The organism is Nocardia sp. NPDC059154 (assembly GCF_042755705.1).
Classification (GTDB): Bacteria; Actinomycetota; Actinomycetes; order Mycobacteriales; family Mycobacteriaceae; genus Nocardia.
This window is the reverse complement of the sequence record NZ_JBHZCS010000039.1, coordinates 45453-94614: the sequence shown is the minus strand read 5'-3', so window position 1 is coordinate 94614 and position 49162 is coordinate 45453. Positions and strand designations below refer to the sequence as shown.

Below are 49162 nucleotides of genomic sequence, written 5' to 3'. Positions count from 1 at the left end.
GCGAGAGCCGGCCGCACAACAAGAAGCGCAAGCCGGGCGCGGCCCGACGTTCGTCCCGCTGACGCCAACACGCTGGGGCGTTCCTACGACACGCGCGCGAAATCGAGCGGGTTTTCCGGCAAATCGGACGAGATTGAGATAACTCCGAGCCCAAAAGTGGCCGTAGCAATCCTTCAGCAAACGGCACTTTGGTGGCTCGGCACGGGGGAGCGGACAGCCTCCGCGTCATTCCCCGCAGGGAATCGCGAACTCGCGGCCGGGCGGTGAGCATTTGGGCCATGAGCGAACGAAAGAACCTGCGCTACACCGTCATCGAAGCCACGAACGAGGGTGGTTCGACGTTCACCGACGCCGAAATCCCCTTGGCTGAGCGAACTCTGGCGATCGGAGTGCCCGCCATGGCCGTCGGCGGCATGCCCTCGACCGCGGGTGTGTCCTATCTGCGCAGCGCGGGCTTCGACAGTGAGCCGCATCCGGCCCCGGCCCGGCAGTGGGTGGTCATGCTGCGCGGCGTGATCGAGGTGACCACCTCCGACGGTGAGCGCCGGCGGTTCGCCCCGGGTGATCTGGTGCTGGCCGCCGACACCGAGGGACGCGGTCACACGACCGTCGCGGTGGGCGAACCGCCCTTCGAGGCGCTGTTCATCCCCACCGCGTCCTGAGCTACCGCTCAGAGCAGGTCGGCATTGCCGTCGATGGTCTTCAGCCTGTATTCGAAACGGTCGATGCGCCAGCCCTTTTCGGTCCGCTGCAGGCCGAGGACATAGCTGCCGACGAACCAGCGGGTGGTGCCGCCGGTGGCGTCGTTCTTCACGTGCACGGCGATGGCGTCGGCGTGGGCCAGCGCGGTGTCGCCGGTGATCTCGACGAGGTGATTGCCGGCCTGGTGGTGGACGGCGTCGAGGGCGCCCAGGCCGGCGGCCCAGGCATCGGCGATGTCGGCGCCGGGCTGCGGGCCGACGGGTCCGCCGAAGCCGTTGTCGAAGAACACCTCCTCCGCGAGCACCGACTCGCGCAGGTCGGCCCAGCGGGCCTGGTCGCAGTAGACGAAGAGTTTGGTGATGGTGTCGCTGACATCCAGTCGATCGGCGAGCGCCGCAAGATCGGTCACGGACGCCAACATAGGAGACCCCGCCTTCACCCGCCTGGCATTTTCCCCGCCCGATCGCACCGCGAACTCTCAGCATTCAGCTACCATGGTCCAACGTGCAGTTTCTTCCCGGGCAGACTCCGCCCTACGACCTGACCTACGACGACGTCTTCCTCGTCCCCCGCCGGACGGATGTGGCGTCCCGGTTCGATGTCGATCTCTCCACCACCGATGGGAGCGGCACGACCATCCCGCTCGTGGTCGCCAATATGACAGCCGTCGCCGGCCGCCGCATGGCCGAGACCGTCGCCCGCCGGGGCGGCATCGTGGTACTGCCGCAGGATCTTCCGATCCCCGCGGCCGCCGCCACCATCGCCTTCGTCAAGAGCCGCTCGCTCACCGCCGACACCCCCGTGGTGCTCGATCCCGACCAGTCGGTGTCCGATGCGCTGGCCCTCATCCACAAGCGCGCCCACGGCGCGGTCGTGGTGGTCGAGAACGGCAAGCCGGTCGGTGTGGTCACCGAGGCCGCCTGTGCCGACGTGGACCGCTTCGCCCGCCTGAGCGTGGTCGCCGACGCCAATTTCGTCAGCGCCCCGGCCGACTCCTCGCCGCGCGACATCTTCGATCTGCTCGAGGCCAAGCACGCCCACCTGGCCGTGCTGGTCCATGCCGACGGCACCCTCGCGGGCGTGATGACCCGGACCGGCGCCATCCGCACCGGCATCTACACCCCGGCCACCGACGCCAGGGGCCGGCTGCGCATCGCGGCCGCCGTCGGCATCAACGGCGACATCCCGGCCAAGGCCAAGGCCCTGGTCGACGCGGGCGCCGACGTCCTGGTCATGGACACCGCGCACGGCCACCAGCAGAGAATGCTGGAGGCGCTGGCCTCGGTCGCCGCGCTGGATCTGGGCGTGCCGCTGGTCGCGGGCAATGTGGTCTCCGCCGACGGCACCCGCGATCTGATCGCGGCCGGCGCGGACATCATCAAGGTCGGTGTGGGCCCCGGCGCCATGTGCACCACCCGCATGATGACCGGCGTGGGCCGCCCGCAGTTCTCGGCCGTGGCCGAATGTGCCGCGGCCGCCAAGGAATTCGGCAAGCACGTGTGGGCCGACGGCGGCGTGCGCCACCCGCGCGACGTGGCCCTGGCCCTCGCGGCCGGCGCGGCCAACGTGATGGTCGGCTCCTGGTTCGCGGGCACCTACGAGTCACCCGGCGACCTGCGCGTCGACCGCGACGGCAACCGGTACAAGGAGTCCTTCGGCATGGCCTCCAAGCGTGCCGTGGCCGCCCGCACCGCCACCGACTCGGCGTTCGACCGGGCCCGCAAGGCGCTGTTCGAGGAGGGCATCTCCTCCTCGCGCATGCGCCTGGATCCCGAGCGCCCGGGCGTGGAGGACCTGCTCGACCACATCACCTCCGGCGTGCGCAGCTCCTGCACCTACGCCGGCGCCCGCACCATCGGCGAGTTCCACGAGCGCGCCGTGCTGGGCGTGCAGTCGGCCGCCGGTTTCGCCGAGGGCCGGCCGCTGCCCTCCGGTTGGTGATCACCACCGGTTAGTACTGCACATCCCGAACCCGGCGGGTCCCGCTCGGATCCGCCGGGTTTCGCGTGTGCGGGGCCCGGCCCTGCGGCGATGCGGGGCCGCCGCCGGATGTGATACGGCACCGCTGTGCGGAAACCCTGGAAGCCGCCCGGTAGCATGGCCTGACCGGACCCAAGAAATGGGTATCGGTGGCGTATCTCCGCCAGCAACCCCTGCGAAAGGAACAAGTTGTCACCCGCGTCCAAGGGCGCTTCACAGGAGGGCTCCTCTACCGAGCCGGGTGACGAACCCGGCTTCCCCGCAATACCGGCTTCGGAAACGGCCAGGTGGTGCTGACCGTGTCGGTCCTGCTCACCGTTCTCAGTCTGCTCGGATTCATCGCTCTGACCGCCGGCACGGCACTGTTCGTCGCCGCCGAATTCTCGCTCACCGCCCTGGAACGCTCCACCGTGGAGGCGCACGCCCGCGATGGCGACCGCCGGGCCCGGCAGGTGCGGCAGGCGCATCGCACACTCTCGTTCCAGTTGTCGGGCGCCCAGCTGGGCATCACCATCACCACGCTGATCACCGGTTATATCGCCGAGCCCGTGCTGGCACGGCTGCTGGAGCCGATGTTCCGCTCGTTCGGGGTGAGCGCCGGTACCGCACCGGGCATTTCGCTGGCGCTGGCACTGCTCATCGCGACCTCGCTGTCCATGATCTACGGCGAGCTGGTGCCCAAGAACATCGCCATCGCCAACCCGCTGTCCATGGCACGGCTGACCGCCGGGCCGATGATCGCGTTCTCCACCGTGTTCAAGTGGATGATCAATTTCCTGAACGGGGCCGCCAACTGGGCGGTGCGCCGGCTGGGCGTGGAGCCCGCGGAGGAACTCCGTTCGGCGCGCTCGCCGCAGGAACTGGGTTCGCTGGTGCGGACTTCCGCCCTGCACGGGGTGCTGGATCAGCGCACCGCGCAGGTGGTGGATCGCTCACTGCAGTTCGGTGAGCGCACCGCGGAGGAGCTGATGACCCCGCGGATGACGATCGAATCCCTCGATCAGGATTGCACTCTCGCCGATCTGGTCGACGCCGCCCGCGAGACCGGTTACTCCCGGTTCCCGGTCATCGACGGCGACCTGGACAACACCCTGGGCTTCGTGCACGTGAAGCAGACCTTCGTGCATCCGGCCAGGGATCGCCGCAGCATCAAACTGAAGACGATCGCCCAGCCGGTGCCGATCGTGCCCGCCAGCCTCGATGGTGACGAGGTGCTCGACCGGGTGCGCCGGGACGGCATGCAGGTGGCGCTGGTGGTCGACGAGTACGGCGGCACCGCCGGCATCGTCACCATGGAGGACCTGATCGAGGAGATCCTCGGCGACGTGCGCGACGAGCACGACGAGGAGGAGCTCGATGTGCGCCGCACCCCGAACGGCTGGAATTGCTCGGGCCTGCTGCGCATCGACGAGGTCTCCCGCACCACCGGTTACGACGCGCCCGAGGGCGAGTACGAGACCATCGGCGGCCTGGTGCTGACCCGGCTGGGCCGGATCCCCGAGACCGGCGACGAGGTGCTGTTGCCGCAGCCCGGCAACCACCAGCTGGAGCAGCCGCACACCAAGGGCGGCTGGATCGCCCGGGTGGAGCGGATGGACGGCCGGCGCATCGACCGCGTCCTGATCCGGCCCGTCGACGCCGAGGCCCTCGCGACCTGGGAGCACAGCCATGGGTGACCTGTACGCCGTCCTGCTCACGCTGGTGCTGCTGCTGGGCAACGCGTTCTTCGTGGGTGCGGAGTTCGCGCTCATCTCCGCGCGCCGCGACCGGCTGGAAGCGCTTGCGGCGCAGGGCAAGCGGAGCGCCAACACGGTCATCGAGGCGGGTCAGAACCTGTCGATGATGCTGGCGGCCGCGCAGCTGGGCATCACCATCTGCTCGATCCTGCTGGGTCGCGTCGGTGAGCCGGCGGTGGCGCATCTGCTGGAGAAGCCGTTCGATCTGGTGGGCGTGCCGGATTCGCTGCTGCATCCGATCTCGTTCGCGCTGGCGCTGACCATCGTGGTGATCCTGCACATTCTGCTGGGCGAGATGATTCCGAAGAACATCGCGCTCGCGGGGCCGGAACGGTCAGCGCTGCTGCTGGTTCCGCTGCATCTGATGTGGCTGCGGCTGGCCAAGCCATTGATCGCGATCTACAACTTCGCGGCCAATATCACCCTGCGCGCCCTGCGGATCGAGCCGAAGGACGAGCTGGATTCCACGGTGTCGTCGGTGGAGCTGGCCGAGATGTTCGGCGAGTCGCGTTCGGAGGGTCTGCTGGACGAGGAGGAGCATCGCCGCCTCACCCAGGCGCTGGGCTCGAGCGACCGGATCGTCGCCGATGTGATGGTGACGCTGGCCAAGACCCGCTCGGTGCCGCTGCGCGGGGACGGGACGACGCTGGGCGATATCGAATCCGCCGTCGCCGAAACGGGATTCTCCCGGTACCCGGTGCGTGCGGACGACGGTTCCCTGGTCGGCTACCTGCACGTCAAGGATGTGCTCGATCTGACCGCCGACGACAGTGCGGGCCCGGGCACCCCCATCCCCCGCACCGATATCCGCCCGCTGCCCACCGTCAGCATGGGCACGACCCTGTTCGAGGCGCTGGCCCGCCTGCGCCGCACCAACTCCCATCTGGGCCGCGTGGTCGACAGCCGCGGCAATACGGTCGGCATCGTGGCCCTGGAAGATCTGGTGGAGGAGTTCGTCGGCACGGTCCGCGACGCCACCCACCGCCTCGCCGAATGATGAACGCGCGCACCGATTCCACCGTGTCGTCCGGACCCGAATGGCTGTCCGGCCCCGCTTGGCGGGGCCGGGCGGCCGCCCACCGCGACCGCGTCGACGCCCTGGTCGGCCCGTATCTCGAACGCCGGGCAGCCGGTTCGAAACATCCGGTGATCGATTTCCTGTTCACCTACTACGGCCACAAGCCCGCCCAGCTCAGACGCTGGCACCCCGGCTTCGGCGTCGTCCTCGCCGACGCCGCCGACTACGCGGGTTCCCGCGGCTACCACCGGATCTCGGCCCCTCCCGCCGACGGTGTCCCGTCGCCCGGCTGGACCGCCGACCCGGCCTTCCTCGAAAAGCGCCGCGACACCCTCGAATTCGTCGCCCGCCTGCTCTCGGCCACCGCCACCCGCCCCGCCCAGCTCTCCTGCTTCGGCCTCCACGAGTGGGCCATGGTCTACCGCACCGACGACGTCCGCCACCAGCAGGTCCCCCTCCGCCTGGGTCCCGAAGGCACCGACGCCGTAGTCGACTCCATGCAGCTGCGCTGCACCCACTTCGACGCCTTCCGCTTCTTCACCCCCGAAGCGGCCCCCCGCAACGCCGAACCCCTCACCCGCGACCTGCAAATAGACCGCGAACAACCCGGCTGCCTCCACGCCAACATGGACATCTACAAGTGGGGCTTCAAACTCACCCCCCTGATCTCCTCCGACCTCCTCTTCGACGCCTTCGAATTGGCCTGCGCCGCCCGCGAACTCGACATGAAGGCCAGCCCCTACGACCTCCTCTCCTACGGCTACACCCCCATCCGCATCGAAACCTACACCGGCCGAGCCGAATACGTCCGTGCCCAAGCCGACATCGCCACCCGCGCAGAAGTCCTCCGCACCCGCCTGCTCGACGCCTGCCGAGACTTGCTGGCCACCAGTAGCTAGCCGCCTCGGCGGGCAAGGCTGGACATGCCCGGCTCCGCTGTTCGACTGTTGAGGTCAGCAGTAGAGATGCGGACCCCCGAAACGCTTCATCGAGGCCGAAGTTCCCGATGGCGTCAGCAGTTGCGTATCAACCACTTTCGGGTGCGAAGTGCGGGAATCCCAGGCCGACTCGACGCTGCTCGCATCTGGGCCTTCGTCCACGGAATCCGGCAATTCGGCAACTGTTGAGGACGTCCCAGCGACCGCCACTCGGTGACCAGACGGGATCTCTCTACTCGGTGACGGGGTGGATCTTGAGGGTGCAGGTGTAGACGGCGGTGTCGATTACGCGGGTGTCGGTTGAGTTGGGGGCGGTTACTTCGGTTTTGACGACTTTGGGGTCGGGTTTGTTGTAGGGACCGCAGGAGGTGCCCTCGGCGATGGCGTGGGCGGGGTGGCCGGATTTGACCACCACGGTGGGTGGAGTGTCGGTGCCGACGGGGAGGCCGCCGATGTAGCCGTTGGGGGTGCGTTCGGCATGGATGACGGTGCCGGTGTCGGTGATTTCGTCCAGGCCGGGGTAGCCGGTGAGGGTGCAGGCCTGGGACGGGTTGGCGATGGCGAAGGTGAGGGTTATGCCGTTGTGGCTCATGGCGGCGCCCATGCTCTGCGCAGTGACATCGACCTGGCCGGAGGCGCAGGCGGAAATGGGGGTGTCGGTGGGTTGCGCGGCCGTGGAGGCGGGAGTGCCGGTGGCCGGGCCGCCGCCGGGGTTGCCGCCACCCTGGTTGCCACCGGACGGGGTACCGCCCGTGGTGAGCGCGGAGGTGGTCGGCGCGGCGGAGGGGGTGGAGGACGGGGAGCTCGAGCAGCCGGTGGCGGCTGCCAGCACGGTGCACGCCAGTAGTGCTGTGAATCCTGTTGTGCGCATGAGTCGCCTATCCCCTTCGATCATCGGATGTTTCCCAAATCGACGGGCCGACCGGGTCTGTTACGCACTGCAGCAAGGGATTTGGCCTGGCCCCCAGGACGATCGGCCCGACTGACCGATGGTGTCACAGACACTTATTTGTGACTCGCCCTACCGGACAGTCAGTTTATGCGTTAGCGTTCCGAGACGTAATGGTGACCACATTGCATAGCTGTCTGTGCCACCGGTCACGATACGGACGTTTCGGAAGAAGACGGGGGTAACCGCAATGATGCGGTTCACAGGCGTGCGCCGGTCCAAGCCGGCGGCGGTGCTGGCGGTGACGCTGCTGGGGGCGGCCCTGCTGCCGATGCAGGGCGCGACGGCGGATCTGCAATCCGACATCGCGAATCAGGTGCAGCAGTTCCTGGATGTCGGACGGACCTCGGTGCCGCGGGCGGACTGCGGGGACGACGCGCTGCCGGAAACCGGTCTGCAGGGCGATGTTCCGGCCGAGGATCGCAACAGCGGGCGCAGCACGCTGGGGTATCGCTGCAATCTGTCGTTCGTCGGCGGCTATGTGGGCAGGGGCGCGGGGATCACCTCGGCGACCTACGACCACTGCTCCTACACCGGGTCGATGTTCCCGGGCAATGTTCTCGGGCCCGCGCAGGGTGTGCAGGTGCTGGATGTATCGGATCCGGCGAACCCGGTGGTGACCGGAAGCCTCACCGAGCCCGCCATGCTCGCCGGCACGTGGGAATCGCTCAAGGTCAATGCCGAGCGAAAGCTGCTGGTGGGCACCGGCGTTCCGGTCGGGGAGGGCGCCGGGTTCCTGTCGGTCTACGACATCTCCGACTGCGCCCACCCGCGGCTGCTCAATACCGGTGCGGGCACGAATCTGCTGATGCCGCTGCCGATCACGACCCACGAGGGCGGGTTCTCCCCGGACGGCCGGACCTACTGGGCCTCGGGCATCGCGCCCGGTTTCGTCAGCGCGGTCGACCTGACCGACCCGGCGAATCCGCACGTGATCTGGCAGGGCCTCACCGGCATCGAGGCGCACGGCTTCGGGATCAGCCCGGACGGCAATCGCATGTACCTGTCCGCACTGGCCGGTTTCACCGTGCTGGACATCAGCGCGGTGCAGCGCCGGGATCCGAACCCGCAGGTCAACCATCTGGGACGGGTGTTCTGGACCGACGGCTGGGCGACCCAGCACAGCATTCCGGTCACCTATGACGGCAAGCCGTACCTGTTCACCGTGGACGAGGGCGGCGCGGGCGGGGTGAAACTCATCGATATCTCCGACGAGACCAACCCGACGGTCGCGGCCAAGATCAAGCTGGAGATCAACCTGCCCGAGCATCAGGATTCGATGCTGGCCTCGGCCGTGGGCGGCTCGGTCTTCTCCTACGACGCCCACTACTGTGCCGCCGATCGGCCGGAGAATCCGACCGCGCTGGCGTGCGGCTGGGAGGAATCCGGCATCCGGGTGTTCGATGTGCGGGATCCGTTCCATGCCAAGGAGATCGCGTACTTCAATCCGCCCGCCCGCAAGGGCCGGAACCTGGAGCTGTGGAACTCCCCGCACGCCCTGGCCTCGCTCATCGGCGTCCCGGTGATGGAGTTGCCGTCGGCGGCGCGGGCGGTGCTGGAGGGCAAGTTCGATCCGAACAAGGCGCTCTCGTCGCGGTCCGGCATGGTCGCCTTCGGTGACCTGTCCACCGACTGGTGCTTCTCCCCGCCGGAGTGGCACGGCAACCAGTTGTGGGCCACCTGCAATGACAACGGCTTCATGGTGTTGCAGCTCGCCGACGACGTGTACACCCCGCCCGCCGACCAGCAGTCCGTGGTGGGATCGTGACGGCTCGCCCGGGCGCTCGGGTCCGGCGGCCGGTGGCGATCACAGTGCTCGGCCTCGCCCTGCTGGCGGCCGGGATGCTGCTGCGCCCACTGCTGATTCCCGAGAGCCGTCCCGCGCCACCGGTGCTCAGCCGGGTCGAGATCGGCTTCAGCCAGGACATGACCGCCCATCACGAGCAGGCGCTGATCATGGTGCAGCGCTTGGATTCCGGGGTGGATCCCACGGTGCGCCGGCTGGCCCAGCAGATCGCCGATGCCCAGCGGATGGAGATCGGCACCATGCTCGGCTGGCTGCGCCTGGCCAACGCCTCGCCGGACTCCACCCATCCGATGGCGTGGATGACGGCGGATGCGGCTGCCGCGCACGACCATTCGATGCCGGCCATGACCAGTACGAACGGCACGTCCATGCCCGGCATGGCCACCCAGGCCGAACTCGACTCGCTGGCCGCCGCCCGCGGCAAGGCCGCCGAGGTCCTGTTCCTGCAGCTCATGCTGCGCCACCACCGCGGCGGCGTGGCCATGGCGCAGGCGGCCGATCGGCTGCTCGCGTCGGGCCCGGTGAAGGAGGCCGCGCGGGGCATGATCACGGCCCAGTCGCAGGAATCGGGGCTGATGACGATCATGCTCGCGCAGCGCGACGCCCAGCCCCTGTCCTGAGGTGCGGAAGCGAGGTGTTGCCTGTCGCCCACGGCCGCAACGGTTTTGGAGTCTTCATCGCTCGACTGGCGGAATCGGACGCTGTCGCGGGACCCCCTTTCTCCGTCACCCGATGTGCTGTACTGGCGGCATGATCGAATCTGGTGGCCTGACCGAGGCGGTCGACGCGGTGGTCGAACGGTCGTTGCTCGGCGGCCCGCGCCGGTACACCCGCGCGCAGGTGGCCGAGCTGTCCGGCGTACCCGCCGACCGGGCCCGCAAGCTCTGGGTGGCGCTGGGTTTTCCGGCCGCGGCCAGCGACGACGAGGTGGCGTTCACCGACAACGATGTCGCCGCGATTCGCGCCTTCATCAGCCTGGACCAGGCCTCGATCGCGAACGAGCAGAATCAGATCGCCGCCGCCCGCACGCTGGGTCAGGCGATGGCACGGCTCGCCGAGTGGCAGGCGGATCTGATCACCCGCGAGATCGGCGGCCGGATCGCGGCCGGCGCCGGGCGGCCCGAGGCGGGCCGGGAGACCACCGAACAGGCCATCGCGGTCCTCGCCGAATTGCAGGACTACGCCTGGCAACGGCACATGGCCGCGGCGCTCACCCGCTCGCTCGCCTCGGGCGGAGCCACCCGCCACCTGCTGGTCGGCTTCGCCGACATGGTCGGCTACACCCGCCTGTCCCGCCACCTCGACCCCGACGAGCTGACCGAACTGCTGGAGACCTTCGAGTCCACGACCACCGAGGTGATCACCGCGCACGGCGGCTGGGTGATCAAGAATGTCGGTGACGAGGTGATGTTCGCCGCCGGGGACGCCCGCGCCGGCGCCCGCATCGGGCTGGACCTCAATACGGCGATCACCCGTGCGGCCCAGACGATTCCGGAGATGCCCGAGATCCGGGTGGGCCTGGCCTACGGACCGGTCCTGACCCGCTTCGGCGACCTCTACGGCACGGTCGTCAATGTGGCCGCCCGGCTCACCGGTGTGGCCCGCCCCGGCACGGTCCTGGTCGACGACGGCGCGGCGGCCGAACTCGACGGCGACGATGAGCTGACGATCCGCCGTCTGCGCAGCGTGCGGGTCAAGGGCTTCTCCCGCTTGCGTTCCCACCTGGTCCGCGAGCGCAAGCGCCGCTAACCCGGCCGCTCCGCCGCAGCCGGCCGGCCCCGGTGATCCCCGCCCGAACCTCGGCTGTTCCGGCCGATGCCCGGCCTCGTCATCGCTCTCACCGAGAGTGGGAAATTTCACCGGCTGCGCCCCGGCCTGCCGTGGGTATGGTCAAGGGATGATCGGCCGACCGGCCGGGAGAGGTTGACTGTCAGCATGACTCGGGCCGAGGCGCTCACCATTCCGACGCATATCCACGGTTATCCGGAGATCGCGTTCGGCGGCTACCTCGCGGGCCTGCTGGCCGCCCAGTCCGGCGCCGACACCGTGCGCGTCGACTTCCGGCGCGCCGTCACGGTCGGCACCCCGATCCTGCTCTCGCGTCCCGGCGACGGCCGCGTCGCCTTCACCGCCACCGACGACACCCTGCTGGTCGAGGCCGCGCCCGCGGCGCTCACCCTCGATCCGCGGCCCGCGCCCTCCTGGACAGCGGCGAAATCCGCTGTCGAACTGGGGTTGTCGGGCGACCGGACGGTCACCGACTGCTACGGCTGCGGGCTGGCCTGCGAGCCGGGCCGCGGGCTGCTGCTGTTCCCGTCGGAGCTGCCCGGCGAGCAGATGATGGCCGCCGCCTGGACCCCCGACGCCGGGCTGGCCGACGAGTCCGGGGAGCTCCCGCCCGAGGTGGTCTGGTCGGCGCTCGACTGCCCGGGCGGCCGCGCCGCGTTCGTCTTCTCGCGAATGGGCAGCGGCGCGTTCACCGCCGCCATGACCTCACAACAGCTGCGACCGATGTACGCCGGGGCCGACTACATTTCGCACGCCTGGGTGGTGGCGCGCGACGACCGCAAACATACGGTCGGCGTGGCGCTCTCGACCGCCGACGGCGAACTGTGCGCCCTGTCCGAAGCGCTCTGGATCGAACCGCGCCAGGGCTGAGCCGACGCGCCGGGCGCGCCGCGCCGCCGATGCCGTTGGCCGCGAGGCGGACTCGCCGCAACCGCTGAGCGCGGCAACGGTTCGCGTGCCACACTGACCGGGTGGCAGGATCTTCGTCGCCCCAGGCCCAAACCGACGCCATGACAGCGGTCATCGACTGGAATGTCGTCGGCCCCGCGTTCCACGATTTCTGGACCAGCACCTACGCCCGCGAGGTCACCGACACCGGCCGCCTCACCGGCCGATTCCGCAGCTGGGGGCAGATTCTCCGCTTCATCGCGATTGTCGCCAGCGCTGTGGTGACGGGCCTGGCCGGATTCGAGGGCTCGCTCATCCGCGCTGCCACCGCTTTCGCCGGCGGGGTGGCCGTGGTGGCCACCGGCAGCGCCGCCATCTTCCACGCCGACCAGCGGGTGGCGACCAACCGGCGCACCCAGCAGTTGCTGCTCTCCGAAGGCTGGCGCTTCGTCGCCGGCGCGGGCGATTACACCGGTGGCCCCACCGCCGCGAACGCCACCAAGTTTCTGCTCAGTGTCGAGCAGATCCTCTCCACCTACGTGGACGACTACGTCAAGACCATCGACGAACCCGCGCCGGCACCCTGATCGCCGAGCAGTACGCGGACAAGAGTCACCGGATCACCCCTTGTCCGTGGGCTATTGGATCAGGCGGGTCAGAGGTTTCCGACGGCGTGTTCGAGCCGGTCGGCCACCAGCTGACGCGCCTGTTCGCGCAGGGCGGGCCGGAAACCGCTGGGGTAGACCGGATCTGCGGGCGCGTAGGTCTTCAGGACCTCCTTCGCCAGGGTGATCTTGTGCACCTCGGTCGGCCCGTCGGCGATGGCCATCACCTGGGCGTAGTTCATCATGTCGAGGAACGGCAGATCGGTGCTGACGCCGATGGCACCGTGCAGATGCATGGCACGCTGGGCGATGTCGTGCATGACCTTGGGCATGGCCACCTTGATCGCGGCGATGTCGTGGCGGACCTTGCGGTAGTCCTGTTCCTTGTCGATGCGCCACGCGGTGCGCAGCACCAGCAGCCGGAACTGCTCCATCTCGATCCAGGATTCGGCGATCTTCTCCTGGGTCAGCTGTTTGCCGCCGAGCACGCCCTTGCCCATCGGCCGCGACACCGCCCGCTCGCACATCATGTCGAAGGCCTTGCGCACCAGCGCGACCGTGCGCATGGCGTGGTGGACGCGGCCGCCGCCCAGGCGGGTCTGGGCCACGACGAAGCCGAGGCCCTCCGCACCCAGCAGCGCGTCCGCCGGAATGCGCACGTCGGTGAAACGCAGGTGGGCCTCGTGCTCGCTGAAACCGGGGACGGTGAAGTTCCGCACGATCTCGAGACCGGGGGCGTCAGCGGGCACGATGAACATCGACAGCCGCTGATGCGGCGGCGCGTCCGGATCGGTCACCGCCATGACGATGTGGAAGGCGGCGAACTCGGCGGCGGAGTTGAACCACTTCTCGCCGTTGATGACCCACTCTTCGCCCTCGCGCACCGCGCGGGTCCGGAAGGCCGTCGGGTCCGAACCGCCGGTGGGCTCGGTCATGACGTAGCACGAGCCGATCTCGCCATCGAGCAGCGGCTGCAGGTATTTCGCCTTCTGCTCGGGCGTGCCGAAGTGGGCCAGGATCTCGGCGTTGCCGGAATCCGGTGCCTGGCAGCCGAAGACGAGCGGGGCCCACAGGGACGTGCCCAGCATCTCGTTGAGCAGCGCCAGCTTCAGCTGCCCGTAGCCCGGGCCGCCCAGCTCGGGTCCCAGGTGGCAGGCCCACAGCTGCTGCTGTTTCACCTTCTCCTGCAACGGTTTCATGAGCGCCCGGATCTCCGGGTTCCGACGGTCGTAGGGGTTGGGGTAGAGCAGGTCCAGAGGTTCCACCTCGGTCCTGACGAACTCCGCGACCCAGTCCAGTTTCTTCTGATATTCCGGATCCGTCTCGAAATCCCAAGCCATGATCAGCCTTTCGTGCTCTTACGCGGTTGGATGAGTCCATCCAGGACGGTGGTGCAGAGAATGTCGGCGATCTCGTCGGGGGTGTGCTGCCCGCCGGGCCGGTACCAGAAGGTCACCGAATTGAGCATGCCCAGCACGCCGTTGGTGACCACGTGGTCGTCGGTGCGCAGCACGCCCGCGGCCCGGCCGGCGTCGATGACCTGCTGCCACAGCGCTTGCAGGCGGTCGCGCAGCTCCTGCAGCTCCCGCGCCCGTTCGCCGGTCAGCGCGGTGACGTCGCGCAGCTGGATGGCCACGGCCCGGCGATTGTCGATGATCAGCCGGACGTGGCTGTGGATCAGCTTGCGCAGCTTGGTGATCGGATAGTCGGGGCCGTTCGCGATCTGCTCGGCCTCGGCCAGCATGAGCCGGGTGTAGTCGGCGAGGATCTGCCACAGCAGCTCCTCCTTGGATCCGATGTGGTAGTACAGCGCCCCGCGCTGCACATCGGCCCGTTCCCCGATCTCGGCGACGCCGGTGCCGTGGAAACCCTGCTCCGCGAACAGTTCCAGCGCCGCGCGCACGATCCGCTCCCGGGTCTCCCCCGGTCCGCTCGCCGACGCGGGCGGGCGGCCGCGGCGGCGGGCCGGGACGGCGGCGGTCATCGGAATCCACCGTCCAGGGCCAGGGTCGCGCCGGTGCAGTAGGCGGAGGCGTCGGAGGCGAGGAACAGCACCGCCCCCGCGATGTCGGCGGGCGCCCCGATCCGGCCGAGGGCGGTGTGCCGGGCCAGTTCGGCGCGCATCTGCGGCGGCCACGCCTTCGCGATATCGGTGTCGAAGGGGCCGCAGCGGATCGTGTTCACCCGCACCGACGGCCCGTGGGTGTGCGCCAACCCCACGGTCAGGGCCTCGAGACCGGCCTTCGCGGCGGCGTAGGGCACCGCCAGCGCTTCGGGATGCGCGGCCTCGATCGAAGATATATTCACGATCGATCCGCCGCCCGCCGCGGCCATGCGGGTGCCGATGAGCGCCGAGAGCCGGAAGGGCCCCTTCAGATTGGTGGCGATCACCTTGTCGAACATGGCCTCGGAAACCTGGTCCAAGCTGGGATAGAGCAGGGACATCCCGGCATTGTTGACCAGTACGTCGACCGTCCCGAACTCGGCGTAGGCGGCCTCGGCGAGCGTCTCGCACTGCTCCCAGTCGCCCACATTGCAGGCCACCGCCAGCGCCCGCTGCCCGGTCTGCGCGCGCACGCCGGAGGCTAGTTCCTCACACGCCCCGAGCTTGCGGCTGGCGATGACGACATCGGATCCGGCCGCCGCGAGCGCCAGCACCATCTCGCGCCCGAGCCCGCGACTGCCGCCGGTTACCACAGAGACCTTGCCGGACAAGGGTTTTCCCATGAATCGCACCTTCGCTCCGAGCGGCCGGAAAATGTTCCAACCAGTACATTAAATGTACCGATCGATACAATCAACCCCCATCGTTCGAGGCCCCAACCCCGAGGCCGTGAAATACCGCCCGGTAACCGCGAGTAATATGACGCCCGTACTTTTTCCACCCGGCTTCTCGAAATGAGGCAGTAGATGACAGAGCGGATTCAGGTCGGCGGGCTGCAGGTTGCCAAGGTGCTCCACGATTTCGTGGAGAACGAGGCTCTTCCCGGCACCGGTGTTGATTCCGCCGCGTTCTGGTCGGGTGCCGAGGCCGTCATCAATGACCTCGCTCCCCGCAACCGCGCACTGCTGGCGGAACGCGACGACATCCAAGCCAAGATCGACGAGTGGCACCGCGCGAACCCGGGCGCAGGCTACGACAAGGCTGCCTACAAGCAGTTCCTCACCGAGATCGGCTATCTCCGTCCCGAACCGGCCGACTTCCAGATCGGTACCGAGAACGTGGACGCCGAAATCGCCACCCAGGCGGGACCGCAGCTGGTCGTGCCGGTGATGAACGCCCGCTTCGCCATCAATGCCGCGAACGCGCGCTGGGGCTCGCTGTACGACGCCCTGTACGGCACCGACGCCATCTCCGAGGCCAATGGCGCGGAGAAGGGTTCGGGCTACAACAAGGTCCGCGGTGACAAGGTCATCGAGTGGGCCCGCAACTTCCTCGACGACGCCGTGCCGCTGATCACCGGCTCGCACGTCGGCTCCACCAAGTACTCGATCGAGGACGGCGAGCTCGTGGTCGGCCTCGAGGACGGCACCGAGATCGGCCTGGCCGACAACGACGCGCTGGTGGGTTACCTGGGCGACCCGGCCAACCCGACCTCGGTGCTGTTGAAGCACAACGGCCTGCACATCGAGATCCAGATCGACCCGGCCTCCCCGATCGGATCCACCGACACCGCGGGCGTCAAGGACGTGGTGCTGGAGTCCGCGGTCACCACGATCATGGACTTCGAGGACTCGGTCGCCGCCGTGGACGCCGAGGACAAGGTCCTCTGCTACCACAACTGGCTGGGCCTGATGAAGGGCGATCTGGCCGAGCAGGTGTCGAAGGTCGGCAAGACCTTCACCCGCACCATGAACCCAGACCGCGTGTACACCGCCCTCGACGGCAGCGAGCTTGTGCTGCACGGCCGTTCGCTGCTGTTCGTGCGCAACGTGGGTCACCTGATGACCTCCGACGCGATCATCGACGCGGCCGGCAACGAGGTGCCCGAGGGCATCATGGACGGCCTGATCACCGTCCTGATCGCCAAGCACGCCCTTAATGGCGAGACCCGGCTGAAGAACACCCGCACCGGCTCGATCTACATCGTGAAGCCGAAGATGCACGGCCCGGACGAGGTGGCCTTCACCAACGAGCTGTTCGGCCGCATCGAAGAGGTCGTGGGCCTGCCGGTCAACACCCTCAAGGTCGGCATCATGGACGAGGAGCGCCGCACCACGGTGAACCTGAAGGCGTCCATCTTCGCCGCCAAGGACCGCGTGGTCTTCATCAACACCGGCTTCCTGGACCGCACCGGCGACGAGATCCACACTTCCATGGAGGCTGGGCCGATGGTCCGCAAGGGCGAGATGAAGGCCCAGCAGTGGATCAAGTCCTACGAGGACTGGAACGTCGACACCGGCCTGGCCACCGGCCTGCCCGGCAAGGCGCAGATCGGTAAGGGCATGTGGGCCATGCCCGATCTGATGGCCGAGATGCTGGTCCAGAAGATCGGCCACCCGAAGTCCGGCGCCAACACCGCCTGGGTGCCCTCGCCCACCGCCGCCACCCTGCACGCCACCCACTACCACCTGGTGGACGTGTTCAAGCGGCAGGCCGAGATCGCCAAGGGCGGCCCGCGCGCCACCGTCGACGAGATCCTCGAGATCCCGCTCGCCCCGAACACCGACTGGTCCGCCGAGGAGATCCAGCAGGAGCTGGACAACAACTCGCAGGGCATCCTCGGCTACGTGGTGCGCTGGATCGACCAGGGCGTCGGCTGCTCGAAGGTGCCCGACATCAAGGACATCGGCCTCATGGAGGACCGCGCCACCCTGCGCATCTCCAGCCAGCTGATGGCCAACTGGCTGCGGCACGGCATCGTCACCGAGGCCGATGTCATCGCCTCCCTCGAGCGCATGGCCCCCGTCGTCGACCGCCAGAACGCCGGCGACTCGTCGTACTTCCCCATGGCCCCGGACTTCAACGCCTCCATCGCCTTCCAGGCCGCGAAGGAACTGGTTCTCGAGGGCACCAAGCAGCCCAACGGCTACACCGAGCCCATCCTGCACCGCCGCCGCCGCGAGGCCAAGGCCTTCAACAAGTCCGTGTAGGACCCATCCGCTCCACCTCATGAACCGAATCCCCGGTCGACAATTGTCGATCGGGGATTCGCCTTAGACTGGCGGAAGTTCCCTGACGAAAGGACAGGAGCCGGTGAGTGCCGCCATCGAGGACGGGTACGGCTACGGGCCGTACACGGTCGAAGATCTGCACGGCCTGCCCGATGAGGGCAAGGCACACGAACTCGTCGATGGCTGGCTGATCGAATTGTCGCCAAGTTTTCGCGACGACCACCTCGCAAAGCTCTTGACTCGCATCCTGGAACGTGCGGCCGAGGACTTCGGAGCTGACGTTTATGTCCAAGCCCCGATGGATATTTCCACGCCGTCAGGCGCGCGGAAGCCCGATGTCGCCATCGTGAGCGCGGCTGCTGCGCGTACCGCCTACGATCTCGGACTTTCCCTGGTCCCCGGCGGTGACGTCCAGGTGGCGATCGAGATCGTGCCACGCGGTTCGGGCAGCGAACGAGAAGACCGCGGCCGCAAGGTGATCGAATACGCTCGGACCGGAATCGCTCAGTACTGGCTCGTCGATTTCGACCCACGTCCACGCATCCAGATCCGACGCCTCGACGGCTCCTCCTACGGAGAACCGATCATTCTCGAGGAAGCGGACGTCCTCGAGGTCTCCGACCCGTTCCCGATCTCCTTCCCGCTCTCCCGCTTGACCGACTTTTCCTGACGTCTCCGCGACAGGACGGCCGAAGCACCCCGATGGAAACAGCGAGCCGCCGGACCGATTTCGACTGCCCCTATGGATGCTAGGTTTTGGCTTAGTGGGCGTAGGAAGGAGGGCGGATGTCTCCGCGGGTTGGGTTGACGACGGAGCGGGTGGTCGGGGCGGCGGCTGAACTGGTCGATGAGATCGGGTTCGAGAAGCTCACGCTGTCGGCGCTGGCCAAGCGGGTGGGGGTGAAGGATCCGAGTTTGTATGTGCATGTGCGGGGGTTGCAGGATCTGCGGGTGCGGGTGGCGCTGCTGGCCAGTGGGGAGCTGAACGAGCGGATCGGGGCGGCTGTTCTCGGCCGTTCGGGGAGGGAGGCGTTGGTGGCGTTCGCCGACGCGTATCGGTCCTATGTGCTCGAGTATCCGGAACGCTATGCGGCCACGCAGATTCGGATGGATCCGGCCGAGGTGGCGGGTGAGCCGGCGCTGCTGCGCAGTGTCGAGCTGACGGCGGCGTTGCTGCGCGGGTACGGATTGGGGGAATCCGAGGGGCTGGACGCGGCTCGCCTGCTGCGCAGTACTTTTCACGGATTCGCCATGCTCGAGTCGGCCGGCGGATTCGCCCACTCACGCTCCCCCGACGACTCCTGGCCGCACATCGTCGAAGCGCTGCACCAGACGTTGTCGAACTGGCCGTCCTATACGTAGTGGCTGGCCATGGCGGCGGTTTCGGTGGCGATGCGGTGGCGGAGGTCGTCGGGGGCGAGGACTTCCGCACCGGCGCCGAGGCGGAGCAGGTCGGGGATGGCGCGGTCGGTGGATTCGATGGGAAGGCGGATGTCGCGGTGGCCGGTGGAGGTGGGGTCGGTGGCCGAGTCGCGCGCTGCCTGCGCGGTGGCGGGGTCCAGGAGTTCCGGTAGCCGTTCGAAGGTTTCGGCGGTGAGGCGGATCAGGGCCGAATGGTGGTGGCGGCGTTGGTCGAAGGATTCCAGGTAGGTGACCCAGTAGGCGGCGAGGTCGAAGTCGGGTGGGCGGGATACGGGGTCGGGGAGGACCTCGAGTTCCATGATCCGGGAGATGCGGTAGGTGCGCAGGTCGGTGGCGGTGTGGCCCACGAGGTACCAGTTGCCGGATTTGAGGACCAGGCCGAGCGGCTCGGTGGTGCGGGTGACCAGATGTGGTGTGGCCCAGCGGATGTAGGTGAAGCGCAGGGCGCGTTCGTTCCAGACGGCGTCGGCGACGATGGTGAGGTGGGGCGTCGGCTCGGCTTCGCTGTACCAGCCGGGGGCGTCGAGGTGGAAGCGTTCGGCGACGCGGCCCGCCCGGTCGCGGAGTTCCGGGGGCAGGGCGGACATGACCTTCAGGTTGGCGGCGGTGACGATCGCACCGAGTCCGAGATCGGCTGCGGCGCTGGGGAGTCCGGCGAAGAACAGGGATCCGGCCTCGTCGGTGGTCAGCAGCTCGAGTTTCGCGCGGAAGCCGTCCAGGAGACGGTAGCCGCCGTCGTGGCCCGGATCGCCGTAGACGGGGATGCCGGCGGCGGAGAGGGATTCCATGTCGCGGTAGACGGTGCGGATCGAGACTTCCAGCTGGCCGGCGATCTCCTGGGCGGTGACCCGGTCGCGTGTCTGCAACAGCAACAGGATCGACATGAGACGGCTGGCGCGCATATCGAAAATTCTGCCCGAATCCACTGACACTAGATGTCAGTGAACCCGACATACTGTCCTCCTCGTTCCGAACGGACCCCGTCCGACCATCGAATGAGGAGACACCGCAATGCCTTTCGTCGAAACCCGCACCGGCACCTCGCTGTTCTACCGCGATTGGGGCACCGGCCGCCCGGTGCTGTTCCTGGCGGCGGCCGGGATGGACAGCACCGAACCGCGCGGTGTGATGGCCGATCTGGCCGGACGCGGTTTCCGCACCATCGCCCTGGACCGCCGCGGCCACGGCCGCTCCGATGATCCGGGGCACGGCTATGACTACGACACCCTCGCCGATGATGTCGCCGACCTGATCGATCACCTGGACCTGCGTGATCTCCTGCTGGTCGGCCATTCCATGGGCGGCGGCGAGATCGTCCGTTATCTGACCCGCCACGGCAGCGCCCGGGTGGATCGCATCGCGCTGGTGGCGGCCGCGCTGCCGTTCCTGCTGGCCACCGACGACAACCCGGACGGCGCACCGCGCGCGGCCGCCGATGCCCTCCGTGATTCCTGGCACCACCATCAGGACCGCTGGCTCACCGACAATGCCGACCCCTACATCGGCGCCGGCCTGCCCGGCTGCGAGGTCTCCGCGATCGCCCGCGACCGCGTCCTGCAATCCATTGCGGGGACATCGATGTGGGCGACCATCGAATGCAACCGCGCAGTGGTCGAAACGGACTTCCGCGCCGAGATGCGCACCATCACCGTCCCGACATTGATCATCCACGGCGACTCCGACGCCTCGATCTCACTCGATTTCGGCGGCCGCCGCCAAGCCGCCCTCGTCCCGGACAGCGAGCTCGTCATCTACGAAAACGCCCCCCACGGCCTCTACCTGACCCACCCGGAACGCCTGACCCGCGACCTCCTCGCCTTCGCGAAGTCCCCGGTTCCCGCCTCGGCGTAGCGAATTCGGTCCAGCCCGGCTGCCGCCCGCTCCGCGCGGATCCCGGCAGCCGCGGCTCGCCCTTGACTCTGTACCCGGGTACAGGGTCGAGAATGGCGGTATGCGCAGCAGTGAGGTGGCCGCCCGCGCGGGCGTGAACGTGCAGACCCTGCGGTATTACGAGCGGCGAGGTCTGCTGGCGGAGCCGCCGCGTTCGGCGGGCGGGTATCGCGCGTATCCCGCGGACGCGGTGGCGACGGTCCGATTCGTCAAGCGGGCGCAGGATCACGGGTTCAGCCTGGGCGAGGTCGAGGTGCTGCTGCAGCTCGCCGCGGGCGGCCCCGAGGACTGTGACACGGCGCGGGAGCTGGCCGAGTCGAGGATGGCGCTGCTCGCCGAGCGCATCGCCGACCTGCAACGTATGCGGCGATCGCTGGCCGAGCTGGTGGCGACCTGCGAGCGCCCGCGCGAGGACCGCTGCTGCTCATTGCTGGAGACCTTGCACGAGAAGGGAGATCGGTCGTGAAGCTCGAGATTCTGCAGGTTCCGGACTGCCCGAATGTGGCGGTGCTGGAGGATCGCATCCGGCAGGCGGCGGCGGGCCATCCGATCGTCCTCGAGATCACGCACCACGTCGTCGACGACCCGGATGAAGCGGCCGCGGCGGGCATGACCGGGTCACCCACGCTGCTGGTCGACGGGGTCGACCCGTTCGCTGTGCCGGGCCAGGTCCCGAGCGTCTCGTGCCGCCTGTACCGCTCCGAGTCCGGCGGTATGGACCGCGCCCCGTCGGTCGGCGCTCTCCGCGCGGCTCTGCGGCTCGAGCCGATCGATACGCCGGAGGACTCCCGGGCTGTCGGCGACTGCTGCGCCCCCTCGGACACCGTGGGCTCCCCCGCGTCCGGACTCACGACGTGGCGAAGTGCCGCGCAACCGGCGGACCCCGCCGAAAAGGCCATCCACCAGGCTGTTCTGCGCGGTTTCGCCGCCACGGGCCGAGCACCGAGTGCAGCGGAACTGACCCGCATCGCCACGCGATTCGACGTCTCCGCCGCATCGGTCCTGGCTCGCCTGCATGAAGCGGACGTGATCCGTCTCGATGCCACCGGCGCTATCGCCTCGGCGTATCCGTTCTCGACGTCGCCGACCCCGCACCGCGTTCGAATCACCGATGGCGCAACGGTTTACGCGATGTGCGCCGTCGACGCACTCGGCATGCCCGCGATGCTCGGCACCGATGCCGTCATCACTTCGACGGACCCGACGACCGCCGACCCCATCGAAATAACCATCCACGCAGGCGAACTCATCGCCCACCCGCCCACCACGGTCGTCTTCCTCGGCGCCCGAGCAGGCGAGGGCCCCTCCGCCGACTCCTGCTGCAACGACCTCAACTTCTTCACCGACCGCGACACCGCCGAACACTGGTCCGACGCCCATCCCCACCTCGACGGCACCGTCCTCGATCTGCCTGCCGCTCACCGACTCGGCAACGACATCTTCGGCACCCAGCTGCAGCCTTGATTCACCGTTGCGCCGACCCATATAGCTCCCGGAACCCTCGGGGGTTCGCGCGTCTCCGCGTCAGCTGACCACGATCACGGACTTGCCCGTGGGGTGTCCGGTAGCCAGGTAGGTGATGGCGGCAGTGGCTTCGGGGAGGGCGAAGGTTCGGTCGATGCGCGGTGTCAGCGCGCCTGCGGTGGCGAGTTCGGCCAGGGTGCACAGGGTTTCGGGTTTGGGGAGGGCCAGGAGGGAGCGCAGGCGGTGGCGGGTGAAGGGTGAGAGGAGTTGGGCGCGGACGGAGCGGCCGAGGCCGCCGAACCAGCGGCCGCCGCCTTCGCCGCCGCCGAGGACCAGGGTGCCGGTGGCGGTGAGGAGGGAGCGCAGCAGTGGGAGGGGGCGGTTCCCGGCCATGTCGAGGATGAGATCGTAATGGCCGGTGAGGGTCTCGGTGGTGTAGTCGATGACGTGGTCGGCGCCGAGGTCGGTGACGAAGGCGGTGGACGCGCCCGAGCAGACGCCGGTGACCTCGGTGCCGTAGTGCTTGGCGAGCTGGACCGCGAGGTGGCCGACACCGCCGGACGCACCGATGATCAGCACGCGCTGTCCGGCCTCGATGCGGCCCGCGTCGCGCAGGCCGGTGAGGGCGGTCATGCCGGAGATCGGCAGTGCCGCGGCTTGTTCGAAGCTCGAGTTGACGGGTTTGCGCTGAAGTTTGATGGCAGGGGCGCAGGCGAATTCGGCGTAGGACCCGGGGACGGTGCCGAAAACCTCATCACCGGGCCGGAATTCGGTCACCTGCGGCCCGACCGCCTCGACGACGCCCGCGACATCCCAGCCGCGGACCCGTTCCCGGGGCGCGCGCAGCCCGAGTGCCAGCCGGGCGATCCGCGGCTCGCCGGTCATGAAATGCCAGACGCTGGGATCCACGCCCGCGGCGCGCACGCGGACGAGCACGCCGTCCTGTCCGACGTCGGGCGTGGGAATGTCGGTGTAGGACAACACGTCGACGGTGCCGTACGCGTCCTGCGCAATAGCCTTCATGGCTGGTCTTCTTCCGGATACTCGAAGATCTCGTCCAGTGGTGCACGGAACACCCGGGCGATCTGGAACGCCATCTCCAGCGATGGCGAGTACTTGCCCTGTTCGATGGCATTGACGGTCTGCCGGGTCACCCCGAGCCGATCCGCCAGTTCGGCCTGTGTCATCTCGCCGTGCGAGAAGCGCAGCGCGCGAATGTTGTTGGTGACCCTGGTCGGCTTCACCATGGCCAGGTCCCCCGCCGGTAGGCGACGAGCTTGGCGACCGCGCCCACCACCGCGGAGAGCGTGAAGCCCAGGTAGATCGCATTGGCGATCCAGAACCGGTCGCCGTTGGCCATGGCCAGCACCAGCGCGGTGACCGCGCCGAGCACGACGAAGGCATTGCCGGCCTGCGTTCCACGCATATCGATTTCACGGTCGCGTTGATCCCGGCGGTCCCGATCTCGTGACCCGATGGCGACGGCGATGCTGGCCACGATCGAGACCACGATGGACCCGCCGACCGTCCACAGCAGTGGCACGACATAGGCCACGTCCACCACCGCCGTGTGCCGCGCACGCGCCAGCACGACGATCAGATAGATCACGTACGAGACCACGGCCGCGACACCCAGGATCCAGGTTCGCTTCTCCTCGTAGGGCATGCACCCAGTGTAAAGAAAACACGACTCCATGTACAGAATCTTTTACATCCAGACGAATTGCCGTTCGCCGCAATCGATTCCATCGGCTAGGGTCGCGGTATGGCCGATATCGAAGCCCCGGACCGGATCGAATCCATCGGCCCGGAGTTCTTCGCCGATCCGCACGCCCACTACCGGCGCTGGCGCGAGCACGGGCCGGTGCGGCAAGTCCGGTTCCCCGACGGCGTGATCCGCTGGGTCGTCCTCGACTACGCCGCGGGCCGGGCCGCACTCTCCGATCCACGCCTGCAGAAGACGGCCGCGGTCAACGACGCGCTGCTCAGCCGCAAACGCGGTGTGCCGCAGTCGGATCCGAATTCGCTGGCGCTGCTGACCAATATGCTCAATACCGATCCGCCCGGCCACACCCGGCTGCGGAAGCTGGTGACCCGGGCTTTCACCCCGCGCCGGGTGGCCGCGCTGGGCCCGCGTATCGAGGAGATCACCGGCTCGCTGCTGGATGCCCTGGAGGGCCGCTCCGAGGTGGATTTGCTGCGCGAATTCGCCGAGCCGCTGCCGATCACGGTGATCTGCGAGCTGCTCGGTGTGCCGCTCGGCGATCGCGCGGACTTCCAGGAGTGGACCCGGGCGCTGGTCGCGGTCGCGGGCCTGGACGAGGACCGGGCCCGCGCGTCGGAGGCCATGGCGGCCTATCTGACCCAGCTGGTGCGGGCGAAGGCAGTGGAACCCGCCGCCGATCTGCTGTCCGCACTGGCCGTCCCCGCCGACGACGGCGATGCCCTCACCGAGTCCGAGCAGGTCGGCATGGCCTTCCTGCTGCTGGTCGCCGGGCACGACACCACCGTCAATCTGATCGCCAACGGCACCCTCGCCCTGCTCCGCAATCCGGCGCAGCTGCAGGCCCTGCGCGCCGACCCCGAGGCGATTCCCGCTGCGGTGGAGGAATTCCTGCGCTTCGACGGCCCGGTGAACATGAGCACCATCCGGCACACGGCCGAACCCGTCACCATCGCGGGCACGGACATCCCCGAGGGCGAATTCGTCTTCGTCGCATTGGCCGCCGCCAACCGCGACGCCGACCGCTATCCGGCCCCCGACGCCCTGGATCCCGCCCGCGACACCACCGGCCATCTGGCCTTCGGCCACGGTATCCACTTCTGTGTCGGCGCCCCGCTCGCCCGCCTGGAAGCGCGGGTCGCCTTCGCCGCATTGCTGTCCCGGTTCCCGGACCTGCGCCTGTCACCCGCCGCGGAGGCGCTCGCCTGGCATCCGAGCACCCTCATGCACGGGCTGCACGAGCTGCCGGTGCTGCTGTAGTACTCGCCCGGATCAGCGGGCCCGCAGGGTGACCGGCAGCGCCGACGGCGAGAGCACGAAATCCCGGTTGGAGGCCCGCACCCGGTGTCCCGGCACCGGGGTGATCCGCCAGCGCGACAGCAGTGCCGCGGAGGCCAGCGCGATTTCGAGCATGGCGAAGTGGTCGCCGAGGCAGCGGCGGCGGCCGACGCCGAAGGAGATCATCGCCTTCTTGGCGGTGTCGGCGGCGTTCTCGGCGGACCAGCGTTCCGGATCGAAGGATTCGGGGTGGGTGAACCAGCGCGGGTCGTGCTGAACCATGTAGGGGCTGAACATGATCGCGGCCCCCGCCGGAATGGTGACGTCCCCGACGGTCAGGTCGGCGCTGGCGTTGGCGGCGCTGATCCACGGTCCCCAGAATCGAATGGTCTCGGAAACGACCTGTTTCAGGTACGGCATGGCGGCCAGGTGTTCGGGCCGCACGTCACCGGTGCCGACCACAGCGTCCAGTTCCGCGTACAGGCGTTCGGCGATGGCCGGTCGCAGGCTGACCTCGTGCCACAGCCACCCGGTCAGCGACGCCATGGATCCGACGCCGCCGGCGAGCATGAGGATGGCCTCGTCGATGATGTGGTCGTCGGACAGCCGCGCCCCGGTCTCGCTGTCGGTGTGCCGGATGAGCGCCGACACCACATCGTTGAAGTCCTCGTCGCGCCTTCGGTATTCGCTCACCACCGCCCCCACGGCGGCGCGCAGGTGCCGGGACTTGCTGCGCCACCGGTAGTTCGCGATGAGCCGCAACCTGCGCAGCTGCGGCGGCAGTGCGGTGCGCACGATGACCTGGCTGAGCAGCCACGGCACACTGTCGCGGATCTCGCGGCGCGCACTGTCACCGAAGTCGGCCGTGAACAGGGTCGCCGACACGGTGTCGAGCACCAGTCCGTGCGCCTCGTCCATGAGATTCACCCGCTGACCGACCGGCAGTGCGGCGGCCCAGGCATTGGCGATATCGGCTGCGGCTTCGGCATATTCGGCCAACCTGCTCTGCCGCAGGGCGGGCGAGATCATGCGGCGGCGCAACCGGTGTTCGGGCCCGCGCAGCACATTGACCGCTCCGCCCGCGATATCGTCGATGGCCTCGCGCAGGTCCTCCCGCTCGAACTCGGCGTCGCTGAGATTGACCTCGCGCAGCAGGTCCGGGGTGGTCAGCACGTAGCCGGTCTGGCGGCCGAAGTGCACGCGCACGATCGGCCCGAGCGCGGGCAGCGAGGTCACGAAGCCGGGTGCGTCGGTGAGCGCGCGCAGACTGTGCCCGAGCACCGGCACGCTGCCCGGGGCGGTGGGGATGTCCGCCAGGCTCCGCGGCATGACGGGCGGCGGCGCGGCGGCCAACCCGGCACCGGCGTCCCGGTAGACCTCCAATACCCGTGCGATCTGGTGCGATTGGCGCACGGTGTCGACCTGTCCGACCAGTTGCGCGCGCAGGTCGGCGAGCACCGAGCGGTCCGCCGCCAGCTTGGCGAGGGTCTCGCTCAGCGCCTCGACCGACGGATCCGCCGACCGGATGCCCGCGGGCACCGATTCGGCGAGATCGGGATCGCAGTACACCACGGGCAGTCCGACGGCGGTGGCCTCGAGCAGCACCATGCCCTGGGTGTCGAATCCATTGGAGGGGAACAGCAGTGCGTCGGCCGCGGCCATGGCGTCGAGGCACGCGGCCTGGCTCACCCTGCCGTGCAACCGGATTCGTTCCCCGAGCCGCCGTTCCACGACGCGCCCGACGGCCGCGCCGTGCAGGTCGCCCTCGCCGTAGATGTCGAGCACGCAGTTGTCGGTGCGCCGCACCGCTTCGATGGCTTCCAGCAGCCGCTTCTCCCCCGACAGCCGCCCGCACCACACCAGCCGCAGCGGCCCGTCCGCGGGGCGCGTCACGGCGGTGCGCGCGTCGAGCAGCGCGTCGTCGACGCCGTTGGACACCACGGTGATCGGGCGGGTGAGCCCGTGCGCGAGCAGCAGGTCGGCGAAGTGCCGGGTCGGCGCGATCACCTGGTCGGCGGCCTGGGCCTGCCCGCTGATCGTCCACCAGGCGTGCCGGGCGGCGGCCGATTCACCGGCCCGGTGCGGCATGTGATGCTCGTGCGGCACCCAGCGGCCGTGCAACCCGCGCAGCGCCAGCGCGGTGGCGTAGGGCGCGGGCGAGGTGTGCTCGATGAAGGCGTCGTCGCGGCTCTGCGCGGTGTGCACGAGCGGAATCCGGTGCCGCCGTGCCGCTTTCATACCCGCGATGGCGACGCCGTAGGTGCTCTGGGTGTGCACGATATCGATCGGTCCACGAGCGGCGAATTCGGCGTCGATGAGCGCGGCATTGCGCCGGGTCGGCGCGACGACCGCGAATCCGTTCACGGCCGGAACCGGCAGCGGTTGCAGCGCAACGACATCCGGATCGGGCGTGGCCGCCGGATCGGGCACGGTGAACACGGTGACCCGGTGCCCGGCGCGTTCGAGTCCGCGGCGCAGCCCGGTGACGGCGGTCTGCACCCCGCCGAGCGAGGCCGGATGGTAGTCCACGAACATGGCGATGTGCATCAGCGCAACCCTACGCAGCGCCGCCCCTCAGTGAAATGCCCACATTTCCTACGTCTGGACGCCGGCCCGCAGAACACCCCAGGGTCAAGGGATCCCGTCCCCACGCCGAGAGAGGCCGCATGCGCATCGCGATACCGCTGACCGGAACCCGGGGCGATGTGCACCCGATCGTGGGCCTGGGCGTCGAATTGCAGCGCCGCGGCCATGAGGTGCTGATCGGCGCGCCGCCGAATCTGGTCGAATTCGTCACCGCCGCAGGCCTTCCCGCGCAGGGCTGCGGACCGGACGTGCAGCGGCTCTACAGCTCCGACGAGGGCCAGCGCGCGCTGGCCGCGGGCAATACGCTGCGACTGATGCAGCTGGTCGGTAAGCAGATGGCCGAGTACGGCGAGCGGATGAACCGTGAGGTCATCGACGTGTGCGCGAAGGCCGATCTGATCGTGGCCAGCACCGTCACCGAGGACCGGGCGTCCTCGATCGCGGAGGCCATGGGCGTGCCGCTGGTCAGCCTGCACTACTACCCGGCGCGCATGAACAGCGCCTACCCGTTCCCCGGTCTGCTTCCCGCACACTGGAATCCGCCCGCCCCGGTCAATCGGGCCACCTGGCTGCTGGCCGAGAACCTGCGCCGCGTGGTGTTCCTGCGGTACCTCAACGAGCTGCGCGGCGTGCTCGGGCTGCCGAAGTCGTACACCAGCCCGGCCGCAGCCCTGGCGCGGGCGCGGGTGCCCGAAATCCAGATCTACGATCCTGCCCTGGTGCCGAACCTGCCGGAACAGTGGGACGACCGCCGCCCCTTCACCGGCTTCCTGACCCTGGATCAGGCCACCCGCGCGGCGGTCGGCGAACTGTCGGGCAGCCACGACGACATTCTGTCCTGGGTCGAGGCGGGCGAGCCGCCGGTGTTCTTCGGCTTCGGCAGCATGCCGATTCGCGATGCCGCGGCCGTGTTCGCCATGGTGGAGCAGGTGTCCACCCGGCTCGGGGTCCGTGCCCTGGTGCATGCCGGTTGGAGCGACCTGGATGTCGCGAACACCGTGACGGGCGACCGGATCAAGCTGGTCGGCAATTTCGCCTACGACCTGATCTTCCCGCACTGTGCGGCCGCCGTGCACCACGGCGGCATCGGCACCCTGTTCGAAAGCCTGCGGGCCGGACTGCCCACGGTGGTGTGCTCGGTGTCGTTCGAGCAGCCCATGTGGGGCGGGCAGGTGAAGAAACTCGGTGTGGGCGCGCATCTTCCGTTCACCGCCATGACCGCCGACCGGCTGGCGGGCGCGCTGGCGCCGCTGCTGAACGCGCGCACCCGGCAGCGGGTCGAGGGCTTCGCGGCGACCCTGCGGACCACCGGGGTGGCCGAGCACACCGCGGATCTCATCGAGGCCGCCGCCCGGTGACCGCTCCGATGCTCACGGCGGTACGCCATTTCGTCCCCGACACCCTGGTCATGTTCCGCCGCTGCGCCCGCCGGACCCTGCGCAGCACGGACACGCTGGTCATCTCGCTGACCATGCCGATTCTGATGATGCTGCTGTTCACCTACGTGTTCGGTGGCGCGATCGAGGTCGGCGGCTCGTACCTGAACTATGTGGTGCCGGGAATCATGCTGCTGTGCACGGGTTTCGGCGCGTCGATCACCGCGACCAGCGTGTGCACCGATATGACGCGGGGCAGTATGGACCGCTTCCGGACGCTGCCCATGTTCCGGCAGGCACTGTCGGCGGGGCATCTGAGCGAGGGCCTCGTGCGCACCATGGCGGCCATCGCCATCGCGGTGGGTGCCGCGGTGGCACTGGGTTATCGGCCGGGTTCGGGGCCGCTGGGCTGGCTGGGCGCGGCCGCGCTGATCGCGCTGTTCGTGGTCGCGATCACGGCCGTCGCGGTGGCGCTGGGCATGGCGGCGAACAATCCGGAGGCGGCGGGCGGGCTCACCTACGCCATCACGTTCATTCCGTATGTCAGCAGCGCGTTCGTGCCGACCCGCACCATGCCGGGCTGGCTGCGCGCTATCGCCGACCGGCAGCCCGCGACCCCGGTGGTCGACACCGTGCGCGCGCTACTGGACGGCACCGCCGCCGATCGGGCGCCGGCGGCGGTGCTGTGGTGCCTGGCCATCGCGGCGGTCGGATTCGCCTGCGCCGCCGTGTCCTTCCGGCGTTTGTCCTACCGCTGAGCCGGTCAGCCGCGGGTGGCCGCCGCCGCCTGCGCGATCAGCGTCAGGTACAGGGTGAGGATGAACAGGACGGCGGGCAGCACCGGGTACTCGTCGTCCCGCGACCGCACGAACCGCCATGCTCCGACCGCCGGGATCAGCGTGAGCGCCAGAGGAATCCAGCCGAGGGCGGTGGCCGCGCCGTGCCACTCCCACGGCTTCGCGACGGCGATCTCACCCACCGCCGCCGCCAGTGCGCACAGTACCGACGCCCCGGCGCTACCGAGCGCACCGAGCGCGTTCGAGTAGTACATCTCCCCCGGCCGCACGCTGCGCGAGGTCTTGCGGGCGAACTCGAATTGCAGGAAGGCTCCGGCGAACACGAGCGCCACCACCGCGACCCGGCCGTGGGCCGCCGCCTCGCCGGTGTCGATGGCCGACAGCACGACATACGCGGTCACCAGCAGCTGCACCGGATAGGTGACCACGAGGTTGAGCATGATGTCGGTGCGCACCGTCTCCGAAAGCTGTTCCAGCGCCCAGAGAATCAGGCCGTAGGCGAGCACCGCCGCGATGGCCACCGCCGAGCGCACCGACAAGGCGAGGCTGCCCGCGATGGATACCACCGCGATCACCCCCATGGCACTGCGCAATTCGAGCGCACTCACCGCTCCGGTGACCAGGGGCCGGTCCGGATTGTGCACCCGGTCGTACTCCAGGTCCTTCTGCTCGTCGACCATGCGCAGGTACAGCAGCACGATCGCGACGATGCCGATGCGGGCCGCGGTCGCGCCGGTCGGATGCCAGGCGACGCCCGGCTGCGTCAGCAGTGCCGCCGTCCCTTCGAGGGCCAGCACCCAGAGGATGCCGTACAGCAGGTAGTGCGGCTTGTACATCACCTTGGTGAACCGTGCGATCCGGCCCACCGAGGTGAGTAGGCCGGTGCGGGACGGGCTTTCGGCGAGATCGGTCACGGCGCCGCCACCTCCCCCGGCGTCGGCCAGCCGTCCCAGCCGGTAAGTTCCGCGGCGGGTGTGCGGCGCACGGGTTTACCGCCGCCCGGCAGCAGGTGCGCGACCGGCAGCATGGCCACCTGGGTGACCTCCTCGAACGGAATGCCCAGCAGCTCGGCGACTTCGCGCTCGTAGGCCAGATGCGCCGTGGTCAGCGTCGATCCGAGCCCGCGGGCGCGCAAGGCCAGCTGGAGATTCCACACCGCCGGATAGATCGACCCGTAGAAGCTGGCCAGCCGCAGCGCCGAGGGTTCGGCGGGCGGGCGGCCCAGCGCGCACACCACGATCAGCGCGGGCACCTCGCCCAGGTGGTCGGCCAGGTGCTGCCCCGAGGCCAGATCGGCCAGCTGATCCGGCCGGGGTGTGCGGCCGGAGAGGTTGGCGGCGAACCCCTTCCGGTAGTACTCGCCGATCCGGGATTTGAGTCCGGGGTCGCGCACCATCACGAACCGCCACGGCTGCCGGTTCGAGCCGCTGGGCGCGTGCACCGCGATCTCCAGGCACTCCCGCAGGTCGCGGTCGTCGACGGGCCGCTGCAGGTCGAGGCGTTTGCGGACCGCGCGGGTGCCGGTCAGCAGATCGGTGTCCATCAGTCGCCGTCCTCCGCCGGTGCCAGGTCTCCCGCGAATTCGAGGTCGATCCGCGCCGCCACGGCGCCGGCCTGGCGGATCTCGCAGTGCACGACGGTGGCGTCCACCCCGGAGTCGGTGCGCTCGGCTACGCACACGGCGGGCAGGTCGAGTTCCACGAACTGGTCGAAAGCGCTTGTCACGCTGATCAATCGGCGGGGCTGCGGGCCCATGGTGGTGAGCGCGACCTGTCGGCAGGCCTCGATGAGGAGGTTGCCGGGCACGTGGTCGAGCTGATGGTCGAACAGGATCGGATGGGTGGTGTCGGCGACCAGCGCGGCACGGGACCGGCCCGGGGTGGACTCCGGCGGCCCGATCACCACATTGCGGGGGTTCTCCCGGCCGACCAGCGCCGCGGCGGCCCGCGTGCCCGGCGAGGCGGGAATCTCGAAGGGCCCCAGGCCCAGCTGTTTCCGGTAGCCCGCGCGGATGGCGGCCCACTGCCGCGGATCCACCCAGGAGAAGGAGCCGTCCACGGTACCCATCGGAACTCCCCGGCAGCTGATGTCGAGGACCAGGTCCAGGCCCTGCAGCCGCTCACCCCGATGGTGTTCGCGCAGCGCCCGCACCCGCAGTTCGAGATCGGCGGGCGCGGAACCGATCTCCCAGATCGCGCCGTCGATGCCGGTGCCGTTGAAGGTGCGCACCAGGAAGGCCCGGTCGGTGGGCACGTCGAAGAACTCGTGGGTCACGGCGATGGAGGCTTGCCGGGCGGCCTCCATGACCGCGATCAGGTCGTGGTGCAGGCCCAGCGCGCCGGCGTGATCGCCGTAATGGCCGTGCATGCGTGGCAATTGGGCCCCAGCCACGTAGGCGCCGGAGGTTTCGGCCTCCAGCGAGGTCACGAAGACCTCCGCGACCGCGCGCCGGTGCGCGAGCGCGCGCGGGATGGTGCGCAGGTGGGTGGCGCGCACGGCGGCGGCGCGGGTGAGCGGGTGGACGGTTCTGGGTGGCTGTGTCGTCGTCATGGTCTGGCCTCCAGCCAATCGGTCGCGCTGACCGGGCGCAGGGTCTGCGACCCGGTCCCGGCGCGCATGGGTAGGACGTAGGAACCCAGCACGATGAGCGACCAGGGGTCGAGCGCGCGGCCACTGGACCACGCCACCTCCAGCAGCGCGGCCTGGGCGGCCGGGGAGCCGGGTTCGGCCGCGGAGATCCGATCGTCCAGGGATTTCATTGCGGCCGAACCCAGTTCGGTGCACAGCCGGGCGATGGCGTCGGCGCGCTCGAAGCTGCGGGCGGGGGCCCGGTCGTAGAGGTCGCGGGCCAGCGCGGCGGCCGCGTCGGTGCGGTCGCGCCCCTCGAGCGCATGGGCGAACACCTGGGCCCGGGTGGTCTCGTCGAAGTAGATGGCGAGTTCGCGCAGCACGTCGGCGGGATCGTCGGGGGAATGGACGAGATTGAGCAGGTAGTTGTGACGGCCGAGCAGGTAGCGCAGTTCACCGGGCTGCCGTTTGCGGGGGTCGGTCGCGCCCTTGGCGGCGGTGAGGCGCACCGGTGTCGGCAGGTCGGCGACCGGGCCGCGGACCACGAGCACCAGGACATCGGAGATCCCCACCAGCAGGTCGGCCAGGCGCCGCCGTTCCGGGGAGGCGATGTTCCAGGCGAAGTACCACAGGGCGCGGGCCACATGCCGATCCACCACCACGCGGCGGGCATCCACCACCTGGAAGTCGTTGTCCGCCAGCCAGGTCAGGGTCGGTTCGACGGCCCGGGCCACGATGGCGTCCGGTTTCAGCAGCAGCAGCGAGTGCTCGCGGGCGAAGGCGGCGACGTCGATACCGAGCCGCTGTGCCTGCTCGACGGTCTCGAGCACATAGGTGTCGGTGAGGTAGGCGTCGACCTTCTCCTTCGACGGAGTCGCGTCGGCGAGCAGGGTGCGCAGGGCGTCGTCGGTCACGACCGGACCCCCGCTCCCGGTGCCGATGCGCCGATTCCGGTGCGCGCCAGGGTTTCCGCGATGGACGGCAGCGGCGCGCCCAGGTAGCCGGACTCCAGGCAGTGATCCAGCAATGCCCGCAGGTAGTCCTTTCCGGTCTGCGGTGGGAGCCGGTCCAGCAGGCGGTCCGCGTTGCTGGTGTCGAAGGACAGCCGGCGCTGGAAGTAGCTGGTGTAGAGCGCGCCGATGCGCAGGTAGTACTCGCGCTCGATCGGGTCGAGATCCCCGGCGTGGAAGGAGGATTCCGGCACGAAGGTCGCGACGTCGAAGGACGGATACTCGGCCAGCACGTCGGAGACCTCGCGCAGTGACAGCGTGTCCCGGCCCACCGCGTGCAGGGTGGATCCGGCGACGCTGTCGAAATCGGTGACCGCAGCGGCGATCACATCGGCGACGTGGTCGACCGGGGCCAGGGCGAGCGTGGCGTCGTAACGGCCCGGCAGGGTGCGCAGCTTGCCCTCGACCATGAGTTTCACCACGGTGTAGAGGTTCTTGTACTCGCGGATCACGCCGCCGCCCAGCGCGCCGGTGACGATGCCCGGACGCACCACCGCCCATCGCAGACCGCGTTCCCCGGCCGCCCGGATCACCTGTTCGGCCCGCAATTTGCTCTGCTCGTAGCCGTTTCCGAAGGATTGGCCCGCGTCCAGTTCGTCCTCGCGGATGACGCCGTGCCGCAGACCGCACACGTAGGCGGTGCTGACGTGCAGCACCGGCACGTCCCAGGCAAGGGCCAGCGCGACGGCGTGCTCCGCGCCGCCCACGTTGAGCTCGTCGTAGGTCTCGGCGGTGGCGTCGAAGGCGGTGGTGGCGGCGCAGTGCACGATCATGCCCACCCGGCCGGCGAGATCGGCGGCCGTCGCGGGGTCCAGCCCGAAGACCGGCCGCCGGATGTCGCCGGTGATCCGCAGGTCCGGCTCGTACCCGCTGCCGTCATTGCGGCGGATGTCCGAATTGCTGTGCAGCACGGCGGCTACCGGGCGGCCGGCGGCGCTGAGCCGGGCGGCGACTTCCGATCCGACCAGTCCGCTCGCGCCGGTGAGCAGGACGGTGTTCCGTTCGCTCATGCGCTCACCTCCAGGGTGCGGGTGACCAGATCGACGACCTGGCCGACGCGCAGCACCCCCATCAGCTGTTCGGGCCGGTAGCGCGGCAGCGCGAAGCTCTGTTCGAGCACGACGGTCAATTCCATGAGCCGCAGCGAGTCGAAGCCGAGGTCCTCGATCAGGCGCAGCTCGTCAGTCCGTTCTCGCGCGTCGGTGGCAACGTCGAGTTCGGCGGGCCTCGGGGCCATGGTGGCGATGATGTGCCGGACGCGTTCGGCGACAGTGGCTTCGGTGGTCATGACTGCTCGCTCTCTCGCAGGTGGGGCTGCTGGCCGCCGCTGGCCAGCAGGTCGCGGGCCTCGTCCAGGGGCAGGTCGGCGTCGAGATACCCGGCCAGCCGCAGCCAGTCGTAGCCGAGGGTGAGGGTGCGCTGCCACTGCTCGCGGGAATCGAAGGAGGCCGGGAAGTCCCGGCCCGCACCGGTATCCGCGGCCAGGCGCCGCACCGTGGCGACGACGGCGTCGATACGGGCAAGATCGTTCAGCGCGTCGCCGCCGTTTCGCAGGGTGCGCGAGAACCGCACGCGCGCAGCCGATTCCAGTGCCGCGATCAGCCTGTCCCGCTCGGGGGCGTACGCGGGCAGCAGCCCGGCGACCGTGCCGACCGGATCCACATCGGCGGGCAGCGGGTGAATGCCGAACGCGCTCAACAGCACTCGCACAGTCATGGCGATGAGCCGGTGCGCGGCGATATCGGCGACCTCGCCCTGCGCGTCCTTGACCGCGCCCACCAGATCCTCGCGGGCGTTCTCCAGCACCACGTTGGACCACACCAGATTCAGACCGGCCCCGATGAACCGCCGGGCAGGCAGCGCCGACAGCGTCGCGATTCCCTCCCCGCGCGCCGCACCGGTGAGTCCCAGCGCGGGCGTCGCCACCACGGCCACCGGCGTGTACGCCTGCACCGGTTTGCACATGGCCAGGGCCGGTTCGAGCACCTCTCCGCCCCGCCGCTGCAACCCGACGAACCCCAGCCGGACGAACTCCGCCAGCTCCGCCCCGATATCGCGCGGAGCGCGCGCCATGACATCCCGGATCGACTGCCGGAACACCACCGACCGCCACGCCTGGGCTCCCGCCTCGGACAGCACGAAAACCTCACTGTCGGAACGCAGCACGTGCAGACGCCCAGCCAGCGGCCAGGTGGTCACGGCGGGACGCCGCGTGAAGATCAGCTCGTGCGGGTCGTCCGCGACGCCCGCCACCCCGAGCTCTGCGGCCAGGGCCACCGTGGCAGCCCACCGCGCACCTCCCCGCTCCCGAGACACCGCGTCGGCAGTGGTGGGGATCGTCCGAGCGATCTCCCCACCGGAATCCGATGATTCAGTCGATTCGAGCGGCGTGAGCCGCCCGGAATCGCCCTCGCTACTCGCGTCGCCCCGGTCGGCGGCGCCGGTCAGCTCGCGGTAGCGGTCGATCAGCTCGTCGGGGGCGGTGCGATCGAGTTGCTGTGGCAGCCATTTGGTTTCGAGGTAGGTTTCGCCGCGGCGGGCGAGCCAGGCCTTCATGGCTTGCCGGAGGCCGTCCTCGGCCCAGGCCTCGGCTTCGGTGTGGGCGCCGAAGGCGCGCAGGGCGATGGCGTAGCCCAGGGCGTGGCGGGCACGGGTGGCCCACCAGTCGGCGACGAGGGTGGTGAAGGCGTCGTGGGTGAGGATTCCGCGCAGCTGGTCCAGATCGACCGTGCCGGGCCGGATGACCGTGGCACGCAGGAAACGCTGGCATCGGTTGAGGCCGTCCTCGTCCGGGTCGGTGGCGGCCCGCTCGAGTTGCCGGCGCAGCTGGGCCACCGAGCGGGTGCGGACCTCGACGCGGCGGCCGTCGAGGAACAGGACGGTCGGCAGGGTCGGCAGCTCGTCCGCGCCGGGGGCCACCACCAGGAAGTCGATGTCCGAGCCCGCATTGCCGAAACCCTCTGCCAGCGAGCCCTCGAACAGGACAGCGGCGTCCTCGGGAACGGCGACCGACCGCAGCGCGCCGTCCAGGAGCTGCCGCAGCCTGTCCAGGGGCAGGCCGGGTCGTGGCATGGCGTGTGCCGGGCGCGCCACAGCCTCGGATTCTCCTTCCGAGGCGTCGCTGGCCTGCGCGACCCAAGGCGGCTGCAACTTGTCGACCGCGGCCCCTTCCGGCTCGAGGGAAGTGGGTTGCCCCGCAGCGGTATCCGCCTCGTGCAATACCGCGCCCTCGAGGGCGCCGTCCCGCAGCAGCTGCCACATGTGGCGGCGGCGGGGTTTGCCGCTGGAGGTGCGGCGGATGAGGCCGCGCGGTCCGGTGACGATGTGCACGGTCTGGGCGGGTCCGAGGTGGCCGCGAATGAGGTCGCGGGCCTGCGGAATCCAGTCGCCGGGCGCGGTCTCGGCGAACAGCGCGACACCCTGGAGTCCGGCCTCGACGAGGCCGACGGCGGCGAGCTTGCCCTTGGTGAGCCCGGTTTCCTGGGCGACCCGGGATTCGATGTCCTCCATGAACACCGAGCGGCCGCGCACCTTGATGCTGGTGCCCATGCGGCCGAGGACGAAAACCTCGCCGCGGTAGAGGAATCCGGCGTCCCCCGAGTACAGGCGGCCGTTCTCCAGGCGGGTGGACGCGGTCGCGCTCGCCTCCCCGGAGTAGCCCAGCGCCACCGAGTCCCCGGTCACCACCATCTCACCCAGGACGCCGTCGGGCAGTTCCCGGCCCTCGTCGTCGACCACGGTCACGATGGATTCGGGGGTGGAGAAGCCGAGCCCGGTGATCCAGCCCGCGCCCGCCACCCGGTGGGTGTCGTCGAGCATCGCCTCCTCGAGCAGCGGAACCCGCTCTCCGAAGCGCAGATTCGGATTGTCCAGCCGCAGCGCGGTGATGGGCCGCCGGGTGGGCGAGGAGGTCACCATCAGGGTCGCCTCGGCCAGCCCGTAGGCGAGGGTGAAGGCGCCCATCGAGAAGCCTTGCGGGCCGGTCAGATCCGCGAAGGCCTGCAGATCGGCCACCTCGACCGGTTCGGACCCGATGGCCAGCGTCCGCCAGCCCGACAGATCCAGGCCGGCGATCTCCTCGGGCCGGACCCGGTGCGCCACATAGCCGAGCGCGAACGACGGCGACGGCGCGTGCTGGGCGTGGGTCATGGCGCGCAGCCAGCGCAGCGGGTCGCGCACGAACTGGTCGGGGCGCATGAGGTACAGGTCGGCCTGGTTGGTGACTCCCTGCAGGAACGCGCCGACCAGGCCCATATCGTGATACAGCGGCAGCCAGGACACCATGGTCTCGCCCGGCTGCCAGTCGATGAGGCGGGTGATCATGGCGATGTTGTTGGCCAGGTTGTGCCAGCTCACCCGCACGCCGCGAGGTGCGCCCGAGGAACCCGAGGTGAACTGCAGCAGTGCCACTTCCGACACGTCGGCGAGCTCGCGCGTCGCGGGGGCGGCGGGCAGCGCCGCGGCGTGGACGACCACCGGTTCGTCGGTGCGACCGGCCGCGAGGCAGGCACTGCGCACGAAGGTCTCGAACTCCGGGGAGGTGACCACCACGTGGGGCGCGGCCTGCTCGACGATGCCCGCGATGTGCGCGACGATCTGCTCCAGGTCGCCGAACATGGGCGGCGCGACCGGGGTGAACACCCCGCCGCACGCCCACACCGCGTAGAAGGCCGCCACACAGGGGAATCCGGTCGGCATGATCACGCACGCGCCGTCACCGCTGCCGAGTCCCGCGGCCCGCAGCAGGTCCGCGATCGACCACACCTGGTCGGCCAGCTCCCGATAGCTGCGGTACTCCCATCCGTCGGCCTCGTCGGCCAGATACAGCCCGGTGCCGGCCGATGGCTCGATCAGCCACCTGCGCACGGTCGCTTCGTCGTTCACGTGGTCGATCACTGGTCTCCTTCGGGAAGCACGGTGACGGTGCCGGCGGCCCCATCGACTCGAATACGCATGCCGCTGCGCAGTTGGCGGGTGATGCCGGGCAGCTGCACCACGGTTGGCACGCCCAGCTCGCGTGCCACGATGGCCACGTGGGTGAGCGGGCTGCCGCGTTCGATGACCAGTGCCGACGCCGAGGGCAGGGCCGCCACCCAGCCCGGATCGGTGCGGTAGGCGATGAGGATGCCGCCGGCCACGTCGCGGGGTTCGTCCACGATCACCGCGGCGCCCTCGACAATGCCCGCCGCCGACGGGGTTCCGGTAAGCACCGTGCCGGGAGTGGCCGCGGCCGTCGCGGTGACCGGCACCCAGCCCTGCTCGGCCAGTTCGGCATTGCCCAGCCGCGGTCCGACAGTGCGGAAGCGGGCCGGGGCCACCAGCGTGGAATCCTTGGCGCGCAGCGACTTCCGCACCGTCACCATTTCGCGCAGACGGTCGGTGTCCGCGCCCTCGTAGCAGCCGCGCAGTTCCTCGACGGTCAGCTGGAACACGTCCTCGAACTCGTCGATCACGCCGCGCGCCGCCAGATCCCGGCCCATCACCCGGATCATGCGCTTGACCATGCCGAACGCGCGGGTGCGGCAGAAGCGCAGCCGCTCACGGTGCGCGGCACAGCGGGAGACCTTGGCGCGCAGGCGTTCGTAGACGCGCCGCCGGACGCCGTGGCCGAGGTGCTCGTCCAGGTAGGCGTCGGCCTCGCCGGCGCGGTTCGCGGTCACGGTGTCGCCGACCCGGCCGACCGCACTGCGCAGCATGACGAACAGATTCGCCGGATTCTCCCGCAGATCCGGTGTTTCCAGCTTCAGCTCGTCGAGGCTGCGGTAGCCGTAGCGGTCCAGATAGTCGTCGAGGGCGGCGAGGAACTCGGTGCGCCCGGCGGCCCGCAGCGCTTCGTGAATCGCCTCCGGCGCAGTCGAATTGATGATGTCGTTCAGTTCCGGATCAGCGCGCACGACCCGGGCGAGTTCGGTCATGGCGCGGGCCGGCTCGGCGGATTCGACATCCGCGCCCGGGCCGACCACGGCGTACAGGAACCATTCCGGCGCCTTGGGCAGGAACAGCTTGGTCAGCAGGAACATCAGGCCCGAAAGGGTGAGCAGGATGGCGTCGAGCACCATGAGCGGGCCCCACCGCCGCACCAGGTCGCCCTCCACCGTGCGATAGGAGCGGTAGGCCTGTTCGCCGGTCAGCGCGGTGTAGTCCACGGCGTCGTACTCGTCGTAGACGCGGTAGAAGTCGGTCATGAACTGTTCGACCAGGTCGTCGATGCCGAACAGGCGACGGGCGTAGATCACCGTGGTGAGCGCGCGCGAGCGCAGCCGGGCGGACGTGCTGTCGAACTCGAAGGGGCGCAGCGTCTTCGCGATATCCGCCGGCAGCGGTTCGGCCACGCCGAGGGCGGCCTCGAGCACCCGGCGGTTGAGCGGGTAGCCGGGCGCGATGCCGACCATGCGGTACCAGTGCAGCAGGTTGTAGTAGACCCGGCCGTGAAAGCTGCCCAGCAGCACGGGAGTCCACGCATCGGTCTGCCGCAGCTGCTCGGGCGGTACTCCCAGGGAGGCCGCGTAGCCGCGGTACACGCGGCCGTAGATATCGGCGGCGGTGGTGTAGGTCAGCGGTGAGGTGACGCCGCTGAAGCTCTCGATGATGTTGGAGTTGTCCCAGATTCGCGTCTCACCGGGACCCACCCGCTCGCCCGCGCCACGCAGCTCGACCTCGCGCGCGGACAGCGTCGACGCGGTCGCGGTGATCGGCCGGGTCTGCAGCAGCCACACGCCGGTGTCGTCGATGGCCCATTCGATGTCCTGCGGTGCGCCACAGGATATTTCGACCTTCCGGGCGATCTCGGCGAGCTCGGCGGTCTCGACGTCGGTCAGCACCCGCGCGCCGCGTCGACCGGCCTCGACCTCGACCGTCGCGCAGCCCTGCCCGTCGCCCGGTTCGAAGCGAATATCCTTGTCCCCCAGTGCGATATCGAGCAGGACACCGGTGTCCCGGTCCAGGATCATCGAGTCGGCGTCGACCGCGCCGGACACCAGACCCTCCCCCAGCCCGTAGACGGCGCTGATCACCAGCTCGTCGTCCGCGCCGGTCATCGGATTCCGCGTGAACACCACGCCACTGGATCGCGCCGAGATCAATCGCTGTAACACCACCGCGGGCGCGTAGGCGCGAGACAGGCCGTGCGCGAACGTATATCGCACCGCACGCTCGGAGAACGCCGACACCCAGCAGTCCCGCACCCGGGCGATCACCGCTTCGAGACCGTGCACGTTCAGGTGGCTGTCGAACTGCCCGGCGAACGAAGCCTGCGCCCCGTCCTCGGCCGACATGGACGACCGCACCGCGATGGGCTCCGGCCCGAGCCGCTCCCAGGCCTCGCCGATCACCGCCACCGCCGCCTCGGACACCTCCGCGGCCGCCAGCGCCCCGCGCAGCTCGGCGGCCCGAGCCACCGCGGACTCGACCTCCCCGAGCGCCGCGAACCCCTCCAATTCCCCGGTCAGGCCCGCCGCGCTCGCGAACCCATCGAACACCTCCGTACCGAGCGCCACCCACTCGGGCACCCGCACCCCCACCTCCCCCAGCGCGTACAACCCCCGCGCCTTCCCACCCCCATACGCGGCGACATCCACCGAATCCGACCAAGGGCCGAGCAACCGCACAACCTCTCCCATCCCCCTGAGGCCAGTCACATCACAGCGAATGCCGGAGCAAGATCAGGGGTTCTACTTTGAGTAGTCCACGTTTCAAACGCGCACCAGCCCAAGGTTCTTGGGTCTGCCTCACCCCGGTTCCTCGAGCCACCATCACGGCCGAAGCCACGCCGTGCAATTCGCACAGCGAGTGCGACACAGTTGGATATCGCGAAAGAGCCCCGATAATCCCCGGTGGGCACCGGCGCAACCCGGCGATACTACTTATCCTGTTGCCCCACAAGATTTTTCGGCGAGGAACGCCGAGGTGCCCGCACGGTCACCGACGGCAAGGCGGTTGGCCTTTCGGAGAGCAGACCAGTTCGAGACGGTCGCACCGAGGCTCAGCGACGCGGTGAGCAGCACGGATGCCGCAGCGGTTTTCCTCATCCTCGAGGTCTGCCTGTTTCTCTCGAGGGGATTTCCGAGATCGCCCGCCGATCGCCGGGCGTCGAGCTCACCGTGTCGGAGCGCTCGGGCAGTCGTGCGGTCGCGCGCGCTGCTCGATTCGACCGATAGGCAGTGCCGATCGCCGCGCCATACCAGGCGCCACCGCACCGAGACTGGGCGCAGGACATCGCACGACCTCGGCGAAAGCCCGTGCGGTCCCGGCGAAAACCCATGCGGTCCCGGAGAAAGGAGAGCGAGTGGCCCGGCTGCAGATCGACGCGGTGTCGAAACGATTCGGCGCCGAGTACGCGATGCGCGAGGTGAGCCTCGACCTGCGCTCGGCACCCATGCCTCGCTTCGACGACAAACCGGCAGTCCCACCAATTCCGGTGCGGGCCTGCACATTCTGTCCGGCGACCCGGCCAAGCAGCGTGCGGCCTGGGAGCTGATCGAAAACCCCACCAGTCAGGAGTCCTACGTGAAGATCTCCCAGAACATCGGCTACCTGCCGCGGCGCTCCGAGATGATGACCGACCCAGACATGCTCGGCTCCTGGGCCGCGCAGAGCCCCCTGCTGGCCCCGAATGTCGCGCAGCTGGCGACCATGGAACCCTGGGTCTCCCTGCCCGGCAACGACTATCTGCAGATCCTCGACGGCATGATGGACGCCGTCGAGTCCGTCGTGTTCCAGGGCAAGGATCCGCAGGCCACCCTGACCGCCGCCCGCGCCGAGGGCGCCGGACTCCTGCCCACGTCATGAACCCGGCGAACATCCTGACCCTGGTCCAGCTCACCGACACCCATCTGCGGCCGAACGGTGAGCGCGTCCTCGACGCGGTCGACACCCATGCGGTCCTGCTGCACGTCCTCGACAAACTCCGCACCGGCGGGCGGCGCATCGACGCGCTCATCCTGTCCGGCGATCTGGCCGACACCGGCGCACCCGAGGCGTATCGGCGGCTGCGCGCGGCCGTGGAGCCGGTGGCGGCCGAGCTCGGCGCGCAGGTGCTCTACGTGATGGGAAATCATGACGAGCGAGCGGCTTTCGGGGTCGAACTGTTCGGGCACGAGCCCGGTTCGGCGGCGGCCGCCGCACCCTACGACCAGGTCCTGGAGGTGGCCGGGCTGCGCGTCATCGGCCTGGACTCCACCACGCCCGGACAGCATCACGGCCATCTCGAAGACAGCCAGCTGGACTGGCTGGCCGCCCAGCTCCGCGAGCCCGCGCCCCGGGGCAGCCTGCTGGTGCTGCATCACCCGCCGCTGCCCTCGGCCGTCCCCGCCGCCGAATTCCTCAAGCTGCGCAATGCCGATCGGCTGGCCGAGGTGCTCACCAGCACCGACGTCCGCATGATCCTCTGCGGGCACAACCACATGACCGCGGCCTCCGCGCTGGCGGGCATCCCGGTGTGGGTCGGACCCGCGCTGGCCTATCGCATCGACGCCATGTCACCGACGGGCCGTCAATACGGCATCGCCGGTTCGGGTTTCACCCGGATCGACGTCCTGGACACGGCCATCATCGCCAGCGCTGTCGAAACGACACCCACGACCCGGCTCTACGACAAGTCCGACACCGAAGTCCAGGAACGTCTCCAGGCTCTCCAGTCCGGAAGGGGCTAGCGGTGTTCGTCACTGTCGCCCCACAGGACCCGCCGCCACTGCCGACCCCGGCACCGGCGGCGGGTCCGCACCGCGCCCGGCTCCGCCGCCTCCTGATCCGCCGGGCCACGCCCCACCTGTACCTCACACCGGCACTGATTCTGCTGGTGGTGTGGGCCGGATTGGCCGGCATCAGCGGCGAGTACGACGAGGCGGCCCGCGTCGACGGCGCGAGTCCCGGCAACTGGGATTGCGCAGCTTCATGGGCACCGAGGGCGAGCAGTGGGGTCCGATGATGGCGGTTGCCGGGCTGGGGAACTCAAATGATCACAGTCCGAACACCCGCCGGGCGTTCCCCTCCAGGTACAGCTCCCGCGTCTCGTCGTCCAGGCCCAGCTGTTCCAGCCCGTCGAGCGCGTGCTGCGGCATGATCATCGGATAGTTGGTGCCGAACAGCACCTTCCGCCGGCCGCTCGTGGTCTTCAGATACGCGACCAACGCCGGCGGCAGCCGTTTCGTGGTGTACGCCGAGGTGTCGATGACCACGTTCTCGTGCTTGCGCGCCACCGCGATCATCTCCTCGGTCCACGGATAACCGACATGACCGCACACGATCGTCAGCTCCGGGAAATCCAGGGCGATCCGGTCGATGTAGGGAATCGGCCGCCCCGGCTCCGAGGGCCGCAGCGGCCCGGTGTGCCCGACCTGCGTGCAGAACGGAATCCCCAGATCCACACACGCCGCGTACAGCGGATAGAACCGCGCGTCGGTCGGCGGCACCTCCCACAACCACGGCAGCACCCGCACCCCCTTGAACCCCTCTTCCCGCACCCGATGCCGCAGCTCCCGCACCGACTCCATCGGCCGCCGCAGATCCACCGAGGCGACCCCGATCAGCCGGTCCGGTGCCTCCGCAACCCATTGGGCCACTTCGTCATTCGAGATGAGCACCCCCTCCGGCGCGCACCACGCCGACAGCAGCGCCCGATCCACGCCGCCGGCGTCCATGGCGGCCAGCGTGGCCTTCAGCGGAATCTCCTCCGACGGGATGACATCCCCGGTCCACCGCCGCAGCGAGTCGAAGATGTCACGCGCGAGAAAGCGACCCGTCGGATGCTGTGCCCAGGCGTCGATCGTCATCACTGACCACCCCACTGCTCTCCGGGTCCGCAGCGCTCGCCGGCTCCGGACCGTCCAGACATTCCAGGAACGCGGCCACCGCCGGATTGGTCTCCGCACCGCGCCAGACCGCGTACAGATCCAGTGTGGGCACCGGATCCACGATTTTCACCGCAACCGACATACTTCCCGGTCCGCCCATCCCCATGGAGATGGCGCGCGGCAGCGAGGCGAACCCCACCAGCGGCCGCACCGACACCATGTGCGCGGTCGCCCCGGGATCATCGGCGTACTGCGTGACATTCAGCGAGATCCGCGCGTGCGCGGCCGCCCGGAAGATGTTGTCGTACATGGCCGGGCACTGCTCCCGCGCGAACAGCACACACTCCTGGTCCTGCAGTTCGGCGAACGGCACCCCCACCCGGTCCGCCCACCGATGCCGCCTGCCCACCACCGCCACCAGCGGCACCCGATGCAGCAGCCGCCGGTACCGGAACTCCGGCGTGCTCGGATGGCCGTACACCATGGCCACATCCAGCGCGCCCTCCGCGAGCGCGGTGAGCTGCGGGCCGGTCCGCTTCTCCCACAGCGACACCTCGATATCGGGATACCGCTCGGTCATCCGGACCAGCGTGTCCGGCAGCACGTGCCGGCTCGCGGGCAGGTTGTAGCCGACATTCACCGTCCCCACCCGTCCGTCCGCCAGGGCCCGCGCCGCCCGTGCCGCCCGATCCAGCTGCGCCACGATCTGCCGGGCCTGTATCTCGAACTCCCGCCCGGCCGAAGTGAGCCGCACCTCATGGGAGTTCCGCGCCACCAGCGTCACGCCGATCGACTTCTCCAGCTTCTGCAACTGTGCGCTCAGGCTCGGCTGCGTCAGATGCAGCCGCCGGGCCGCGCGCCCGAAGTGCAGCTCCTCGGCGAGGGTGATGAACGAGACCAGATGTCGGATCTCCATGGGCCGGCTCCTCTGTCATACCCGCCACGCTCGTCGCGATACCGGCCACGCTAGCCCCGGCGGGTAACCGGCGATGAATTGCGGTTCTCCCCGGAACAAATGGCCGATGGCCTTCGTTGTACCTCCACGGCTCCAGGTCCGCGCTCCACGCGGACACCTGGAGTCAGGGGGCGAAAAAATCACCCGACAACGGCAGGTCCGTTGTGCCACCATGTTTTTCACCGATGATCAGCCGACCGTCACGGTCGTGACCAGCAGGAAAGGAGGAGACGGCAATGAATCCCAGGTTCAGCGAACAGTATCCGAGTTCGCCCGAACAGCGCGCACTACTCGTGCGCCATGCCGAGCGCAGCCTGCGCGGCGACGACCGGAACATCGGCCGTCTCCAGGCCCACGCGTAAGCGGGCAACTCCCTCCTTCTGTTCGATCCCTTTCACGAAACATGGTGACCCCCATGCTGTTCCGTCACGCCGACGACCCGGAGATAACCACCGACAACTGGATACACGCCGGAGTGCTGCTGCTCAACGCCTCCTACGAGGCGCTGACCACGATCCGCGCCGAGCGCGCGGTGGTGCTGCTGCTCGGCGGCGCCGCCGAAACCGTCACCGATCGGCGGCCGCACTTCCCGATCCGCTCGAAGCACCTGGAGCTGGCGCTGCCGGAGACCATCCGGCTGCACCGCTACATCTACCTCGAGCACCGGATCCTGGTGCACGACGACGACAGCCGCGCCACCCTGGCCGCGGTCCTGCGCCGCGACCGCTACCGCTGCGGGTACTGCAACGACTGGGCCCGCACCGTCGACCACATCCGCCCGCGCTCGAAGGGTGGGCCCAATACCTGGGCCAACCTCATCGCCGCGTGCGGTCCCTGCAATACGTACAAGGCGGACCGGACTCCCGAGGAGGCCGGCATGCGCCTGCTGTGGGAGCCCAAAGCCCCCAATGACAGAGAGCGGGCCCAGCGTCAGGTCTGGAAGGAACTGGCGGCGTCCTGAATCCCAGGACCGGGACCGATCTCGATGAACGAAGAACACCCGCACCGCGTGATCGGACATGAGAGGAGCGAGATCCGATGACGAACACTGCACTTCGGGAGCCGACCCTGGCGGATCTGCTCCCCATCTCCGACTCGAAGGACTACTGGCAGCGCGCGGCCTGCAAGGGCGACCCGAACCACGAGGCGTGGTTCCCGTACCCCTCGCAGGACTTCGACTACGCCCGCACCATCTGCGCGGCCTGCCCGATCCGCCGCGAATGCGGCGACTTCGCGGCCCGCACCGGCCAGTCCGGCGTCTGGGGCGGTCACGAGTACGACCGCGGCAAGCTGATTCGCGACTGACACCTCGGCGGTGGCTCCCCTCGGAGCCACCGCCGTTGTCGTCGCTGCCCCGCCGGGTCCAGGCCGGTCGGATTTCGCGTAACCGCCTGGCACAGGTGGCTACCAACCCGTCAACATAGGATGTCGCTCGTGGGAACTCATCGCGCCGCGGGCGGGTCACGAGGGATCAGCAAGGGACCGGTTATCGCAGTGGTCGCGGTGGCAGTGCTAGCGCTGGCCGTCGTCGGCTGGGCCTGGCTGTCGGATCGGTCCAAGGAGCGCGACAGCCGCGCCGCCGCCTCCTGCGTGGAGGGCACCGCCACCCTGAATGTGACCGTCGATCCCGACATCCTCACCCCGGTCGAGGCCGCGGCCGACCGCTTCAACGCCACCAAGCCGCACGTACGCGACCACTGCGCCGAGGTGGCCGTGGCCGCACAGCCCTCGGCCGCCATGGTCGCGGCCTTCACCTCCGGCAAGGCGTGGGATCCGGCGCTGGGCCCGCAGCCCGCGCTCTGGATTCCGGAGTCCTCCCGCTCGGTCGAGCAGATGCGCGTGCCGGGCCTGATCGCGGGCACCCCGGCCCCCATCGCGGTCAGCCCCATCTCCCTGGCCGTCCCCGACGACCTGCGCCGCGCCCTCGAGACCGCCAAGGTGCACTGGTCGGACCTGCCCCGGCTGCAAGAGGGTTCCCTCGCCGATATCGGGCTGCCCACCTGGGGCAAGCTGCGCCTGGCCATACCCGCCGGGGACGGCTCGCTGGCCGTCGCGGCCGCGGTCGGCTCGGGCTTCTCCGGCACCGATCCCCTCGACGAGAAGGCCGTCGCCACCGGTCAGGTGGTCTCCGCCATCTCCGGCCTGGCCGCGGGCGCACCCGCCGCGAAGGACGTGACCGGCGCGCTCACCGACCTGTCGGGGGCCGCCGACCCGGCCACCGCTCCCGTGCACGCGGTGGCCGCCACCGAGCAGCAGATCCGGGCCCGCAACGGCCTGACCGCCTTCCGCCCCGACAGCGCGGGCCCGGTCGCCGACTACCCGGCCGCCCAGCTCACCGGCTCCTGGGTGGACCAGACCCAGAATCTGATCGCGGGCCTGTTCGCCGACTTCCTGCGCGCCCCCGACCAGTCGAAGCTGTTCACCGACAACGGTTTCGGCGCCGCACCCCCGGCCACCGCACCGGTCCCGGCGAAGGCGGTCCTGGACAAGGTGGGCCAGATCCTCGCCCATCCGGTGCTCGGTGTGCAGGCCACCGTGCTGCTCGACGTCTCCTCCTCCATGTCCACCACCGAGGGCTTCGGCACCCGCCTCGCCAATGCGGCCGCGGCACTGGAGTCCACGATGGGCGTCATGCCGCCGGGCTTCGGCCTGGGCGTGTGGGAATACTCGAAGAACCTCGACGGGATCAACCCCTACAAGGTCCTGACCCCGACCGCGCCGCTGTCGGACGATCAGCGCACCGCCATCAGCCAGGCCCTGAGCACGGTCACCGCGAGCACCTCCAAGCCGGACCGCACCTATCCCACGCTGCAGGCCGCCTACAAGAACGTGCTCGCCAACTACGCCGCGGCCCGCACCAATTCGATCCTGCTGATCACCGACGGCCCCGAGGACGATTCCACGGTCACCGGCGATCAGCTGCTCGCCGAGATCGCCGCCGCGACGGATCCGGCGCATCCGGTGCGGATCGACGTCATCGTGGTCGGCGGCCCCGGCACCCAGACCCTGCAGACCCTCACCCAGCGCACCGGCGGCACCTACACCAAGGTCAACACCACCGCGGACCTGCCGTTCGGCACCGCGGTCTCGCAGGCGCTGACCACACCCTGACCGGCCCGAATTCCAGGGCGGCAAGGGCACGGCAACACGGCGGCAGCGCTTTCCGCATTCGCCAGCAAACCCGTGGCATATTCGGCGAATGGCACAGAGCACTGGTCCCGAACCCACACTGAAACAGGGCTTCGCCGCCGGAACGACGATCGCGGCGGGCATCCTGCTGCTCGTCGTCGGCGCGCTGTCGATCCTGCAGGGCATTTCCGCGGTGGCGTCGGACGACCTGCTGGTCGTCGGCTACGACTACGTCTACAAGATGAACACCACCGGATGGGGCTGGATCCACATCGTCCTCGGCATCATCGAGATCGTGGTGGCGATCGGCCTGCTCCGGGGCACCACCTGGGGCCGGGTCGCCGCCCTGATCCTGGCGGCCCTGTCCATCGTGGAGAACTTCCTCTGGATTCCCTACTACCCGGCCTGGTCGCTGCTCATCATCGCGCTCGACGTCGTGGTGATCTGGGCCATCTCCACCTACAAGCCCGTCGCCGTCTGAGCCCCGGCGCGGTGACCGTGCCCGCGGCACCGCAGCGCCGATAGTGCCTGCGGCACAACGGTGAAGCGGGGGACCGGGTGTGGGAGCGAAGGGGGGGGGGTGGTGTTTGGTGGGTGGGGGGGGGGTGGGCGGGGGAGGGGTGAGGGGGGGGGGGGGAGGAAAAAAAA

Annotated in this window: 48 protein-coding genes; 28 read left to right on the top strand and 20 right to left on the bottom strand. The window is 69.3% G+C overall.

Annotated features, from left to right (window positions below):
• The first annotated feature begins 278 nt into the window (after positions 1-278).
• A complete protein-coding gene (locus tag ACFXN1_RS30195; RefSeq protein WP_379444739.1) occupies positions 279-662 on the top strand; it encodes a hypothetical protein in 384 nt (127 codons plus the stop codon).
• 8 nt (positions 663-670) lie between these two features.
• Here ACFXN1_RS30195 and ACFXN1_RS30190 read toward each other — a convergent pair whose 3' ends face one another.
• The gene (locus tag ACFXN1_RS30190; protein ID WP_379402002.1) at positions 671-1111 is read right to left on the bottom strand and encodes a nuclear transport factor 2 family protein; all 441 of its coding nucleotides are present in this window, start codon (positions 1109-1111) and stop codon (positions 671-673) included.
• A gap of 95 nt (positions 1112-1206) precedes the next feature.
• On the opposite strand from ACFXN1_RS30190, the gene ACFXN1_RS30185 reads away from it, so the two are divergent.
• The 4 genes from ACFXN1_RS30185 (at position 1207) to ACFXN1_RS30170 (ending at position 6335) form a co-directional block, all read left to right on the top strand.
• Positions 1207-2643 carry a GuaB1 family IMP dehydrogenase-related protein gene (locus ACFXN1_RS30185; RefSeq protein WP_379402003.1) on the top strand — a complete coding sequence of 479 codons (1437 nt, stop codon included), beginning with the start codon at positions 1207-1209 and terminating at the stop codon, positions 2641-2643.
• A gap of 338 nt (positions 2644-2981) precedes the next feature.
• Positions 2982-4358: a hemolysin family protein gene (locus tag ACFXN1_RS30180; protein WP_379402094.1), complete on the top strand. Its 1377-nt coding sequence runs from the start codon at positions 2982-2984 to the stop codon at positions 4356-4358.
• Positions 4351-5415: a hemolysin family protein gene (locus ACFXN1_RS30175; RefSeq protein WP_379402004.1), complete on the top strand. Its 1065-nt coding sequence runs from the start codon at positions 4351-4353 to the stop codon at positions 5413-5415. The genes ACFXN1_RS30180 and ACFXN1_RS30175 overlap by 8 nt, the downstream gene beginning before the upstream one ends.
• The gene (locus ACFXN1_RS30170; RefSeq protein WP_379444754.1) at positions 5415-6335 is read left to right on the top strand and encodes a 3-methyladenine DNA glycosylase; all 921 of its coding nucleotides are present in this window, start codon (positions 5415-5417) and stop codon (positions 6333-6335) included. Before ACFXN1_RS30175 ends, ACFXN1_RS30170 begins: the two co-directional genes overlap by 1 nt.
• A 271-nt stretch (positions 6336-6606) precedes the next feature.
• Here the strand turns inward: ACFXN1_RS30170 and ACFXN1_RS30165 are convergent, their stop codons facing one another.
• Entirely contained in the window at positions 6607-7245 is a 639-nt protein-coding gene (locus ACFXN1_RS30165; RefSeq protein ID WP_379444741.1) for a DUF4232 domain-containing protein, read from the bottom strand.
• 268 nt (positions 7246-7513) lie between these two features.
• Between ACFXN1_RS30165 and ACFXN1_RS30160 the strand changes: the two genes are divergently transcribed.
• The 5 genes from ACFXN1_RS30160 to ACFXN1_RS30140 all read left to right on the top strand — a co-directional run bounded on the left by ACFXN1_RS30160 (position 7514) and on the right by ACFXN1_RS30140 (position 12393).
• Positions 7514-9091 carry an LVIVD repeat-containing protein gene (locus ACFXN1_RS30160; RefSeq protein ID WP_379444742.1) on the top strand — a complete coding sequence of 526 codons (1578 nt, stop codon included), beginning with the start codon at positions 7514-7516 and terminating at the stop codon, positions 9089-9091.
• A gap of 74 nt (positions 9092-9165) precedes the next feature.
• A complete protein-coding gene (locus tag ACFXN1_RS30155; RefSeq protein WP_379444756.1) occupies positions 9166-9750 on the top strand; it encodes a DUF305 domain-containing protein in 585 nt (194 codons plus the stop codon).
• 130 nt (positions 9751-9880) lie between these two features.
• Positions 9881-10879 carry an adenylate/guanylate cyclase domain-containing protein gene (locus ACFXN1_RS30150; protein WP_379444744.1) on the top strand — a complete coding sequence of 333 codons (999 nt, stop codon included), beginning with the start codon at positions 9881-9883 and terminating at the stop codon, positions 10877-10879.
• A gap of 186 nt (positions 10880-11065) precedes the next feature.
• Positions 11066-11788: a PaaI family thioesterase gene (locus ACFXN1_RS30145; RefSeq protein WP_379444745.1), complete on the top strand. Its 723-nt coding sequence runs from the start codon at positions 11066-11068 to the stop codon at positions 11786-11788.
• A gap of 101 nt (positions 11789-11889) precedes the next feature.
• Positions 11890-12393 (top strand): DUF4231 domain-containing protein, encoded by a 504-nt coding sequence (locus ACFXN1_RS30140; protein WP_379444747.1) that lies wholly within the window; start codon positions 11890-11892, stop codon positions 12391-12393.
• Positions 12394-12461: 68 nt separating this feature from the next.
• Here the strand turns inward: ACFXN1_RS30140 and ACFXN1_RS30135 are convergent, their stop codons facing one another.
• The 3 genes from ACFXN1_RS30135 to ACFXN1_RS30125 are packed head-to-tail and all read right to left on the bottom strand — an operon-like array spanning position 12462 to position 15138.
• A complete protein-coding gene (locus ACFXN1_RS30135; RefSeq protein ID WP_379402010.1) occupies positions 12462-13751 on the bottom strand; it encodes an acyl-CoA dehydrogenase family protein in 1290 nt (429 codons plus the stop codon).
• Positions 13752-13753: 2 nt separating this feature from the next.
• Positions 13754-14395, bottom strand: coding sequence for a TetR/AcrR family transcriptional regulator (locus tag ACFXN1_RS30130; RefSeq protein ID WP_379444749.1), 642 nt, complete (start codon positions 14393-14395; stop codon positions 13754-13756).
• Entirely contained in the window at positions 14392-15138 is a 747-nt protein-coding gene (locus ACFXN1_RS30125) for an SDR family NAD(P)-dependent oxidoreductase (protein WP_379444750.1), read from the bottom strand. The genes ACFXN1_RS30130 and ACFXN1_RS30125 overlap by 4 nt, the downstream gene beginning before the upstream one ends.
• A 183-nt stretch (positions 15139-15321) precedes the next feature.
• Between ACFXN1_RS30125 and ACFXN1_RS30120 the strand changes: the two genes are divergently transcribed.
• The 3 genes from ACFXN1_RS30120 to ACFXN1_RS30110 all read left to right on the top strand — a co-directional run bounded on the left by ACFXN1_RS30120 (position 15322) and on the right by ACFXN1_RS30110 (position 18888).
• Positions 15322-17505, top strand: a complete 2184-nt coding sequence (locus tag ACFXN1_RS30120) for a malate synthase G (RefSeq protein ID WP_379444752.1) — start codon at positions 15322-15324, stop codon at positions 17503-17505.
• A gap of 103 nt (positions 17506-17608) precedes the next feature.
• The gene (locus tag ACFXN1_RS30115; RefSeq protein ID WP_379463722.1) at positions 17609-18196 is read left to right on the top strand and encodes a Uma2 family endonuclease; all 588 of its coding nucleotides are present in this window, start codon (positions 17609-17611) and stop codon (positions 18194-18196) included.
• A 116-nt stretch (positions 18197-18312) separates the two neighbouring features.
• Positions 18313-18888 (top strand): TetR/AcrR family transcriptional regulator, encoded by a 576-nt coding sequence (locus ACFXN1_RS30110; RefSeq protein ID WP_379443893.1) that lies wholly within the window; start codon positions 18313-18315, stop codon positions 18886-18888.
• On the opposite strand, the gene ACFXN1_RS30105 is transcribed toward ACFXN1_RS30110, so the two are convergent.
• Positions 18879-19850, bottom strand: coding sequence for a helix-turn-helix transcriptional regulator (locus tag ACFXN1_RS30105; protein ID WP_379443891.1), 972 nt, complete (start codon positions 19848-19850; stop codon positions 18879-18881). The two genes, ACFXN1_RS30110 and ACFXN1_RS30105, sit on opposite strands and share 10 nt — an antisense overlap.
• A gap of 109 nt (positions 19851-19959) precedes the next feature.
• Between ACFXN1_RS30105 and ACFXN1_RS30100 the strand changes: the two genes are divergently transcribed.
• From ACFXN1_RS30100 to merB, 3 genes are all read left to right on the top strand, one after another.
• Positions 19960-20799, top strand: coding sequence for an alpha/beta fold hydrolase (locus tag ACFXN1_RS30100; protein WP_379443889.1), 840 nt, complete (start codon positions 19960-19962; stop codon positions 20797-20799).
• A gap of 100 nt (positions 20800-20899) precedes the next feature.
• Positions 20900-21304 carry a MerR family transcriptional regulator gene (locus ACFXN1_RS30095; protein ID WP_379443887.1) on the top strand — a complete coding sequence of 135 codons (405 nt, stop codon included), beginning with the start codon at positions 20900-20902 and terminating at the stop codon, positions 21302-21304.
• Complete coding sequence (gene merB, locus ACFXN1_RS30090) at positions 21301-22302, top strand: organomercurial lyase (RefSeq protein ID WP_379443886.1); 1002 nt, start codon at positions 21301-21303, stop codon at positions 22300-22302. Before ACFXN1_RS30095 ends, merB begins: the two co-directional genes overlap by 4 nt.
• Positions 22303-22362: 60 nt before the next feature.
• On the opposite strand, the gene ACFXN1_RS30085 is transcribed toward merB, so the two are convergent.
• Genes ACFXN1_RS30085 through ACFXN1_RS30075 form a run of 3 tightly spaced genes read right to left on the bottom strand, consistent with a single transcriptional unit; the run spans position 22363 to position 23968 of the window.
• Entirely contained in the window at positions 22363-23325 is a 963-nt protein-coding gene (locus ACFXN1_RS30085; RefSeq protein ID WP_379443884.1) for an NAD(P)-dependent alcohol dehydrogenase, read from the bottom strand.
• Positions 23322-23549 carry a helix-turn-helix transcriptional regulator gene (locus ACFXN1_RS30080; RefSeq protein ID WP_040857236.1) on the bottom strand — a complete coding sequence of 76 codons (228 nt, stop codon included), beginning with the start codon at positions 23547-23549 and terminating at the stop codon, positions 23322-23324. Before ACFXN1_RS30080 ends, ACFXN1_RS30085 begins: the two co-directional genes overlap by 4 nt.
• Positions 23543-23968 carry a hypothetical protein gene (locus ACFXN1_RS30075; RefSeq protein ID WP_379443882.1) on the bottom strand — a complete coding sequence of 142 codons (426 nt, stop codon included), beginning with the start codon at positions 23966-23968 and terminating at the stop codon, positions 23543-23545. Before ACFXN1_RS30075 ends, ACFXN1_RS30080 begins: the two co-directional genes overlap by 7 nt.
• A gap of 99 nt (positions 23969-24067) precedes the next feature.
• On the opposite strand from ACFXN1_RS30075, the gene ACFXN1_RS30070 reads away from it, so the two are divergent.
• Complete coding sequence (locus ACFXN1_RS30070) at positions 24068-25285, top strand: cytochrome P450 (RefSeq protein ID WP_379402022.1); 1218 nt, start codon at positions 24068-24070, stop codon at positions 25283-25285.
• Positions 25286-25297: 12 nt separating this feature from the next.
• Here ACFXN1_RS30070 and ACFXN1_RS30065 read toward each other — a convergent pair whose 3' ends face one another.
• Complete coding sequence (locus ACFXN1_RS30065; RefSeq protein ID WP_379443880.1) at positions 25298-27850, bottom strand: cytochrome P450; 2553 nt, start codon at positions 27848-27850, stop codon at positions 25298-25300.
• Between the two features lie 119 nt (positions 27851-27969).
• Here ACFXN1_RS30065 and ACFXN1_RS30060 point away from each other — a divergent pair, with 119 nt between their 5' ends.
• Both ACFXN1_RS30060 and ACFXN1_RS30055 read left to right on the top strand, forming a co-directional pair.
• Entirely contained in the window at positions 27970-29247 is a 1278-nt protein-coding gene (locus tag ACFXN1_RS30060; RefSeq protein ID WP_379443878.1) for a glycosyltransferase, read from the top strand.
• The gene (locus ACFXN1_RS30055) at positions 29244-30023 is read left to right on the top strand and encodes an ABC transporter permease (RefSeq protein ID WP_379443876.1); all 780 of its coding nucleotides are present in this window, start codon (positions 29244-29246) and stop codon (positions 30021-30023) included. The genes ACFXN1_RS30060 and ACFXN1_RS30055 overlap by 4 nt, the downstream gene beginning before the upstream one ends.
• Positions 30024-30028: 5 nt before the next feature.
• Here ACFXN1_RS30055 and ACFXN1_RS30050 read toward each other — a convergent pair whose 3' ends face one another.
• The 8 genes from ACFXN1_RS30050 to ACFXN1_RS30015 are packed head-to-tail and all read right to left on the bottom strand — an operon-like array spanning position 30029 to position 41259.
• The gene (locus tag ACFXN1_RS30050) at positions 30029-30976 is read right to left on the bottom strand and encodes a hypothetical protein (protein WP_379443875.1); all 948 of its coding nucleotides are present in this window, start codon (positions 30974-30976) and stop codon (positions 30029-30031) included.
• Positions 30973-31605: a nitroreductase family protein gene (locus ACFXN1_RS30045; RefSeq protein ID WP_379443873.1), complete on the bottom strand. Its 633-nt coding sequence runs from the start codon at positions 31603-31605 to the stop codon at positions 30973-30975. The genes ACFXN1_RS30050 and ACFXN1_RS30045 overlap by 4 nt, the downstream gene beginning before the upstream one ends.
• On the bottom strand, positions 31605-32612 hold the full coding sequence (locus ACFXN1_RS30040; RefSeq protein ID WP_379443871.1) for a ScbA/BarX family gamma-butyrolactone biosynthesis protein: 1008 nt from the start codon (positions 32610-32612) through the stop codon (positions 31605-31607). Before ACFXN1_RS30040 ends, ACFXN1_RS30045 begins: the two co-directional genes overlap by 1 nt.
• On the bottom strand, positions 32609-33544 hold the full coding sequence (locus tag ACFXN1_RS30035; protein ID WP_379443869.1) for a nucleoside-diphosphate kinase: 936 nt from the start codon (positions 33542-33544) through the stop codon (positions 32609-32611). The genes ACFXN1_RS30040 and ACFXN1_RS30035 overlap by 4 nt, the downstream gene beginning before the upstream one ends.
• Positions 33541-34650 (bottom strand): SDR family oxidoreductase, encoded by a 1110-nt coding sequence (locus tag ACFXN1_RS30030; protein ID WP_379443868.1) that lies wholly within the window; start codon positions 34648-34650, stop codon positions 33541-33543. Before ACFXN1_RS30030 ends, ACFXN1_RS30035 begins: the two co-directional genes overlap by 4 nt.
• A complete protein-coding gene (locus tag ACFXN1_RS30025) occupies positions 34647-34928 on the bottom strand; it encodes a phosphopantetheine-binding protein (protein WP_379443866.1) in 282 nt (93 codons plus the stop codon). Before ACFXN1_RS30025 ends, ACFXN1_RS30030 begins: the two co-directional genes overlap by 4 nt.
• Complete coding sequence (locus ACFXN1_RS30020; RefSeq protein ID WP_379443864.1) at positions 34925-38536, bottom strand: AMP-binding protein; 3612 nt, start codon at positions 38534-38536, stop codon at positions 34925-34927. Before ACFXN1_RS30020 ends, ACFXN1_RS30025 begins: the two co-directional genes overlap by 4 nt.
• On the bottom strand, positions 38533-41259 hold the full coding sequence (locus tag ACFXN1_RS30015; protein WP_379443862.1) for a phosphoenolpyruvate synthase: 2727 nt from the start codon (positions 41257-41259) through the stop codon (positions 38533-38535). The genes ACFXN1_RS30020 and ACFXN1_RS30015 overlap by 4 nt, the downstream gene beginning before the upstream one ends.
• A gap of 665 nt (positions 41260-41924) precedes the next feature.
• Between ACFXN1_RS30015 and ACFXN1_RS30010 the strand changes: the two genes are divergently transcribed.
• Genes ACFXN1_RS30010 through ACFXN1_RS29995 form a run of 4 tightly spaced genes read left to right on the top strand, consistent with a single transcriptional unit; the run spans position 41925 to position 43565 of the window.
• A complete protein-coding gene (locus ACFXN1_RS30010; protein WP_379443860.1) occupies positions 41925-42116 on the top strand; it encodes a hypothetical protein in 192 nt (63 codons plus the stop codon).
• A 29-nt stretch (positions 42117-42145) separates the two neighbouring features.
• Entirely contained in the window at positions 42146-42427 is a 282-nt protein-coding gene (locus ACFXN1_RS30005) for a hypothetical protein (RefSeq protein WP_379443859.1), read from the top strand.
• On the top strand, positions 42424-43290 hold the full coding sequence (locus ACFXN1_RS30000; protein ID WP_379443857.1) for a metallophosphoesterase: 867 nt from the start codon (positions 42424-42426) through the stop codon (positions 43288-43290). Before ACFXN1_RS30005 ends, ACFXN1_RS30000 begins: the two co-directional genes overlap by 4 nt.
• Positions 43291-43292: 2 nt before the next feature.
• Positions 43293-43565, top strand: a complete 273-nt coding sequence (locus ACFXN1_RS29995; protein WP_379443856.1) for a hypothetical protein — start codon at positions 43293-43295, stop codon at positions 43563-43565.
• 31 nt (positions 43566-43596) lie between these two features.
• Here the strand turns inward: ACFXN1_RS29995 and ACFXN1_RS29990 are convergent, their stop codons facing one another.
• On the bottom strand, positions 43597-44409 hold the full coding sequence (locus ACFXN1_RS29990) for an amidohydrolase family protein (protein ID WP_379443854.1): 813 nt from the start codon (positions 44407-44409) through the stop codon (positions 43597-43599).
• Positions 44357-45346, bottom strand: a complete 990-nt coding sequence (locus tag ACFXN1_RS29985; RefSeq protein ID WP_379443852.1) for a LysR family transcriptional regulator — start codon at positions 45344-45346, stop codon at positions 44357-44359. Before ACFXN1_RS29985 ends, ACFXN1_RS29990 begins: the two co-directional genes overlap by 53 nt.
• Before the next feature lie 275 nt (positions 45347-45621).
• Here ACFXN1_RS29985 and ACFXN1_RS29980 point away from each other — a divergent pair, with 275 nt between their 5' ends.
• From ACFXN1_RS29980 to ACFXN1_RS29960, 5 genes are all read left to right on the top strand, one after another.
• Complete coding sequence (locus tag ACFXN1_RS29980) at positions 45622-45747, top strand: hypothetical protein (protein WP_379386308.1); 126 nt, start codon at positions 45622-45624, stop codon at positions 45745-45747.
• 53 nt (positions 45748-45800) lie between these two features.
• Positions 45801-46346, top strand: coding sequence for an HNH endonuclease (locus tag ACFXN1_RS29975; protein ID WP_364617813.1), 546 nt, complete (start codon positions 45801-45803; stop codon positions 46344-46346).
• 77 nt (positions 46347-46423) lie between these two features.
• Positions 46424-46690: a WhiB family transcriptional regulator gene (locus tag ACFXN1_RS29970; RefSeq protein ID WP_354831710.1), complete on the top strand. Its 267-nt coding sequence runs from the start codon at positions 46424-46426 to the stop codon at positions 46688-46690.
• Positions 46691-46819: 129 nt separating this feature from the next.
• Complete coding sequence (locus ACFXN1_RS29965; RefSeq protein ID WP_379443851.1) at positions 46820-48496, top strand: VWA domain-containing protein; 1677 nt, start codon at positions 46820-46822, stop codon at positions 48494-48496.
• Positions 48497-48584: 88 nt separating this feature from the next.
• On the top strand, positions 48585-48995 hold the full coding sequence (locus ACFXN1_RS29960) for a hypothetical protein (protein WP_379443849.1): 411 nt from the start codon (positions 48585-48587) through the stop codon (positions 48993-48995).
• The last annotated feature ends 167 nt before the right edge of the window (positions 48996-49162 follow it).

Coding starts and splice junctions, on each gene's coding strand:
- ACFXN1_RS30030 (WP_379443868.1), bottom strand. CDS start 34,650: ATGAGCGAACGGAACACCGTCCTGCTCACCGGCGCGAGCGGACTGGTC.
- ACFXN1_RS30070 (WP_379402022.1), top strand. CDS start 24,068: ATGGCCGATATCGAAGCCCCGGACCGGATCGAATCCATCGGCCCGGAG.
- ACFXN1_RS30130 (WP_379444749.1), bottom strand. CDS start 14,395: ATGACCGCCGCCGTCCCGGCCCGCCGCCGCGGCCGCCCGCCCGCGTCG.
- ACFXN1_RS30175 (WP_379402004.1), top strand. CDS start 4,351: ATGGGTGACCTGTACGCCGTCCTGCTCACGCTGGTGCTGCTGCTGGGC.
- ACFXN1_RS30120 (WP_379444752.1), top strand. CDS start 15,322: ATGACAGAGCGGATTCAGGTCGGCGGGCTGCAGGTTGCCAAGGTGCTC.
- ACFXN1_RS29975 (WP_364617813.1), top strand. CDS start 45,801: ATGCTGTTCCGTCACGCCGACGACCCGGAGATAACCACCGACAACTGG.
- ACFXN1_RS30165 (WP_379444741.1), bottom strand. CDS start 7,245: ATGCGCACAACAGGATTCACAGCACTACTGGCGTGCACCGTGCTGGCA.
- ACFXN1_RS30155 (WP_379444756.1), top strand. CDS start 9,166: ATGCTGCTGCGCCCACTGCTGATTCCCGAGAGCCGTCCCGCGCCACCG.
- ACFXN1_RS30150 (WP_379444744.1), top strand. CDS start 9,881: ATGATCGAATCTGGTGGCCTGACCGAGGCGGTCGACGCGGTGGTCGAA.
- ACFXN1_RS30135 (WP_379402010.1), bottom strand. CDS start 13,751: ATGGCTTGGGATTTCGAGACGGATCCGGAATATCAGAAGAAACTGGAC.
- ACFXN1_RS30040 (WP_379443871.1), bottom strand. CDS start 32,612: ATGACGACGACACAGCCACCCAGAACCGTCCACCCGCTCACCCGCGCC.
- ACFXN1_RS30105 (WP_379443891.1), bottom strand. CDS start 19,850: ATGCGCGCCAGCCGTCTCATGTCGATCCTGTTGCTGTTGCAGACACGC.
- ACFXN1_RS30125 (WP_379444750.1), bottom strand. CDS start 15,138: ATGGGAAAACCCTTGTCCGGCAAGGTCTCTGTGGTAACCGGCGGCAGT.
- ACFXN1_RS29990 (WP_379443854.1), bottom strand. CDS start 44,409: ATGACGATCGACGCCTGGGCACAGCATCCGACGGGTCGCTTTCTCGCG.
- ACFXN1_RS29970 (WP_354831710.1), top strand. CDS start 46,424: ATGACGAACACTGCACTTCGGGAGCCGACCCTGGCGGATCTGCTCCCC.
- ACFXN1_RS30045 (WP_379443873.1), bottom strand. CDS start 31,605: ATGGACACCGATCTGCTGACCGGCACCCGCGCGGTCCGCAAACGCCTC.
- ACFXN1_RS30000 (WP_379443857.1), top strand. CDS start 42,424: ATGAACCCGGCGAACATCCTGACCCTGGTCCAGCTCACCGACACCCAT.
- ACFXN1_RS30145 (WP_379444745.1), top strand. CDS start 11,066: ATGACTCGGGCCGAGGCGCTCACCATTCCGACGCATATCCACGGTTAT.
- ACFXN1_RS30095 (WP_379443887.1), top strand. CDS start 20,900: ATGCGCAGCAGTGAGGTGGCCGCCCGCGCGGGCGTGAACGTGCAGACC.
- ACFXN1_RS30195 (WP_379444739.1), top strand. CDS start 279: ATGAGCGAACGAAAGAACCTGCGCTACACCGTCATCGAAGCCACGAAC.
- ACFXN1_RS30170 (WP_379444754.1), top strand. CDS start 5,415: ATGAACGCGCGCACCGATTCCACCGTGTCGTCCGGACCCGAATGGCTG.
- ACFXN1_RS29985 (WP_379443852.1), bottom strand. CDS start 45,346: ATGGAGATCCGACATCTGGTCTCGTTCATCACCCTCGCCGAGGAGCTG.
- ACFXN1_RS30110 (WP_379443893.1), top strand. CDS start 18,313: ATGTCTCCGCGGGTTGGGTTGACGACGGAGCGGGTGGTCGGGGCGGCG.
- ACFXN1_RS30100 (WP_379443889.1), top strand. CDS start 19,960: ATGCCTTTCGTCGAAACCCGCACCGGCACCTCGCTGTTCTACCGCGAT.
- ACFXN1_RS29980 (WP_379386308.1), top strand. CDS start 45,622: ATGAATCCCAGGTTCAGCGAACAGTATCCGAGTTCGCCCGAACAGCGC.
- ACFXN1_RS30160 (WP_379444742.1), top strand. CDS start 7,514: ATGATGCGGTTCACAGGCGTGCGCCGGTCCAAGCCGGCGGCGGTGCTG.
- ACFXN1_RS30025 (WP_379443866.1), bottom strand. CDS start 34,928: ATGACCACCGAAGCCACTGTCGCCGAACGCGTCCGGCACATCATCGCC.
- ACFXN1_RS30075 (WP_379443882.1), bottom strand. CDS start 23,968: ATGCCCTACGAGGAGAAGCGAACCTGGATCCTGGGTGTCGCGGCCGTG.
- ACFXN1_RS29960 (WP_379443849.1), top strand. CDS start 48,585: ATGGCACAGAGCACTGGTCCCGAACCCACACTGAAACAGGGCTTCGCC.
- ACFXN1_RS30085 (WP_379443884.1), bottom strand. CDS start 23,325: ATGAAGGCTATTGCGCAGGACGCGTACGGCACCGTCGACGTGTTGTCC.
- ACFXN1_RS30060 (WP_379443878.1), top strand. CDS start 27,970: ATGCGCATCGCGATACCGCTGACCGGAACCCGGGGCGATGTGCACCCG.
- ACFXN1_RS30065 (WP_379443880.1), bottom strand. CDS start 27,850: ATGCACATCGCCATGTTCGTGGACTACCATCCGGCCTCGCTCGGCGGG.
- ACFXN1_RS30080 (WP_040857236.1), bottom strand. CDS start 23,549: ATGGTGAAGCCGACCAGGGTCACCAACAACATTCGCGCGCTGCGCTTC.
- ACFXN1_RS30015 (WP_379443862.1), bottom strand. CDS start 41,259: ATGGGAGAGGTTGTGCGGTTGCTCGGCCCTTGGTCGGATTCGGTGGAT.